Source organism: Burkholderia sp. Bp8986 (genome assembly GCF_003854225.1).
Classification (GTDB): domain Bacteria; phylum Pseudomonadota; class Gammaproteobacteria; order Burkholderiales; family Burkholderiaceae; genus Burkholderia.
The window spans coordinates 1-56,309 of sequence record NZ_QTQM01000044.1 but is presented as its reverse complement, the minus strand read 5'-3'; the positions used below and the strand labels follow the sequence as shown (position 1 = coordinate 56,309).

Sequence of the window (56,309 nt, the reverse complement as noted above, 5' to 3'; positions counted from 1 at the left end):
TTCATCCGACCTTTGCTGGAGAAAAATCATGTCGGACCCGATTCTGCTCACGCCCGGCCCGCTCACCACGTCCGCCACAACACGCCACGCAATGCAACACGACTGGGGCTCGTGGGACGCCGCTTTCAATCAACTGACGGCGAGCGTCTGCGCGGATCTCGTCGCGATCGCGCGCGGCGGCGACGCATACGTGTGCGTGCCGATGCAAGGCAGCGGCACGTTTTCGGTCGAAGCCGCGCTCGGCACGCTGGTGCCGCGCGACGGCGTCGTGCTGGTGCCGGACAACGGCGCGTATTGCGCGCGCATCCTGAAGATCCTCGGCCGGCTCGGCATCGGGTCGATCGCGCTGCCGTTCGGCGAGAACGCGGCGGTCGACCCCGGCGCGGTCGAAGCCGCGTTCGCGCGCGAGCCGCGCATCACGCACGTCGCGCTGGTGCACCTGGAAACAAGTGCCGGCATCCTGAATCCGCTCGACGCGATCGCGGCCGTGTGCCGGCGGCACGGCAAGCGGCTGATCGTCGATGCGATGAGTTCGTTCGGCGCGCTGCCGATCACGCTGGCGGACAGCGGGATCGACGCGCTGATCTCGGCGAGCGGCAAATGCCTGGAAGGCGTGCCGGGGATGGGGTTCGCGATCGTGCGGCGCGCTGCGCTCGACGCGTGCGAAGGCAACCCGCGGTCGCTCGCGCTCGACCTCCACGATCAGTACGCGTACCTGTGCAAGACGGGCCAGTGGCGCTTCACGCCGCCGACCCACGTGATCGCCGCGCTACGCGCCGCGCTCGACCAATACCTGGCCGAAGGCGGCCAGCCCGCGCGCGGTGCGCGCTATGCGGAAAACTGCCGGACGCTGGTCGAATCGATGCGCGCGCTCGGCTTCACGCCGTTCCTCGACGCCGGCGTGCAGGCGCCCGTGATCGTCACGTTCCATGCGCCCGACCATCCGGCCTACGATTTCCGCCGCTTCTACGACGCGGTGCGCGACGCGGGCTTCATCCTGTATCCGGGCAAGCTGACGCAACTCGAGACGTTCCGCGTCGGCTGCATCGGCGCGATCGATGCCGGCGACATCCGGCGGGCGGTTGCGGCGATCGCACAGGCGGTCGAATCGCTCGGGATCACGATGCGGCACGCGTGAGCGCGGCGGCCTGAACCGCTTCGCAGTCGCGAGCGGATACAAAAAAGCCCGGCGACCCACAGGTCGCCGGGCGAACGCACCGAGAGTGCGTGGAGCCGGTGCTTACAGTTCGATCCGCTTGATGTCGCCGACGACGAAGATGTACGACAGCGCACCGATCAACGCGATCACGCCGATGAACACCAGCGCACCGACGAACGAGCCGGTCGACGCGACGATGAAGCCGACGACGAGCGGCGTGATGATGCCGGCCAGGTTCGCCGCGAAGTTGAAGATGCCGCCGGTCACGCCGAGCAGGCCGTCCGGCGCGATGTCGGACACGAGCGTCCAGCCGAGCGCGGCCATCCCCTGCGCGAAGAACGCGACCGACATGATCGCGATCACGGCTTCGTTGCTTTGCACGTAGTTCGCGAGAATGATCGTCGACGCGAGCAGCAGGCCGGCGATGATAGGCAGCTTGCGTGCGAGGTTCGCGGACTTGCCGCGGCGCAGCAACCAGTCGGAGAAGATCCCGCCGAACATCACGCCGACCGACGCGGCGATGAACGGCATGATCGCGAAGAAGCCGATCTTCAGCCAACCCATGTGGCGCTCGGTCGCGAGATAGGTCGGGAACCAGGTCAGGAAGAACACGAGCGTCGAGTTGCCGGCGAACTGGCCGAGGCAGATCCCCGCGAGCTGGCGCTTCTTCAGCAGCTGGCCGGCCATCGCCCAGCTGAACTTGGCCTGGGCGGGCTTGCCGCCCTTGTCGCCGTCCTTGCGCGCGCCGTGCACGAGACCGCCGCCCGCTTCGATGTACGCGAGTTCTTCCGAATTCGCGGCCGGATGGTTGCGCGGCTCGTGATAGAACTTCCACCAGACCAGGCCGAACACGATGCCGACCCCACCAACGACCCAGAACAGCGAACGCCAGCCGAACGCACCCATCAGCGCGAACAGCACGGGGCTGAAGAACGCGAGACCGATGTACTCGCCGACGGTGTAGGTGCCGGTCGCCATCGCACGTTCATTCTGCGGGAACCACGTCGCGACGACGCGGCTGTTGGTCGGGAAACACGGCGCTTCCGTCACGCCGAGGCCGAGCCGGCATGCGAGCAGCGTCCCGACGCCGGGCACGAAGCCCTGCAGGAGCGTGCACAGCGACCACAGCGTCATCGACCAGTAATAGGTGATCTTGCTGCCGAAGCGGTCGAGGAACAGGCCGCCCGGCACCTGCATCGCGACGTACGTCCACGAGAACGCGGAGAACATGATGCCCATCACGGCCGCGTTGATACCGAGCTCCTTGGTGAGCTGCGGCGCAGCCACCCCCAGCACGGTACGGTCGAGATAGTTGATCATCGTGCCGATCGCGAGCAGCGCGAGGATCTTGTAGCGCGCCGAGGTCCGCCGGACCGTACCGGCCGCCGCGGGCGCGGCGTTCGTGTGGGTGGTGTGCTGCATGGTTGTCTCCTGGTCTATTTTTCAGCTGGTCGCTAGAAGGGTCAGCGTGCGACGAGCGACTGAAAGTGTTCGAACATCCGTTCGTCGTCCGGCGTTCGTCCGGTGAAGATCTCGAACGCATCGACGGCCTGGTACACGGCCATCCCGCCGCCCGGCAGCGTCGCGCAGCCGGCCGCGCGCGCGGCGCGGATCAGCTCGGTTTCGAGCGGGAAATACACGATGTCGGCGACCCACATACCCGCGCGGAGCAGCTCGGCCGGCAGCGGCAGGCCCGGATGCTTGGCCATGCCGGTCGGCGTGCAATGGATCAGGCCGGTCGCGGCCTGCATCGCGGCCGCGAGATCGCTGCCCGGCGTGACCCGGGCGGCCGGGAAGCGCTGCTGCAGTTCACCCGCGAGCGCGGTGGCGCGCGTGCCGTCGACGTCGAAGATCGTCAGGTCGGCGGCACCCATCTGCAGCGCCGCATGCGCGACGGCCGCACCCGCGCCGCCCGCGCCGAGCTGCACGACACGTTCGAGCGACGCATCGGGCAGCCCGCGGCGGAACGACTTCGCGAAACCCGACCAGTCGGTGTTGTGGCCGATCCGCTTGCCGTCCTTGAACAGCACGGTGTTGACCGCGCCGAGTGCGCGCGCGTCGTCCGACAGTGCGTCGAGGTGCTCGATCACGCGCTGCTTGCACGGATGCGTGATGTTGAGCCCGTTGTAGCCCATCCGCTGCGCGGCATCGAGCAGTTCCGGGAGCGCGTCGGCGGTCACGCCGAGCACGTCCAGATCGATGCGCCGGTACACGTAGCCGAATCCCTGGCGGAAGCCTTCTTCCTCGTGCATCGCGGGCGACAGCGAACCGCCGATGCCCTGGCCGATCAGGCCGATCAGAAAAGACGGGCGGCTCATCGTGCGGCTCCTTGGGCAAAAATGGTCGACAGGCGCTGCAGCGCGAATACGTAGCCTTCGGTGCCGCAGCCGCAGATCACGGCTTCGGCCACCGCCGACACATAAGAGTGGTGACGGAATGCCTCGCGGCGATGCACGTTCGAGATATGCACCTCGATCACGGGTTTCGCGATCGCGGACAGTGCGTCGGCCAGCGCGACCGACGTGTGCGTGTAGGCGGCCGGGTTGATCACGATGCCGTGCGTGTCGTGACGCGCGGCATGCAGCCAGTCGATCAGCTGGTGCTCGGCGTTCGACTGGCGGAAATCGATCTCCAGCCCGAGCCCGTCGGCCGCCGTGCGGCAACGCTGCTCGAGGTCGGCGAGGGTTTCCGCGCCGTAGATGTGGGGCTCGCGGGTCCCCAGCAGATTCAGGTTCGGGCCGTTCAGCACCAGCACCTTGTGCTTGCTCATGGTGTTTCTGCTCCTAAAACAGGGGCGAATCGCTAGTCGACTTCGCCCTCTGACGTCAAGATTTGGCGCTAGTGTGCGCTTGCGCAAGCGCAATGTCTTTTCGGGTTTTCGCTAATTTGTACCACCTAGTTAGTTTGTATAATTTCACTCACTCCCCTAGTAAATTCGGGATATGGCGCTCACCGGTAATTCAACGACTGGTTCATTCCGGCCCGATCCGGCCGACGCCACACCCCGCTCATCCGCAGGATTCGCCCATGCAGCGCTCGATCGCCACCGTGTCACTGTCCGGCACGCTCGCCGAGAAGCTCGCCGCCATCCAGGCCGCCGGCTTCGACGGTGTCGAAATCTTCGAGAACGACCTCGTCTACTTCGACGGATCGCCCGCCGACGTGCGGCGCATGGCCGCCGATCTCGGCCTCGACATCGTGCTGTTCCAGCCGTTTCGCGACTTCGAGGGCGTGAGCCCGGCCCAGCTCGCCCGCAATCTCGACCGCATCCGCCGCAAGTTCGACGTGATGCACGCGCTCGGCACCGACCGCATCCTGGTGTGCAGCAGCGTGTCGCCCGACACGATCGCGGACGACGCGCTGCTGGTCGACCAGCTCGGCGCGCTCGCCGAAGCCGCGCGGCAGGCGGGCGTGGTCGCCGCGTACGAGGCGCTCGCGTGGGGCCGCGTCGTGAACCGGTACGGCCATGCGTGGCAGCTCGTGAACGCGGTGAACAGCCCGCACCTCGGCCTCGCGCTCGACAGCTTCCATACGCTGTCGCTCGACGATTCGCCGGACGCGATCGCCGACATCCCGGGCGACCGGATCGCGTTCGTGCAGATCGCCGATGCGCCGAAGCTCGCGATGGACGTGCTCGAATGGAGCCGTCACTACCGCTCGTTCCCCGGCCAGGGCGACTTCGACCTCGCACGCTTCACCGCCCGCGTGATCGAGTCCGGTTACAAGGGGCCGCTCTCGCTCGAGATCTTCAACGACGGCTTCCGCGCCGCGCCGACCGCGATCACGGCCGCCGACGGCCACCGCTCGCTGCTCTATCTGGAAGAACTGACGCGCGCGCGACTCGCGCAGGACGGCCGCGCGCCGGCCGCCGACCAGCCGCTGTTCGCGCCGCCGGCACCGCCCGCACACGTCGGATTCCAGTTCATCGAATTCGCGGTCGACGCGCAGGCGGCGGCCACCGTCGGCGAATGGCTCGGCCGGATGCGGTTCCGGCTCGCAGGCCGTCATCGGTCGAAGGACGTGACACTGTTCCAGCACGGCGCCGCGTCGATCGTGCTGAACGCCGAGCGCGACTCGTTCGCCGACGCGTTCTTCCAGCAGCACGGGTTGTCGCTGTGTGCGTCGGCGTTCCGCGTCGACGATGCGAAAGTGGCATTCGAGCGCGCGGCCGGCTTCGGCTACGCGCCGTTTTCCGGGCGCGTCGGCCCGAACGAGCGCGTGCTGCCGGGCGTGCAGGCGCCGGACGGCAGCCTCGAATACTTCGTCGACGAGACGCCGAACGCACCGACGCTGTATGAATCGGATTTCGTGCTGACCGACATCGACGGCCCGAGCGAGGTCGGCCCGCTCACGGGCATCGACCACGTCTGCCTCGCGCTGCCGGCCGACGCACTCGACACGTGGATCCTGTTCTTCAAGACCGCCTTCGGCTTCGAGGCCGAGCGCAGTTGGCTCGTGCCCGATCCGTACGGCCTGATGCGCAGCCGCGCGGTGCGCAGCACGGACGGTTCGGTGCGCATCGCGCTGAATGCGTCGGTCGACCGTCATACGGCCGTCGCCGAATCGCTCGACCGCTATCACGGCACAGGGCTGAACCACGTCGCGTTCCGGACCGACGACATCGTGAAGACGGTCGCCGCGTTCGCGGCCGACGGCGTGCCGTTCCTGCGGATCCCGCCGAATTACTACGACGATCTGGCCGCGCGCTACGCGTTGCCGGACGAACTGATCGACACGCTGAGCGCCCACCACCTGCTGTACGACCGCGACGAAAACGGCGGTGAATTCCTGCACGCGTATACCGAGCTGGTCGACAACCGCTTCTCGCTCGAAATCGTCGAGCGGCGCGGCGGCTACGACGGCTACGGCGCGGCCAACGCGGCCGTGCGGCTCGCCGCGCAGGCCCAGCGCAGGAAATAAGGGAGCAACGGAATTTCGTCCAGGGTCGAATCGAATGAGAAAAACACGACGACCCTGCGACGCGCGCCGCGCGACCGCACCATCGTGGTGAATCCCGCCGCGGCGCCCCGCCCGGCAAGGCCGGCCGCCGGCGGCCGGAAACGGCCGCCCGGCGGGCGTTACATCCGGTAACGCACACCGCACCGCAGCATTCGCGCGGCCGCGGCCGTTTTAAGAATCGCTTAAGTCTCCGACGGCACCATCCGCAACCAGTACCCGACGGATATCCCGAAAAGGAGGACAGCGATGAGCGCCGTAGATGCACCCGCGGGCCGCCCGGCCGCCCCCCCAGTGAAAAAGACGATGCTGCGCCGTTTGCTCAGCCATCATGAAATCGCGACGCTGCTCGTGCTGCTGCACGCACCGATCGGCGCGAACGCCAAACCCGAATTGCCCGCGCTGCAGGAAGCCGGCCTCGTCGAGATGATCAAGCTCGATGCCGACACGGCGCCGAGCTTCCGGCTGACCGAAGACGGCACGGCCGTCCTGAAAGGGCTCGGCTACCGCTGAGCCGCCGCACGCCGAATCCCGTCCCGCCCCTTCAGATCCGCCGGCCCGGCCGGCGCGTCACTTCACCCTGCCCGGTCCTGCAGCATCAGCCGGTATTCCGTCGGCGTCACGCCGACCGTCGCCTTGAACTGGCGCGTGAACGCGCTGTGATCCGTATATCCGCATAGCGCCGCGACGTCGGTCACCTTGTCGTGCGTGACCAGCAGCGCCGTGGCCGCATCGAGCCGCGTCTTCAGAAGCACCTGGCGCGGCGTCAGGTGAAACACCTTGTGGAAGTAGCGCTCCAGCTGCGCGACCGACATCCCCGCCATCTGCGCGAGCTGCTTCAGGTTCAGCGGCTGCACGTAGTGATCCTGGATGTGCTGCACCACGTCGGCGAGCTTGCTGTAGGCTGGATGCGAGCCCTCGTGCGCCTTCAGGTCGCGCGAGATGCCCGCGAGGCCGACCACCTTGCCGGCCGCGTCGCGCAGCGGCTCCTTGCAGGTCAGGCACCAGCCCGGCTGACGGCCCGGATACAGATGCAGCTCGAGCTGGTCCATCAGCTGCTGGCCTGCGGTGATCGTCGCCATGTCCTGCTCGAAATAGGTCTTGCCGAAGCGGCGCGGAAACACTTCGTCGGTCGTCTTGCCGAGCAGGTCGCGCTTGTCCTTGTAGCCGCAACGCATCGCCAGCGTGCGGTTGACGAGCGCGTAGCGGCCGTTCGCGTCCTTCACGAAGAACGCGACGTCGGGCAGCGCATCGAACACCGGCTCGAGCAGGCGGAAGTGCGCGAGCATCGCGCCGAGATCGGCGTTGTCGGGCTGGTAGCGCAACGTATCGGACAGGCTCATGGGCGGTGCGGCAAGCAAGGTCGTCATCCCGGCATCTGCGAAGGGGGTGGCTGATGGCGTCGATTATAGGAGCGCCGTCTCGAACGCGTCGTGGCGATCGCGGGCCAGCGATCGGGCGGCCCGGCGAATGGCGGCAAGCGCAACCCGCCGTCGCTCGGCACCGATCGGGCGATTCGCATGGGCCGGCAAGCACGTCATGCGCCGTGCGGTTGTGCGCGCAACCACTGCGCCGCACGCACGTCCGGCGGGCACGATTTCGCATCGGCACGTTGCCTGGCGTCGCGCACGGCCGGCGCTGCCGACGCTATCGGCTCACCCCGCCGGCGCCGAGACTACGCGCGCCCGAACCCGCCATCCTAAAAATGCCGGCGTGTCGCGTCTTGGCGCGTTTGCGCACTCGTCATGACGATTTCAGCATATATCAGGGTTATCGACGATATGCCGAAATCGTCGCCGGCTGCGCTCCGAACGCGCAAGACGCGCGCATTTTCGCTACCTAGACTTCGATCAACGGTTACGAGACGACATCCCGCCCCCGCCGCGCACGCCGATTCCGGCACAACCCGCGCAGCGCATGGCACACCCCGCACGGCTTTCCGAAACGCCTGCAACCCGATACGTCTCGCCCGGTTTACCGCGCCGGCCGGCTGGCCGGCGGCGGCCCAACCATGCCATCAAGGGGAAGTGAAAGTGAAGCTGAAGGTATCGCACGTCGCGCTGGCTGCTGCCTGCGCACTGTCGGGCGCACACGCCATCGCCGCCGACGTCGTCAAGATCGGTTTCGCCGCACCGCTGACGGGGCCGCAGTCGAACTACGGCTCGGACATGCAGAAGGGCGTGCAACTCGCGATCGCCGATTTCAACGCGACGAATCCGACGATCGGCGGCAAGCCGGTCACGTTCCAGCTCGACTCGCAGGACGACCAGGCCGACCCGCGCACCGGCACGACGGTCGCGCAGCGGCTGATCGACGACAACGTCCGCGGGGTCATCGGCCACTTCAACTCGGGCACGAGCATTCCGGCGTCCGACCTGTACGATCGCGCGGGGCTGCCGCAGATCTCGATGGCGACGTCGCCGCAATACACGGCGCGCGGCTACAAGACGACCTACCGGCTGCTGACGAGCGATGCACAGGCCGGCCGCATCGTCGGCACGTATGCGGTGAAGACGCTGCACTTCAAGCGCATCGCGATCATCGACGACCGCACGGCCTACGGCCAGGGCATCGCCGACGAATTCGCGAAGGCCGTGCAGGCCGCGGGCGGCACGATCGTCAAGCGCGACTTCACGAACGACAAGGCGCTCGACTTCTCCGCGATCCTGACCAACCTGAAGGGCATCAACCCGGACGCGATCTTCTACGGCGGCGGCGATGCGCAGTCGTCGCCGATGATCCGCAAGATGCGCCAGCTCGGGATGAAGTCCGCCTTCGTGACCGGCGAGATGTCGCGCTCGCCGACGTTCCTGAAGGTCGGCGGCGACGCGGCCGAAGGCGCGATCGTCTACATGGGCGGGCTGCCGAAGGAAAAGATGCCGGGCTTCGCCGGCTACGCATCGCGCTACAAGGCACGCTTCAACGAAGACGTGATCACCTATTCGCCCTACTCGTACGACGGCACGATCGCGCTGCTCACCGCGATGAAGGACGCGAACTCGACCGACCCGAAGGTCTATACGCCGTATCTCGGCAAGGTGTCGATCAAGGGCGTGTCGGCCCCGAGCATCGCGTACGACGCGAAGGGCGACCTGAAGGATGCGCCGGTGACGATCTACAAGGTCGAGCACGGCGCGTTCAAGCCGGTCGACACGATCGCCGGCAACTGATCGCGCAGACCCTGTCACACGCGGCGCGGCAAGCGGTTCTCCCGCCTGCCGCGCCGCGTGCGTTTCGGGCTCGACGAAGTTCGAAGCATGCCTCGGCGCAGCCCCGCGCGCGCGCATTTCGCGCTCCTGTAGAATCCCCCCACCCGCTTTGACGCTTCGTCTGCGTCGTGCCCCATCCCGGTGCGACGGTGCGTGTCACATGCCCCATCCGGCACTCGACGCACGCTCGACGACGCAGGCCGCGCCTTGCCAGTCCATGCCGATAGCGGGTTCTGGAGACGCAGCACCGACAACTACATTCGAAAACCGATCGTCCTGACCATGCAAGCTTCCGAATTGAGCGGCGTGCCTCGCGCCGCCGAACGCGCGCTCACGCGCAGCGACTACAAGACCCTTGGCCTTGCCGCACTCGGCGGCGCCCTCGAGTTCTACGACTTCATCATCTTCGTGTTCTTCGCACCCGCGATCGGGCAGCTGTTCTTCCCGCACGACATTCCCGACTGGCTGCGCCAGTTGCAGACGTTCGGCATCTTCGCGGCCGGCTATCTCGCGCGCCCGCTCGGCGGCGTGATCATGGCGCACTTCGGCGACCTGTTCGGCCGCAAGCGGATGTTTACGCTGAGCGTGCTGATGATGTCGGTGCCGACGCTGCTGATGGGCCTGCTGCCGACCTACGACTCGATCGGCATCCTCGCGCCGGTGTTGCTGCTGCTGTTCCGCGTGCTGCAGGGCGCGGCGGTCGGCGGCGAAGTGCCGGGCGCATGGGTGTTCGTGTCGGAACACGTGCCGTCGCGCCACATCGGCTATGCGTGCGGCACGCTGACCGCGGGCCTCACGGCCGGCATCCTGCTCGGCTCGCTGGTCGCCGCGGGCATCAACAGCCGTTACTCGGGCGCCGAAGTCACCGCGTTCGCGTGGCGCATTCCGTTCCTGCTCGGCGGCGTGTTCGGCCTGTTCTCCGTGTACCTGCGCCGCTGGCTGCACGAGACGCCGGTGTTCGCCGAGATGAAGGCGAAGAAGGCGCTCGCGGCCGAGATTCCGCTGAAGGCCGTGCTGCGCGACCACGGCCGCGCGGTGATCGTGTCGATGCTGCTCACGTGGATGCTGTCGGCGGCGATCGTCGTCGTGATCCTGATGACGCCCGCGCTGCTGCAGAAGCAGTTTCACCTGACGCCCGCGACCACGCTGTTCGCAAACAGCGTCGCGACGCTGTGCCTGACGGCCGGCTGCATCACCGCCGGCTCGCTCGCGGGCTGGATCGGCGCGAAGCGCGTGCTCGGCATTGGCGGCCTCGTGCTGGCCGCGTGCTATTACCTGCTGTTCGCGCAGGTCGCGGCCGACGCGTCGACGCTGCCGCTGTACTACGGGATCGCCGGCTTCATGGTCGGCACGATCGGCGCGGTGCCGTTCGTGATGGTCAAGAGCTTCCCGCCCGTCGTGCGCTTCTCGGGCATCTCGTTCTCGTACAACGTCGCGTATGCGATCTTCGGCGGCCTCACGCCGGTGATCGTGTCGCTGATGATGAAGTCGAATCCGCTCGCGCCGGTCGTGTACGTCGCGGCGATCTGCGTGCTCGGCGCGATCGCCGTGCAGTTCTCGAAGGATGCGAAGGACCCGAAGGACACGCGCTGAACGTCGGCGCGCACGCGCCCGCTGGATGAACAAAGGGCCGAATCCCGCGGCGTGCGGGATTCGGCCCTTTTGTTTGGGCTTCAGCGCGGCGACGTGCGCGCGTCGCGCCGTTCAACCGGGTTCAATTCAGCGCAGCGCGCCGTACGACGAACTCGGCCGGCGCAGCGCGTCGATGCTTGCGCCGCCGGCGCCGGTCACGAACAGCAGCAGGAAACCGCCGGCGATCGCGACGTTCTTCCAGAAGTGGATCACCATGTCGTGCTGGACCGCGGCGTCCGTCGCGTCCCAGAAATTGTGTCCGACCATCGCGGTCGCGATCGTATAGAACGCCATCAGCAACGCGAGCGGCTTCACCTTGTAGCCGACGATCAGCAGCAGCCCGCCGAGCGCTTCGATCGTGACGACGACCGGCCCCGTCACCTGCGGATAGGGCACGTTCAGCCCGTGCAGATAGCCGATGAAATCGCTGTAGCCGAGCAGCTTCATCACGCCGCCCCACAAGAACAACGCCGCCAGCGCCAGGCGCGCGAAAAAAATGACGCCGGAATCGACGGAACGCGTCATGCCTCTCTCCTCGTATGCAATTCGGCCGTCCGCACGAGGCGTGCCCGTGCGGTTCGGGGTCGCGCGGCCCTGCCGGGCCGGCGGCAAATGGGCCAGCATAGAGGGTCTTTCCGCGGTGTCCAAGAAAAAGGTTGTAGCAAATCTTTACACCGCGGCGGTCATTCAAGCGCGGCGGCACCGCGAAACACCGTGTTCGGCCCTGGCGGATAAATAACGGAACAGGCCCTAACCGGCGTCGCTCAACAGCACGCCTTTCTTGAAGATGAAACAGCCGTAGCCGCGCGACTCGCCGGTGACGATCACCGCATACGCCTGCTGCGCGCGCTCGTAGAACGCGAAACGGTCAACGCCCATGAGCGGCACCGCGCGCCCTTCCGCACGATCGATCTCGGCCTGCACTTCGCGCTGCACGGGCGGCACCGCGGCCGGATCGCCGACGACTTCCATCCGCCAAGCGGGTGTGTCGACGAACGTGTCGAGCGGCAGCACCGACAGCACCGCGCGCGCGACGCGCGCCGAGTCGGCGCCGTCGATGCGCAGCGCGCGGCCGACCACCGTGTGCCCGGCGACGGATTCCGCCGGAAAATTCGCATCGCAGATCACCACTTCATCGCCGTGGCCCATCGCGCGCAGCGCGTGCAGGATGTCGGCGTGCAACAGCGGATCGAGATTCTTCAACATGTGGGAAAGGCTCCGGGATCGGGAACGAATCGCATAACGTTACCCGATCCCGGCCGCCGCCGGGCATGCGTCGCTCGCATCACGACGCCGCGGCCGGCATTTCGTCGATGAAACCCGTGACCGACTTCAGGCGGCCCGACGCATCGACGGTGCCGAAGTCCGAACCTTTCACGACCGCCGCGCCGTCGGGCGACACGAGCGCCCACGAGAAGCGCAGGTGCTGGCCGAACCCGTCGACGTCGATCGTGCGGCGAAAGCGATACGCGGGGAAGCGCTCCTGCACCGCGGCGATCATCGTGTCGATGCCCGCGTGGCCGTCGCCGGCCATCAGCGGATCGCGATAGGCCGCGTCGCTCGCGTAGGTCGCATCGATCAGCGCGCGCCGGCGTGCGACGTCGGGCTCGTTCCAGGCATCGAAATAGCGGTCGATCAGGTCGGCGTGAGCCGACTGGGCGGTTCGGGCGGTGTTCATGGCGAGGCTCCTTGTGTCGACGGGGGAACGATGTCGCAAACGTTTCGTGTTCGCGTGTCGCCATCGTCGCCGGCCTCGCGTGGGCGGTCGATTACGTGCGAGGTAAGGAATTCGTGCCGGCCGCGGAAAATACGCATGCGCCGAACCGCGAACCGGCCGCCGCCATCAAAAACGGGCGCCCGAAGGCGCCCGCATCGCATCGTCTGCCGCCGTCGCGGCGCGCGTCAGGTCACCGGCGCCGGATTGAACAGCGTCAGCGCATTCGCGAGCTTCCATTGCTCGGCCCACGTGCGGCGCTTGCCGCTCGCGACGTCGAGCATCAGCCGGAACAGTTCCCAGCCCACGTCCTCGATCGACGCCGCGCCGGTCGCGATCTGCCCCGCGTCGAGATCCATCAGGTCGTGCCAGCGGCGCGCGAGATCGCTGCGCGTCGCGACCTTGATCACCGGCACCTGCGCAAGGCCGTACGGCGTGCCGCGCCCCGTCGTGAAAACGTGCAGGTTCATTCCCGCCGCGAGCTGCAGCGTGCCGCAGATGAAGTCGCTCGCGGGCGTCGCCGCGTACAGCAGCCCCTTCTGCCGCGCCCGGTCGCCGGGACGCACGACGCCCGCGATCGGCGCGCTGCCCGACTTCACGATCGAGCCCATCGCCTTCTCGACGATGTTCGACAGGCCGCCCTTCTTGTTGCCGGGCGTCGTGTTCGCGCTGCGGTCGACGCGGCCGCGCTGCAGGTAGCGGTCGTACCAGTCCATCTCGCGGATGATCTCGCGGGCGACGTCCTCGTTCGCCGCGCGCGACGTGAGCTGCGCGACGCCGTCGCGCACTTCGGTCACCTCCGAGAACATGATCGTGGCGCCCGCCCGCACCAGCAGGTCGGCCGCGAAGCCGACCGCCGGGTTCGCGGTGAGCCCCGAGAACGCGTCGCTGCCGCCGCACTGCACGCCGACGACGAGATCCGACGCCGGGCAGGTTTCGCGACGGCGGCGGTTCAGCCGCTCGAGATGCGATTCGGCCATCTTCATGATCGAGTCGATCATCGAGCTGAAGCCGACGTGCGCGGCGTCCTGCAGGCACACGACGCCGCCGTTTTCCGGCGCGCCGTCGGCCGCCACCGGAATCGAGCCCGGCGGCAGCAGGCGCTCGGGCTGCAGCTTCTCGCAGCCGAGGCTCACCGTCATCACCTCGCCGCCGAAGTTCGGATTCAGGCTGATGTTGCGCAGCGTGCGGATCGGAATGTCGGCATCGGGCGCATCGATCGCGACGCCGCAGCCGTATGTGTGCTCGAGCCCGACCACGTCGTCGACGTTCGGGTAACGCGGCAGCAGTTCGTCCTTGATCCGCTTCACCGCATGCTCGACGACGCCCGACACGCATTGCACGGTCGTCGTGATCGCGAGGATGTTGCGCGTGCCGACCGAGCCGTCGGCATTGCGGAAGCCCTCGAACGTATAGCCTTCGAGCGGCGCCAGCGGCGGCGCGGCACGCGTGGCGAGCGGCAGGTCGTCGAGCCCCGGCGGCTCGGGCATGCGCATCGTGCGCTCGTTGACCCAGCTGCCGCGGCGCAGCTCGGCGAGCGCGTAGCCGATCACGACGTTGTAGCGGACGATCGGATCGCCGGCCGCGAGGTCGACCAGCGCGACCTTGTGCCCTTGCGGCACGCCTTCGCGCAGCGTCAGGCCGTCGGCGAACGTCGCGCCCTCGGGCAGGCCGCCGTCGTTGACGACGATCGCGACGTTGTCGTCCGGATGCACGCGGATATAAAGCGGGGAAGCAGTCATCGGAATTCCTGGGAGGCTACCGGTCAAATCGTTAGTCATCATATGACATTCAACACCAAGCCGCGATGCTGCGTAAACCCTTATCCGGAAAGACCCTATCTCTCGCCGGCCGGCAAACCGCTTGCGCCGCGCTTTTCCGCGTTGTACGATGACATACAACGACATCGCCAATATGGCCCGGATGCCGTACCCGACGAACCCATCAGCACTCGCGCTGGACGGACGACCCAACCATGACTTCACCGCAAGAACTCAAACAGATCATCTCCCACGGCCTGCTGTCGTTTCCGCTGACGGATTTCGACGCGGACGGCAGCTTCCGCCCGGCCACCTATGCCGAGCGTCTGGAATGGCTGGCGCCGTATGGCGCGACCGCGCTGTTCGCGGCCGGCGGCACCGGTGAATTCTTCTCGCTCACGCAGCGCGAGTATTCGGACGTGATCCGCGTCGCGACGGAAACCTGCAAGGGCAAGGTGCCGATCCTGGCCGGCGCCGGCGGCGCGACGCGCGTCGCGATCGAATACGCGCAGGAAGCCGAGCGCCTCGGCGCGAGCGGCGTGCTGCTGATGCCGCACTACCTGACCGAAGCCAGCCAGGAAGGCATCGCCGAGCACGTCGAGCAGGTGTGCCGCGCGCTGGAGATCGGCGTCGTGGTGTACAACCGCGCGAATTCGAAGCTGAATGCCGACATGCTCGAGCGCCTCGCCGATCGTTGCCCGAACCTGATCGGCTTCAAGGACGGCGTCGGCGAAATCGAGAGCATGGTCACGATCCGCCGCCGCCTCGGCGACCGCTTCGCGTACCTCGGCGGCCTGCCGACGGCCGAAGTCTACGCAGCCGCGTACAAGGCGCTCGGCGTGCCGGTGTACTCGTCGGCCGTGTTCAACTTCATCCCGAAGACGGCGATGGCATTCTATGAAGCGATCGCGAAGGACGACCACGCAACGGTCGGCCGTCTGCTCGACGAGTTCTTCCTGCCGTACCTGAAGATCCGCAACCGTCGCGCGGGCTACGCGGTCAGCATCGTGAAGGCGGGCGCGAAGCTCGTCGGCCACGACGCCGGCCCGGTGCGCGCGCCGCTCGTCGACCTCACCGACGCCGAAATGGCCGAACTCGACGAGCTGATCAAGAAGATGGGCCCGCAGTAAGCGGCGGGCTGACCAACGGCACGCGATCCCGTGCGTGCCGGCCCGCGCGGGACCGGCGGTTCCGCCCGGCGCCCCCCTTTTCGACGGCCGCCCCGTGCTTCCCGGGCCGGCCGTTTTCATTACATCTGTGAGATGGTTCCGACGATCCGGTAGCGCAGGCTGCCGAGCCTGAGACGGGTCGCGGCGATATCGGTGCCGGCCGCCGACCGCCGGAAGCGCGTGTTCGGATCGTCGGCGAGAATCTGATCCAGCACGTCGGGATCCACGACCGCATCGAAAAACCGGCCGAGCGTGAGCGTCGCATACTGTTTCGCGGTCGCGAGCTGGCTGTTGGCCTGCATCAGCGCCTCGGTGCGCAGGCCCGGATCGCGTTCGTCGATGCTGCGGCGATGCTTCAGCGCAAACACCAGCGCCTCCATGTCCAGCCGGAACCGCTTGACGGCCTGGCCGAACCCGAGCGAATGCGGATCGGCGCCGGTGACGGGCCGCCCCTGATTGATCGTCACGTCGAATTCACTGCCGCCCAGGTCGCGCTGCAATTCGAACAGCGCATTGGCCAGCACGCGCCCTTCGCTGGTCTCGCCGATCTGGGTGCGCACCGATTTCGCGACGTCGCCGATCGCTTTCCACAATCCGGCCGCGAACAGGTGGTCGCCACGCTTGCTGATATTCATCGGAGGGCTCCTTGTTGGTTTTTGTCGGTCTCTCAGGCTCGCCTGCGGACCGGCGGGTCCGAGGCCTCGCTAATGTAGGAGAAATTCCGGCGGCGTGGAAGCCGCCATCCATCTCGTCAAGGCGGCGCATCATGAGAAGCATCATTCGATGCCCCCCGCTCTCTAATCGAGCAAAACCGGCCCTCCATCAAAAAGGCGGCGGGGTACCCGTGGGCACCGTGCGCCGCCTTGTTTCAACCTTGCCGGAACGCGCCCCTCCCGGGACGCGGCCTTCAGTCGTCCTGCGCCGTCACTCCGCCTTCCCGTCCCGCAGCCGCGGAATGTCGAGCGGATTGCTTTCCTGCAGCCCTTCGGGCAGCAGGTCGTCCGGGAAGTCCTGGTAGCACACGGGCCGCAGGAAACGGTCGATCGCGGTCGCGCCGACCGACGTGACGGCCGGGTTCGACGTCGCCGGGAACGGCCCGCCGTGCACCATCGCATCGCACACCTCGACGCCGGTCGGGTAGCCGTTGACGAGCAGGCGCCCGGCCTTGCGTTCGAGGATCGGCAGCAGGCGGCGCGCGAGCGGCTTGTCGTCGGCGTCCAGTTGCAGCGTGGCCGTCAGCTGGCCCTCGAGCGCGTCGAGCACGCGCGCGACTTCGTCGAGATCGCGGCAGCGCACGATCAGCGACGCCGGCCCGAACACCTCGTGGCCGAACGCCGGTTCGGCCAGGAACACCTGCGCGGCGACTTCGTACAGCGCGCCGCCTGCCTGGCATTCGGTCTGCGCCGCCTCGCCCGCGCCGATTTCGCGCACGCCCGGCAGTTCGGCCAGCTTGCCGCGGCCGCTGCGATACGCGTCGGCGATGCCGCGCGTCAGCATCACGCCGGCCGGCTTCTTCGCGAGCGCCTGCGCGGCGACGGACTCGAAGCGATCGAGATCGGGGCCGTCGACCGCCAGCACGAGACCCGGGTTCGTGCAGAACTGGCCGGTGCCGAGCGTCAGCGAATCGACGAAGCCGGTCGCGATCGCGTCGCCGCGCGCGGCCAGCGCGGCCGGAAACAGCACGACCGGGTTGATGCTGCTCATTTCCGCATAGACGGGAATCGGTTGCGGGCGCGCGTTCGCGAGCTGCACGAGCGCCATGCCGCCCTGCCGCGACCCGGTGAAGCCGACAGCCTGGATCGCCGGATGGCTGACGAGCGCCGCGCCGATCACGCGGCCGGGGCCGATCAGCAGCGAGAACACGCCGGCCGGCATCCCGCATTTCGCCACCGCCGCGCGGATCGCGCGGCCGACCAGCTCGGACGTGCCGAGGTGCGCCTCATGGGCCTTCACGATCACCGGGCAGCCGGCCGCGAGTGCCGACGCGGTATCGCCGCCGGCCACCGAGAATGCGAGCGGGAAGTTGCTCGCGCCGAACACGGCGACGGGCCCAAGCCCGACCTTCTGCAACCGCAGGTCCGAGCGCGGCAGCGGCGTGCGCGCGGGCTGCGCGGGATCGATCGACGCGGCGAGGAAGCGCCCGTCGCGCACGACGCGCGCGAACAGCCGGAGCTGGCCGACGGTGCGGCCGCGCTCGCCCTGCAGCCGCGCGACGGGCAGGCCCGTTTCGGCGTGCGCGCGTTCGACCAGCGCGTCGCCGAGTGCGACGATTTCGTCGGCGATCGCCTCGAGAAACGCCGCGCGGGCCGCGAGCGGCTGCATGCGATACGCGTCGAAGGCGTCGCGCGCGAGTTCGCACGCGCGCTCGACATCGGCCTGCGTCGCGACGCCGAAGGCCGGCGCATCGATCGGCGCGCCCTTCGTCGGGTCGAACGCGCGCAGGGTACCGGCCGAGCCGGCCACCGCGTCGGCGCCGATCAGCATCTCTCCAGTCAGTTGCATGGGTGTACTCCGTGGTTCGGGAATGGTTCGCTCATTGTAGCCCAACAGATATGATGTCTGCTGACGATATGGCGATATCCCCCGTCGCTCCACAGTTACTCGACCGCAGGCCACAAACCCTTATCCATTCGGCACAAGCAGGAAATTCTTGCGTCTCCCGCGGCCGTCCGAAGGGAAAACCCTAGGTGTCCGCGCGCCCTCGTTGCAGGTAAGTTTTGACTCATGTCATACGACGACATATATTAAGCATGCAATCGGCGCACCTCTAGAGATCTTCCGATCAAACTCGCCGGCAGCGCGCGTGCCGCACCGCCGTGCGCTACTGGATCCGGGCGCCGCTGTCCGTCGTCACGACGCTCAACGATGCGGACCGCACGACGCCGTCGGTCACCGGCATGCCGATCCGCAAGGCGTTCGGCATGATCCGGTGACGACGGGCCGGATCTTCCCGGCGCTCAGCCGGGCGTACGTGCTCGCGCAACTGCCGAGCGGCTGGCTCCCCGATTCGTCGATCGAGTTGCCCATCGGGCGCAGGCAGCGGGCAGCATCGGCGCTGCACACCGATCCGGAATGCTTACCTCGCAGGTAATGCCCGGCGCGCGCGGGATTGCCTATCATCTTCGTCATGAACTCGACCGCCACCCTCCAATCGCTGCCCCCGTCCGCCGGCCGCGCGTCTGGCATCGGCTCGCTGCTGCGCACCTGGCGTCAACGCCGCCGCCTGAGCCAGATGGCGCTCGCGCTGGAGGCCGAGGTGTCCGCGCGGCACCTGAGCTTCGTCGAATCGGGGCGTGCGCAGCCGAGCCGGGAGATGGTGCTGCATCTCGCGGAGCGCCTCGACGTGCCGCTGCGCGAGCGCAATGCGCTGCTCGTCGCGGCCGGCTTTGCGCCGCTGTTTCGCGAGCGGCCGTTCTCCGATCCGCAGCTCGATGCGGCGCGCCAGGCGGTCGAAGCCGTGCTGCGCGGCCACGAGCCCTACCCGGCGCTCGCCGTGGATCGCCACTGGACGCTGCTCGCCGCGAACCGGATGCTCGGCGCGCTGGTCGCGCAGGCCGATCCGGCGCTCTTGCGGCCGCCCGTCAACGTGTTGCGGCTGAGCCTGCATCCCGACGGCCTCGCGCCGCGGATCGTCAACTGGCACGAGTGGCGCGCGCATATCCTGCACCGGCTGCAACGGCAGATCGACGCGAGCGGCGACCGCACGCTGCATGCGCTGCGCGACGAACTCGCGAACTATCCGGCACCGGCCGGCCAGCCCGCCGACACGCAGGCACGCGCCGACTACGCGGACATCGCGGTGCCGCTGCGGCTGCGCACGGCAGCCGGCGAACTGACGTTCTTCAGCACGACGACGGTGTTCGGCACGCCGGTCGACGTCACGCTGTCGGAACTCGCGATCGAGGCGTTTTTCCCGGCGAATCCGGAGACGGCGGACGCGATGCGCGCGCTGGCGGACACGTTGCCGGCGCAGTGAGCATCGTCAACGACGCTCGAACGCCAGCTTCACGCCCAATCCGAGCAGGACCGCGCCGCTCGCCCGGTGCATGCGGGTCAGGATGCGCGGATTGCGCCGGATCGACGTCGACAGCAGGCCGCCGAACAGCGCGACCGGCCCCTTGACGAGAAACGTCAGGCCGGCAAACGTCGTGCCGAGCACGAACAGCGACAGCATCGGATGCGCGGCGCCCGCGGGGACGAACTGCGGCAGGAACGCGAGATAGAACAGCGCGACCTTCGGATTCGACACGTTGGACAGCGCGCCTTGCGCGAACGTGCGCAACCCGGACGCCGGCGCGTCGCGACCGCTCGCGAGCGTCAGCTCGCCCGACGAACGCAGCAGCGTGATGCCGAGGTACAGCAGATACAGCGCGCCGATCATCTTCAATGCAGTGAACAGCCATTCGGATGCCTGAAGAAGCGCACCCAGCCCGAGCGTCGCGAGCATCGTATGCACGAGCAGCCCGACGCTGACGCCCGCCGCGGTCACGAGGCCCGCCCGCGTGCCGCCGGATAGCGTGCGCGACATCACGAGCACCATGTCCTGGCCCGGCGTCAGAATGATCAGAAGGGAAGTGGCCATGAACGGCAACCAGGCTACGTGCGGCATCGGAACTCTCCTGAAAGCGGCGCCAGGCGGGACGGGCGGGAATCGCGCGCGTCCGTGGAGCCGGGCAGTCATCGGATTATCGGCAACTTGCCGTGGAGAATGGCTGCGAAGTCGGCTACTTTCGAGGCACGATTTGGCGTTATTCTCCAATATCGACTTTATCGGTAGTCAAAAATGCCAATCAAGCTGGATTCCATCGATCGGCGCATTCTGCGTGCGCTGCAACGGAACTCGAACCAGACGAACGCCGAACTCGCGCAGCAGGCCGGCCTCTCGCCCACGCCCTGCCTGCGCCGCGTTCACCTGCTGGAGGAACAGGGCGTGATCGACGCGTACGTCGCCCTGCTGAACCCGGCGGCCGTCGAGCTGCGGTTCACGGCCTTCGTGCGCGTCACGCTGGAACGCCAGGACAAGACGACCGTCGAGCGCTTCGCGCGCGAGATGGAGCAGGCGCCGGAAGTGCTCGAATGCCATCTGATGGCCGGCAGCTACGACTATCTGCTGCGCGTCATCGCGAAGGATCTCGACGACTATCAGCGCTTTCAGATGGAGACGCTCACGCAGATCGAAGGCGTACGCAACGTCGAAACCGAGATTCCGCTGAAGCGCATCAAGCAGACGGTGCGTCTGCCGATCTAGGCAGGCGGAAAGGCAACGGTGTGCGCACCGCTGTCTTCGGATCAGGCGTCAGAACACTACAATGACGTCCGTTCGTACAAGATCCTGAAATGCCGTTCGCCACCCGGGCCACGCCGGCGGCGGCACCCTTCACTTGACGATGCCGGCACGCCCCGGTCTACCGCGGCCATTCCAACAATGATTCCGCTCGGTCGTTCGCCTGTCTCATGATTCCCGCTCCGCTTTTCTCCGGCGCCTTCTTCATCGTTCTCGGCATTTCGTTTCTGGCGGCCGTCTCTGTCGTGCTCTGGATCGTTGCGCTGGTGCTGTTTCCGCCTGTACGACGATCGTTTCGTGTATATCGGCGACGCTCCACCGCCATCTTCGCCGCCCTGTGCGTGACGAGCAGCTTCGTCGTCGCGATGGTGGCGATCGGGCTGCAGGCCGAGGCGAACATCAGGAAGGAAGAGGCCGCGAAGCATCCCGCGCTCGTGAAGAGCGAGCGTCTGATGGGCATCGACATGCCGCCCGGCACGCGGCTGTCGCTCTCGACTGCCGGCGACATGAACTCGATCGAGAAAGCCGAGTTTCCGCATGCGGTCGATGTCTACGGCATTGCGGCCGTCGCGCTGACGGTCGGGACGGAATTCGACGATGAAGCGCCGCGCAACGACCGGGACCTCGCCACCCTCACCGCACTGACGCTCACCACCACCGGGCCGCGGACGATCGATGGTTGGACCTGCGGTTCGAAAGCGCCGCTGAAGATCGTGCTGCGCAACGATGCGCGGACCAGGACGCTCTGGTCATGCCACCTGGCCGACGGCAATCGCGTGGCCGGCGGTGTCGTACCCGCCGGGTCGCGCGTCATGAGAAGCACCACCACCTATGGGGACGGCATGCGCGACAACGACTATTGGGAGATCAGGGTCGCGGAAGGCGATGTGTTCGAAATGTCATCGCTACCGCTGCGTCACCCCGAACTGCGACTCGATCGGGAACGCACCGTTCTCGCGTTCGACTACGCGACGCTGGCGCGTGCGGCGAGCGTCGGTAACCTCATCTATCCGGCCGGCACCGAAGTCGCGTTCGGCGTGCGCGGGCTGCGCGAAGACTACCCCGGTGCATGGCGCTTCAGGACACCCGGGCGCCAGCACGCGGTCGACAAAAAGACGGGACCGATCGCCGATGGTGCGTCGGTCGTACAGGCGCCTTCGGGGAAGGTTTACGCGATCTTCCCGGGTCGTACCGACTGAATGCGCTGCGCCATCACCGGCTGGCGGCCGGGTGCGAGCGCAGCGGAATGGTGATTGCACGGTTCGCGCAGAAATGCCGAAGTCCCGCAAGGACGCGGGCGCGGGCGTCGGCTATCGCCGGCAAGCCACACCGAGCGGCATGGCGACGCCGGACGGTTTGCCGACGCTACGTATAAAGCGACGCCTGCGGCAATTCGCCCGTCAGCGCGAACCGGCCGACGTCGCGCAGCCGATAGTCGAGCGGATCGTGCAGCGTATGCGTGCGCGCGTTGCGCCAGAAGCGGTCGAGGCCGAGCGATGCAGCCGTCGCACGTGCGCCGCACGTGTCGAACAGCGCCTCGCCGTTCTCGAGCGCCGCGCGCTGCGCGACGATCTTCGCGTCCGACACGGCGAGTGCCACCTCGGCCCGTTCGTCGGCCGTCAGCGCGTCATGCCGCGACCATGCGCGCTGCAACGCGACGGCCGCGCGGTCGGCGAGCGCCGCCGCCGCGACCGCCTGCACGCGCATGTCGCCGAAGCGCTGCAGCGTATAGGGATCGTCGCTCGCCTGCGCGACACCCGCGTTGATCCACGGCCGGCCGTGCGTCAGCACGTAGTCGCGCGCCTCGGCCAGCGCGCCTTCGGCGAGCCCGACGAACAGGTTCGTCAGCACGAGCTGCGACACCAGCGTGCGCAGCGTCGCGCGTGGCGTCGGCGGTGTCTCGGAGCGGTGCAGCACCTCGTCCCGCGCGAGCGTCACGCCGTCGAAGCGCACGCTGCCGCTGTCGGTCTGGCGCTGGCCGATCGGATCCCAGTCCTCGTTGACCGTGATCCCGTCACGATCGGTCGGCACCACGCCGAACACGGCGCGGCCCGTTTCCGGATCGTGCGCGGACACGGTCATCCGCTGCGAGCCGCGCGTGCCCGAACAGAAGCCCTTCACGCCGTCGAGCCGGTAGCCGCCGTCCGGCGTCGCGGTCGCCGCGAGCCGCGTGTCGAGCGGGTTGACCGCATTGCCCCACCACCAGCGATGCTCGACCGTGCCGCGCAGATAGCGTTCGCGCTGCGCCGCGCTGCCCCACACGTCGACGCTCACCACCTGCAGGATCTGGAACCCGACCAGATGCGCGAGCGCGCTGTCGACGCGCGCGATCCGCCGGATCGTGTCGTAGATCGCCGGCCACTCGGCTTCCTGTCCGCCGAATTCGCGCGGCACCGCGAGCGTCAGCAGGCCCGCGTCGGCGAGCCGCTGCTTCTCATCGGCCGCGTGACCGCCCGCGCGGTCGCGCTCGGCAGCCGTCGCACGCAGCGCGTCGATCGCACGCGCCAGCGCATCGGCGTCGAGCGCGCGTGCGTCGGTTTCCGGCGCCAGCGTCGCCGGGCCGCGGGGATCGTTCATGCGACGGCTTCCTGTGCAACGGTTTCGTGCGCAACGATTTCGCCCGACAACGGCACCAGCGCGCCGAGCCGGCGGCCGGTCAGCCGCGACAGGATCTCGCGCCGCCAGTCGTCGTAGATCGCGCGGTATTCGGCGATATCCGCACCGAACACGTGCGCGGTGTGCGCGTATTCGTCATGCAGATAGCCGTCGAGCCGCGCCTGGGTTTCCTCGTCGGCCGCGATCACGCGGTCGATCAGCGCGTCGCGCTCGGCGGGCGGCAACGCGTTCAACGTGTCGAACCACCACTGGACGATCTGCACGCGATGCCACTCCTCGTCCGGACGGATCCGGTTCTCGCCGTGCTCGCGCATCGCGCCGTCGGCGATGCGGCCGGTCTTGCGCTGGATCCACAGCTTCGCGAGGATGTGCAACTCGTAATGCCATTCGAACGCGAGAAAGCCCGCGACGTCGCGTACCGCGATGTCGCCGATGCGTTCCCAGTGCGCGGCGACGAGCCGCTCGACCTCCGGCAGCGGATCGCGGCCCGTCAGTTCGGTCACGCGCTCGCGCCCGATCACCGCGTGCGCGCCGTCGTCGCCGAGCTGGCGCGACAGGATCAGCTGGAAATGCGGGTCATCGCGAAACAGCGTGTCGATCGCCTTCGCGACGACCTGCACGATGAACAGGTCGTGCGACGCCATCTTCGTGTAGTAGTCGGCGACGGCGGCGAGCTCGTCCGCGCCGTGCGGCTCGCGCGGCGGCGTCGCCAGTTTGTCAGGGAAGCCGGGGCGATGGCGTCGTGCGACGTCCAGAAACAGGGCTTCCTCGAATTGTCCGTTCCATTCGCGCGGCGCGCCGATGGGCAAGGTCATGGGTATCGTTCTCTCAGGGTCTCAATGAAAAGAGCCGGCGCTCGTGGCGCCGCTCAGGTACGCCGGGTCACGCGTCGGACCAGGCGGTCGCCCGTGATTTGCACGGCCGAAACGAGTGCGATCAGGATCACGATCACGGTCACCATGACGGTGGTGTCGAAACGCTGATAGCCATAACGGATCGCGAGATCGCCGAGCCCGCCCGCGCCGACTGCGCCCGCCATCGCGGTCGAGCCGATCAGCGCGACGACGGTGATCGTGAAACCGCCGAGCATGCCGGGCAACGCCTCCGGCAACAGCACGTGCCACACGATGTGGCGGCGTTTCGCGCCCATCGCGAGCGCGGCCTCGATCAGCCCGCGATCGACTTCGCGCAGGCTCACTTCCGCAATCCGCGCGAAGAATGGAATCGCGGCGATCGACAGCGGCACGACGGCCGCCCACACGCCGATCGTCGTGCCGATCAGCACGCGCGTGAACGGCAGGAGCGCGACGAGCAGGATGATGAACGGTGTCGAGCGGAACACGTTGACGAGCGCGCCGAGCACCGCGTTCAGGCCACGCCGCGCGTAAATGCCGCCGGGCGCGGTCGTCACTAGGATCACCGCGAGCGGGATGCCGATCAGCGCGGCGATCGCGGCCGACGCGGCGACCATCGACAGCGTGTCGCGGATCGCGTCGAGCAGTTCGGGCCACCAGAGTTCAAACATAGCCGAGCACCTCCGCATGATTCGCGTGGCGGCGCGCGCGCTCGAGCAACGCGGCGACCGCGCCGCCGCGTGCCGGTGGGTGGCCGGCGTCGTCCGCGCGCGGCGACGCCGCGATCACGAGGCGCCCCTGCGCATGCCCCTGAATGCGCTCGATCCCGCCGTGCAGGAAGCGCACCGATCCGCCGAGCGCCGCCGCGAGCGCGCCGACGTCCGGCTCGCCGCCGCTTTCGCCCGTATAACGGACGTCCAGCACGACTTGCGCGCCGTCGGGCAGCGCGGCCAGCTCGGGCAACGGCTGCACGCGCGCGGCGAGTTCGGCCGGCAGGTCGTGCACGAGCGTGCTGAGCAGGGCACGCGTCGCGCCGTGGCGCGGATCGCCGAACACGCGCCACACCGGGCCCGTTTCGACGACCTCGCCCTGTTCGATCACCGCGACCGTGTCGCACACCGCGCGGATCACTTCCATCTCGTGCGTGATCAGCACGATCGTCAGTCCGAGGCGGCGGTTGATGTCGGCGAGCAGCGCGAGGATCGATTGCGTCGTCTCGGGGTCGAGCGCCGACGTCGCCTCGTCGCACAGCAGCACCTCCGGGTCGTGCACCAGCGCCCGCGCGATGCCGACGCGCTGCTTCTGGCCGCCCGACAGGCTCGCCGGATACGCGTCGCGTTTCGCGGCCAGCCCGACGAGATCGAGCAGCGCCTCGGCCTTGCGCGTGCGCTCGGCCTTCGGCACGCCGGCGATCTTCAGCGGCAGCGCGACGTTCTCGAACACCGTCTTCGCCGACAGCAGGTTGAAATGCTGGAACACCATGCCGGTGCGACGCCGCAGCGCGACGAGCCCGTCCTCGTCGAGCGTGCCGACGTCGACGCCCTGCACGCGCACGCTGCCCGAACTCGGACGTTCGAGGCCGTTCACGAGCCGCAGCAGCGTCGACTTGCCGGCACCGCTGCGGCCGATGATGCCGAACACCTCGCCGCGCCGCACGTCGAGCGTCACGTCGCGCAGCGCGGCGGCCTGGCCGCGCGGCGTCGCGAACACCTTGCCGACGTGTGCGAACGACACGGCGGCGGCGCCGTCGGCCCGCGCGGCCGCTGCATTACGCGAATCATGCGCGTCATGCACCTCATGCACGTCCGCACCCGCACCGGCCCGCACGGCCGATGCCTCGATGAAACCCAGCGTGTCGAACAATTGCGTCATCGCTTCGCTCCGTCACGTTCACGCATGCGCGGGATGCTTGGGTTCGGGCGCCGGCACGGCGGCCGGCCGGTGCTGCGCACCCGTGTGCCACGCGGGCAGCCGCGCGCCGGCGCCGAACAGCTTCTCGCGCAGCGTCGGCGCGGGATCGTAGTCTTCCTTGTAGATGCCGCGGTTCTGCAGCTCGGGCACGACCCAGTCGACGAAATCCTCGAACGACTCGGGCATCACGGTGCGCGTCAGGTTGAAACCGTCGATGCCCGTTTCGTCGATCCACGACTGCAGTTCGTCCGCGACTTGCGACGGCGAGCCGACGATCGGCGCATAGCGGCCGCCGAGCGACATCTGTTCGAGCATCCGGCGCACGGTCCACGTGCCGGTCGTGCTCTTGCGCGAGATCGCGTCGACGGCCGACTGGATCGAGTCGGTCTTCACGTACGAAATCGGCTCGTCGAGGCCGTACTTCGCGAAATCGATGCCGGTCGAGCTCGCGAAATGCGCGAGGCCGGCTTCCGGGCTCGCATAGCGCCGGTATTCGTCGAACTTCTCGCGCGCGAGCCGCTCGGTTTCGGCGGTCACGACGCTCACGCCCGCGAAAATCTTGATCGATGCGGGATCGCGGCCCTGCCGCGCGGCGGCTGCGCGAATATCCAGCGCCGCCGCGCGCGCCGCGGCCTTGCTCTGCCCGTTCACGAATACGCACTCCGCATGCCGCCCCGCGAATTCGACGCCTCGCGCGGACGAACCGGCCTGGTACAGCACCGGCGTGCGCTGCAGCGACGGCTCGCTCAGGTGGATCGCGTCGACCGAATAGAACGGCCCGTCGTGCTTCACGCGCCGCACCTTGCCAGGCTGCGCGAACACGCGCGCCTGCGCGTCGCGGATCACCGCGTCGTCGTCCCAGCTCTGTTCCCACAGCTTGTAGACGACGTCCATGTAGTCGTCCGCGCGTTCGTAGCGATCGTCGTGGCCGATCTGCTGTGCGAGGCCCATCCCGCGCGCGGCGCTGTCGAGATAGCCGGTCACGATGTTCCAGCCGATGCGCCCCTTCGTCAGGTGATCGAGCGTCGACATGCGGCGCGCGAACAGGTAAGGCGGCTCGTAGGTCAGGTTCGCGGTCACGCCGAAGCCGAGATGTTGCGTGACCTGCGCCATCGCGGGCACGAGCAGCAGCGGATCGTTGACGGGCACCTGCACCGATTCGCGCAGCGCGGCGTCCGGGCCGCCGCCGAACACGTCGTACACGCCGACGATGTCCGCGAGAAAGATCCCGTCGAACTTGCCGCGTTCGAGCGTCCTCGCGAGATCGGCCCAGTAGTCCAGATCGGTGTAGTGCGCGGAGCGGTCGCGCGGATGCGTCCACAACCCGTGGTTGATGTGCCCGACGCAGTTCATGTTGAACGCGTTGAGCAGGATCTTCTTGCGGTTCGCCGTCGTCATGTCGCCTCCGTCACCACGCGATCGCGTACAGCGAGCCGAACGCGTTGTCGAGCGCACGGCGCACCGCCGGCGAATGCTGGTAGATCGCGATGAACTTGCGGATGCGCGCGTCGTTCACGCTCTCGGGCCGCACGACCCACTGGATCGCGAAGTTCTTGTTCTCGGTGCCGTCGAACAGCAGCGCGCTGTTCGGGTCGGTCGTGCCGGCGAGCTTGATGAAGCTCGGATAGCCCTGCGCGAGGTCGACGTCATCGAGCGAGCGCGCGAGCTGCGACGCTTCGAGCGGGATGATCTTCAGGTGTTTCGGGTTAGACACGATGTCGTGCGTCGTCGCGCGGTAGTCGGCGCCCGGCTTCAGCGTGATGAGGCCCGCGCGCTGCAGCAGCAGCAGCCCGCGCCCGCCGTTCACCGGATCGTTCGCGATCGCGACACGCGCGCCGTCCTTCAGCTCGTCGAAGCGCTTCACCTTCTTCGAGTAGAGGCCGATCTTCATGATCGTGCCCGGCGCGATCGACACGAAGTTGTAACCGCCCTGCTTCTTCGCGTTCTCGAGAAACGGGATGTGCTGGAAGTAGTTGACGTCGATGTCCTTGTTCGCGAGCGCCGCGTTCGGCGTGTTCCAGTCGGTGAACTCGACGATCTTCACGTCGAGGCCCTGCTCCTTCGCCTCCTTCGCGGCAATCTTCAGCGCGTCGATCTGCGGGCTCGTCGAGATGCCGACCTTCAGCGGCGCGGTGTCGGCACGGGCGCCGTTCAGCATCAGGACGCCGAGCAGCGCGGCCGCCAGCAGGCGGGCCACGCGGCCGGAGGAAAAGCGGGCGGAAAAAACGGCATGCAGCATGGGAACCACTCTCCTGTCCAAAGACGGTATCGACGGATGAGCGGCGCCGCGGCGAACGCGCGGGCGTTCTCCGGACAGTCGTCGTCACATCGGAAAAAGATCAGCCGATGATAGAGAGCGGCAGGAATGCGGTCTACGAAGCGATTGTGCGAAGAAAATCGCGTGCGGCGATATGGCGCCACGGCGCGCGTCCGATGCGCGGGCGGCCGCCCCGTCGCCATCGGGCCGAAATCTCGGCCTGCCCGCCGGGCGAATTCCGAAATCTCGGCCAGCCGGGTGTTGCCATCCTTTCCCCAGACGAAACAAAATCCTTATAAATCAATGCCCTAAAAATATTCCGGCAGGCCGGAATGCTTGGCACGGGGGTTGCATTAAGAGACGCCACACGATGCCGCGTAGCAATGCGGGCATTCCAAACATCAGGAGACACGTCTTGCAGACCTCAATCCCCACCCAATCCCGTCCGGAGGCACTTGCCGAAGCCGGTCCCGCCACGCGCACACGCTTCTGGCCGGAAGGCTGGTGGAAGTTGATGGAAATCCGCATCGGCATCATCCCGCTGCCGGTCTACGTGATCCTGTTCGGGCTGATCGTCGGCTTCGCGGTGACGGGCAAGGTGCCCGGCGAGATCTCGATGGCGATCGCCGTGCTCGCGTTCTTCGGCTTCACCTGCGCGGAACTCGGCAAGCGCCTGCCGCTCTTGCGCAACATCGGCGCGGCCGCGATCTTCGCGACCTTCGTGCCGTCGGCGCTCACCTACTACCACGTGCTGCCGAAGCCGGTGCTGAACCTCACCGTCGAGTTCACGAAGTCGACCAACTTCCTGTACCTGTTCATCGCGTCGATCATCGTCGGCAGCATCCTGAGCATGGACCGGCGCGTGCTGATCCAGGGCTTCGTGAAGATCTTCATTCCGCTCGCCGCCGGTTCGGTCGCGGCCGCGATCGTCGGCACGGCGGTCGGCACCGCGCTCGGCCTCGGCGCGCGCCACACGCTGCTGTACATCGTCGTGCCGATCATGGCGGGCGGCGTCGGCGAAGGTGCGATTCCGCTGTCGATCGGCTATTCGGAACTGATGCACCTGCCGCAGGGCGAGATGTTCGCGATGGTGCTGCCGCCGGTGATGCTCGGCAGCCTGACCGCGATCATCCTGTCAGGCGCGCTCGACATGCTCGGCAAGCGCCTGCCGCACCTGACCGGCAACGGTCGCCTGCAGGTCGGCGAAAGCGGCGACATGACGCCGGAAAGCGAGGAGATCCGCGGCCACGTCGACGTCACGCACATCGCGGGTGCCGGCATCACGGCGATCACGCTGTACCTCGTCGGCCTGATGGCGCACAAGCTGTTCGGCCTGCCCGCGCCGGTCGCGATGCTGTTCCTCGCGGTGCTGGTGAAGCTCGCGCGCGCGGTGTCGCCGCCGCTGCAGGAAGGCGCGTTCGTCGTCTACAAGTTCTTCTCGACCGCCGTCACGTACCCGCTGCTGTTCGCGATCGGCGTCGCGATGACGCCGTGGGACAAGCTGACCGCCGCCTTCACGATCGTCAACGTCGTCACGATCGTGTCGACCGTCGCGACGCTGATGGGCACCGGTTTCGTGGTCGGCCGCCTGCTGAAGATGTACCCTATCGACACCGCAATCGTGAACGCCTGCCACAGCGGGCAAGGCGGCACCGGCGACGTCGCGATCCTGACCGCCGCGAACCGGATGCAGCTGATGCCGTTCGCGCAGATCGCCACGCGCATCGGCGGCGCGATCGTCGTCACCGTGACGCTGATCCTGGTCGCGCACTTCGGATGACGCGCCGCTGCGCGCACCGTCGCGCAGGCTGCTTCGCACGCGCCGCCGCCGGCTTTGCCGGCGCGCGGCGCGCGTCGTTGTGGCGGGGCGTTTGGGACGGCCGGAGTTGCGGACGGCCGGTCTCGGACGGCCGGTCTCGGACGACCGGTTGCGGGCATCGATGAGGGCGAACGTGCAGAAGAGCTTCAAGGGAATCCCGTGGTGGGGCTGGGCGTCGGCCGCCGTGCTGTATGTCGGCGTGGCGGGCGCGGCGGTCGATTTCGCGTGGGAACGCGCGATCGACGCGCTCGAGGAAACCGGCGCGCACCGGCTCGACCTGTACGCGTCGAGCCTCAAGAGCGAACTCGGCCGCTTCGAGATCCTGCCCGGCCTGGTCGCCCGGCAAGACGGCGTGCGCGCGCTGCTGCGGGCCGCGCCGCAAGACCGGCCCGCGCTCGCGCACACGGTGGACACGTATCTCGAAGCCGTGAACCGCGATGCGGGCAGCGGCGCCGTCGACGTGATCGACCTGCAGGGCGAAGTGATCGCCGCCAGCAACTGGAACGAGACGATCAGCTTCGTCGGCACCAACGTGTCGTACCGGCCGTACTTCAAGGATGCCCTGGCGCACGGCAGCGGCCGCTTCTTCGGGATCGGCACCAACACCGGCGTGCCGGGCGTCTACTTCGCGAGCGCGGTGCGCGACGGTGGCGTGCCGATCGGCGCGGCGGCCGTGAAGATCAGCGTCGACCCGCTCGAATCCGCGTGGCGCGCGCCGGGCGTCGCCGCGATGGTGGTCGACGGCAACGGCGTGATCGTGATCTCGACCGAGCCGGCGTGGAAGTTCACCGCGCTGCGCCCGATCACCGCGCAGCAGCAGCGCGACATCCAGGCGTCGCGGCAATACGCGGGCCGCACGGTCGACATGCTGCCCTACCGCCACCTCGGCGACCGCAGCGCCGCCGCATGGTTCGGCACGTTCCCCGATCCGCGTCACGCCGGCCGCAGCACGCGCTATCTCGTGATGTCGCGGCCCGCGCCGCAGGCCGGTGATTCGCTGATGGTGCTGCTCGACATCGCCGGCGCGCGGCGCCAGCAGCAGACCGCGTTCGCGTTCGTCACCGGCGCGTTCCTGATCGCCGCGCTGCTGGCCGGCTACGCGATCCAGCGGCGCCGGGCGATCGTCGCGCGGCTGAACGCGCAAGATGCGCTGCGCCGCGCGAACGACCGGCTCGAGCTGACCGTCGCGCAACGCACGGCCGCGCTGACGGCGGCGAACGAGCGGATGCAGCGCGAGATCGTCGAGCGCGAGCGCACCGAGCAGCGGCTGCGCGATTCACAACAGGAAGTCGTGCACGCGGGCAAGCTCGCGGTGCTCGGGCAGATGGCCGCGGGCCTCACGCACGAGCTGAACCAGCCGCTCGTCGCGATCCGCACGCTGTGCGACAACGCGCGTACGTTCTTCGAGCGCGGCCAGCCGGCGCCGGCGTATGCGAATCTCGAACGGATCGGCAAGCTCGTCGACAGCATGGCCGTGCTCACCGGCGAGCTGAAGACCTTCGCGCGCAAACCCGACGTCGAGCGCGTCGCGGTGTCGCTGAACGAGGCCGTCGCGCATGCGCGCCTGATCTACGATGCGCGGATCCGCGACGAAGGCGTGCAGCTCGACGTGAACATCGCGCCCGGCACGACGGTGTCCGCGGAATCGAGCCAGTTGCAGCAGGTGATCGTGAACCTGCTCGGCAACGCACTCGACGCGGTGCACGACGCGCCGGTGCGGCGCATCGTGATCGAAGCCGCCGGGCCGGACGACGACGGCCGCGTGCGCTTCTCGGTGGCCGACAGCGGCGCGGGCATCGCGCCCGACGTGCTGCCGCATCTGTTCGAGCCGTTCGTCACGACCAAGCCGCGCGGCCAGGGCCTCGGGCTCGGCCTCGCGATCACGTCGCGCATCGTCGAGGCGTTCGGCGCGAAGATCGCCGCGACGAACCGCGACGAAGGCGGCGCGCAGTTCAGTATCGAATTCGCGGCGGCGACGCCGCAACAGAGGATAGAGCATGGAAGATGAGATTCGCGTGCTGGTCGTCGAGGACGATGAAAACGTCCGGATCGGCGTCGAGCAGGCCGTCGCGCTCGCCGGGTTCCCGGTCGACGCATTCGCTTCGGCCGCCGACGCGCTCGCGCACGTCGCGCCCGGCGCCCCCGTCGTGATCGTGTCGGACGTGCGGATGCCGGGCATCGACGGGCTGCAGCTGCTCGAACGCGTGATGGCCGTCGATGCGCAGATTCCGGTCGTGCTGATCAGCGGCCATGCCGACATTTCGACGGCCGTCGGCGCGATGCAGGACGGCGCGTACGATTTCATCGAGAAGCCGTTCTCGTCGGACGTGATCGCGGGGCGCGTCGCGCGCGCGGTCGAGAAGCGCCGCCTGACGCTCGAGGTGCAGGGGCTGCGCGCGGCGCTGAACAACTGGCAGGGCATCGAGGCGTTCGTGCTCGGCAAGTCGCCCGCGATGGCCGACGTGCGCAAGAAGATCCTGCGGCTCGCCGATACGTCGGTGTCGGTGCTGATCACCGGCGAGACGGGCACCGGCAAGGAACTGATCGCACGCAGCCTGCACGACTTCGGCGGCCGGCGCGATGCCCATTTCGTCGCGCTGAATTGCGGCGGCCTGCCCGAGCAGGTGTTCGAGAGCGAGCTGTTCGGCCATGAGGCTGGCGCATTCACCGGCGCGATCAAGAAGCGCATCGGCAAGATCGAATGGGCGCACGGCGGCACGCTGTTCCTCGACGAGATCGAGACGATGCCGATTCCGCTGCAGATCAAGATGTTGCGCGTGCTGCAGGAGCGCGTGGTCGAGCGGCTCGGCGCGAACGAGCTGATTCCGGTCGACTGCCGCGTGGTGGCCGCATCGAAGGCCGATCTCGCCGAACTCGCGGCCGACGGGCGCTTCCGCGCGGACTTGCTGTATCGGCTCAACGTCGCGCAGATCGAGCTGCCGCCGCTGCGCGAGCGGCGCGAGGACGTGCCGCTGCTGTTCGAGCATTTCGTGCTCGCTGCCGCACGGCGCTTCGGGCAGCCGGCGCCGGTCGTCACGGCTGCGCAGGTGTCCGAACTGATGACGCATGCATGGCCCGGCAACGTGCGCGAATTGCAGAACGTGGCCGATCGCTTCGTGCTCGGGTTGACCGGCGACAGCCTGCTGTCGTCCGGCGGCGCGCCGGCGGCCGGCGGCACGCTTGCCGAGCAGATGGCGTATTTCGAGCGGATGCTGATCGAAGACATGCTGCGGCGTCACAACGGCAACGTGGCGGACGCGAGCGTCGCGCTCGGCATGCCGAAGAAGACGCTTTATCACAAGCTGCGCAACCTGCGGATTCCCGCGCGCGGCGACGCGGCGGCCGACGGCGGCGAATGACGCGAACGAGGATACGCAGAACAGCATGGATCGCATCGATATCACCGAACACGGCCGCATCACCGGGCACCTGATCCGCGGCGTCACGCGCGCGCAGAAAACCTTCCGACCGAGCGACTGGCCCGAGCGCCTCGCGGGCGTCATCACGCTGTTCGTCGGCGAGCGGCGGCCCGGCTATCCGTGCGCGCTGTCGCGGCTCGCGATGCCGGTCGTCGATGGGGGCGCCAAATGCCTGTTCGTGTCGGACGAATTGCGCGACGTATGCGCCGACGCGTTCGACTTCGCGATGCAGTTCGCCGCCGACAACGACCTTCCCGTCGAGCTTCAGACCGCGCCCGCGCTGGCGGTGCGGTGATGCGCGGGTCGCGTGCGGCGGCCCTTTCTCCCGTTTCCCCCCGCTCAGATGCGCGCCTGCGCAGGCGTTCACACGTGCTTTCAGCCGCCAAATAAATCATCAGATGATTGAAGACTTCGGCACTTCCCCACGCAGCGACAAGGGTTTTCAGCCGAGCCATCAATAAAATTGATCGTCACGATGAAAATTATGCGTTTTCCTTGCAGCTTGCCGTGAGGCATAGTTGCGACGTGATGACGCACCCATTGAGTTTTCAGTCATGAACATGCGAATCGAGCCTTCGGTGCTCGCGAACCCCGACCTGCAATTTGCGACGCTTTCGTCAGGCATCAGCCTGCCGTATGTCGAGCGGGGCAGCGGCGCGCCGATGGTGTTCGTGCACGGATCGTTGTGCGACTACCGTTACTGGGATCCGCAACTCGCGTCGCTGTCGGCCCACTACCGCTGCATCGCGCCGAGCCTAAGCCATTACTGGCCGGCCGTCGAGGCGGGCATCCAGGACGAGTTCAGCTGGCAGAACCACGTCGACGAGCTCGCCGAATTCATCGACGCGCTCGATCTCGGCCCCGTGCATCTCGTCGGCCACTCGCGTGGCGGCAGCGTCGCGTTCAACGTCGCGCGCCAGCATCCGCAGCTCGTCGACACGCTGACGCTCGCCGATCCGGGCGGCCCGCTGCAACAGCCGGGCGTGCGCGAAGCCGCGCTGCCGGCCGCCGCGATCGCGCTGCGCACGCAGGCCGTGAATCTGATCGGGCAAGGCGAAGTGGAAGCCGGCCTCGAGATGTTCGTCGACTCGGTAAGCCTGCCGGGCGCGTGGAAGAAGAGCACGTCGCGCTTTCGCACGATGGCGATCGACAATGCGAGCACGCTGCCGAAGCAGTTGCAGGATCCGCTGCCCGCGTATTCGCAGCACACGGCCGGCGATATCGCATGCCGCACGCTGCTGATCGACGGCCAGCGCAGCCCGAAGATGTTCCGCAACAACGTCGACACGCTGTCGCAGTGGATCGGCGATGCGCAACGGCAGACCGTCGCCGGTGCGTCGCATGGGATGAACGCCGCGAGCCCCGGGGTGTTCAACCGTTACGTGCACGAGTTCGTCGCCGCGTAACGCTCGCGGGCGGCATTCGGTCCGCCCGTCACTTCCCGCCCCTTTCCCGAACGAAGCGATACGGGCTTCCCCGCATCGCTTCGCCCGCCTCCGCGTCAGATGACCGGTTCGGGCTTGCGCGTCACCGCATCCGGCAACCCGAACACACTGTCGAACGACCAGTTGTATACGAACGTGAAGATCGGGAAGAACACTATCAGCACGGACGGCGAACTCGCGCCGCTCGTGTTCGCGAACATCCGGAACGGGCTGCCGCCGCCCGTGTATCTGCGGCGGCCGAAACATACGGGGCGCGGCAAGGCAGCCAGCGAACTGATGCGGGCACTGCGGGCTGAAGGCAGTCACGGCTGATCGGTGCGGCGAATCATCGCCGCACCGTCGGTCAACGCTGGATGGTTTGACCGTTAGTTGCGGTTAATGCGAACCAGCCACCGCACCCTGGATCGAATCGACGAGCGCAGCGTTGTCGTACCGTCGCCCGGCAATGCCCCATCCGCCGTCGACCGCATGCACGACATTCACCCAGATCTGCGCCGGCGTCAGCCGCCCGCCTGCGCGATGCAGCACGATCGCGGTCGCCCGTTCGACGAATTGCCGCTGCTTGTCGGGCGCCGCGAGCGCCACGGCCGGCAGCTTCAGCTCGACGAATGCCGCGGGCTCCGCGCGACCATTCACGAAGGTCCGGTGACGCGGCAGCACGTTGAGCGAGCCGATCACGTTCGGCGCCAGGAACGCATTCCCGGTCAGCCCTTCGACCTCCAGCAGCGCATCGGTCAGTTCGGCAAATACCGGCCCTTCGTCTTCCTGCGAGAAAACCCCTTCAGATACTGTCAGCGTAATCGGCATCGCACGTTCTCCAGGTCAGGTCATCGGAATCGTGACGTGATATAAATATCAGTCACTCTCTATACATTAGACACTGATCGCTCTCTATGCAAGCGATAAAGAGCGATCGCTCTGAAGCGAGCCTGTCATGCGTTATTCCGTCGAGCACAAGCACGAAACCCGCGCGCGCATTCTCGAGGCGGCGAGCCGCCTGTTCCGCCAGGAGGGCTATGGCGGCTCCGGCATCGGTCCGCTGACGAAGGCGGCGGGCGTCACGAACGGCGCGTTCTACGGGCATTTCAAATCGAAAGGTGAAGCGTTCCGCAGCGTGGTCCTCGCCGGTCTCGACCAGCTCCGGCAAGGCGTCGCGATCTTCAAGGCCGAGCATGGCGCGCGCTGGCGGCGCCCGTTCGTGTCGTTCTATCTCGGGCCGCGGCGCACCTGCGCGCTCGGCGAAAGCTGTGCGCTGCCGAGCCTGTCGCCCGAAGTGATGCGCGCCGACGACGACACGCGCGACGCCTATGAACAGGCGTTGCGGCAGATCGTCGACGAAGTGTCGTCCGGGCTCGGCGACGCCCCCGACGACGATCGCGCGATCGCGTTCCTCGCGCTGCTGACGGGCGGCGTCACGCTCGCGCGTGCAGTGCGCGATCCCGAACTGGCGCAGCGCATCGCCGATGCGGTCGGCCGCTACGCGGTGGTGATCGCCGAACGCACGGACGTGAAGCCCGAACAGCAGGCATAACGCACGGCCAATAAAAAAACCCCGATCCGCGTTGCCACGGAATCGGGGCTCTTCGATCAGCCACCTGCTCGAACGGCCCCTGGCGGGCCGCTGCTTCAACGCGCGGCGACTTCCGCCTTGACGGACGCCGCATCGCCGACCGCCGTCGGCGCCGCGCCCCATCCGCCGCCCAGCGCACGGATCAGGTTCACGGTCGACACGGCCTGCGCCCCGGTCAGCTGGTTCGCCTGCAATTGCGACTGCAGCACCGACCGTTCGCTGTCGATCACGTCGAGATAGGCCACTTCGCCTTCCTGATACTGCGTCCGCGACAGCGTCGCCGCACGGCGCGACGCATTGACGGCCGCATCCTGCGCGCGAATCTGGTCGTCGAGCAGACGCAGGTCGGCGAGATTGTCCTCGACCTCGCGGAACGCGACGAGCACCTGCTGCCGGTAGTTCGCGACCTGCTCGTCGTACTGCGCGCGCGCCTGCTGCACGCCGGCCGCACGCCGCCCGCCGTCGAACAGCGGCAGCGTCAGCGCGGTGCCGGCGAACGGCCCGAGCAGGAACGTGCGGCTCGACCACATGAACAGGTTGCCGAGCGTCGACGCCTCATAGCCGAACGCGCCCGTGATATCGAGCTTCGGGAAGTACGCCGACTTCGCGAGACCGATCCGCGCGTTCGCAGCCGCCATCGCGCGCTCGGCCGCCGACACGTCCGGGCGGCGTTCGAGCAATGCCGACGGCAGACCCGGCGGGACCTTCACCGCGACCGGCACGATCGGCGTTTCCTTGAACGCGAAGTCCGCGGGCGCCTTGCCGAGCAGGATCGCGAGCGCATGCTCGGACGCCGCGCGCCGGCGCGCGACGCCGACCGCATCGGCCTGCGCGGTTGCCAGCTCGTTCTTCGCGCGCGACACGTCGAGCTCGCTGATGTCGCCTTCGTTGAAGCGGCGCTGTACGAGCTTCAGCGCCTGATCACGCAGTTCGACCGTGCGGCGGTACAGGTCCTGGTCCGAGTCGAGCTGGCGCAGTTCGAAGTAGTTCTGCGCGACGTCCGCCTGCAGCGCGAGCTGCACCGAGCGGAACAGCGCCTCGCTCTGCGCCTGGTCGGCACGCGACGCCTCGACGTTGCGGCTCACGCGGCCGAACAGGTCGGCCTCGTACGACACCGTGCCCTGCGCGCGCCACAGCGTCGCGGTGGTCGGGCCCGTGCCCTGCGGCTGGAACTGCGACGCCGACGACAGCCCTTCGCGCGTCGGCCCGAACCCGGCGCCGACCTGCGGGAACCACTGCGAGCGCGCGGTGCGGGTCGCCGCACGCGCTTCCTCGACGCGCGCCGCCGCGGCCTTCAGGTTCTGGTTCGCGGCGAGCGCCTGCGACTCGAGCGAGTCGAGCACCGGATCGCCGAACACCTTCCACCATTCGCCGCGATGCTCGCCGTCCGCCGGTTCGGCGGTCTTCCACGTGCCGGCCTGTTCGCCGGCCGCGAGCGTCGGCGCTTCCTTGAACGCCGCGGGCGTCGACACGTCCGGGCGCTTGTAGTCGGGCCCCACCGCGCACGCGGCGAGCAGCGTCGCGAGCAGGGTGCTCGCGGCCGCCACCTTCGCGAAGCGCATCAGGCCATTCGTGTTGTGCATGTTGTCCATCTTGTTGTCCTCAAGCATCCGTAGCCGGCGCACCGGAAGGCGACACGCCATAGCCGGCCGAGTCCTTGCCCGCGACGTGGATCTTGCCGCCCGCCAGCGTGCGCAGCACGACGTAGAACACCGGTGTCAGCATCAGCCCGAACAGCGTCACGCCGAGCATCCCGAAGAACACCGCGACACCCATCGCATGGCGCATTTCCGAACCCGCCCCCGTCGACGTGACGAGCGGCACGACACCCATGATGAAGGCGATCGATGTCATCAAAATCGGGCGCAGCCGCAGCCGGCTCGCCTCGATCGCGGCCTCGAACGGCGTCCTGCCGTCATGCTCCAGTTCGCGTGCGAATTCGACGATCAGGATCGCGTTCTTCGCGGACAGCCCCACCAGCACCATCAAGCCGATCTGCGTGAAGATGTTGTTGTCGCCCTGCGTGAGCCACACACCCGTCAGCGCCGACAGAATGCTCATCGGCACGATCAGGATCACCGCGAGCGGCAGCGTCAGGCTTTCATACAGCGCGGCGAGCACGAGGAACACGAGCAGCACGCTGATCGGGAACACGTACATCGCCGAATCGCCTGCCAGGATCTGCTGGTACGTGAGGTCGGTCCACTCGAACCGCACGCCGCGCGGCAGCGTTTCATGCGCGATACGCTCGATCGCCGCCTGTGCCTGACCCGACGAGAAGCCCGGCGCCGGGCCGCCGTTGATGTCGGCTGCGGTGTAGCCGTTGTAGCGCACGACCATTTCCGGGCCGAACGTCGGCGTCACCGTGACGAGCGACGACAGCGGCACCATTTCGCCACGGTCGTTGCGGGTCTTCAGCTGCAGGATGTCGTCCGCGCGCTGACGGAACGGCGCGTCGGCCTGCACGCGCACCTGGTACACACGTCCGAAGCGGTTGAAGTCGTTCACGTACAGCGAGCCGAGATACACCTGCATCGTGTTGAACACGTCGGTGACCGGCACGCCGAGCTGCTTCGCCTTCACGCGGTCGAGATCGACGTTGAGCTGCGGCACGTTGATCTGGTAGCTCGTGAACAGCGGGCCGAGTTCCGGCGCCTGCTGCGCGCGCTTGATGAAGTCGTTGGTCGCATCCGACAGCTTCGCGTAGCCGACCGCGCCGCGATCCTCGATCTGCATCTTGAACCCGCCGAGCGTGCCGAGGCCGAGCACCGGCGGCGGCGGGAACACCGCGACGAACGAATCCTTGATCGCACCGTACTGCTGGTTCAGCGCACCGGCGATCGCACCGGCCGACAGCGCCTTGCCGTGCCGCTCCGAGAACGGCTTGAGCGTGACGAACACGATGCCCGCGCTCGAGCTGTTGGTGAAGCCGTTCACCGACAGCCCCGGGAACGCGACCGCGCTCTCGACGCCCGGCTGCTTCAGCGCGATCGAACCCATGTCGCGGATCACCTTCTCGGTGCGGTCGAGCGACGCGCCGTTCGGCAGCTGCGCGAACGCGATCAGGTATTCCTTGTCCTGCGCGGGCACGAAGCCGCCCGGCACGACCTTCGACACGAGCACGGTCGCCCCCACCAGCACGAGGTACACGCCGAGCATCAGCGTCTTGCGCGACAGCACGCCGCGCACGCCGCGGCCGTAGTTCTCCGCGCCGCGATGGAACACCTTGTTGAAGCCGCGGAAGAAGCCGCCGAGCACGCGGTTCATCACGCGCGTGAGCCAGTCTTCCTTGTCGCCGTGGCCCTTCAGCAGGATCGCGGACAGCGCCGGCGACAGCGTCAGCGAGTTGAACGCCGAGATCACCGTCGAGATCGCGATCGTCATCGCGAACTGCTTGTAGAACTGGCCGGTCAGGCCCGACATGAACGCGAGCGGCACGAACACGGCGACGAGCGTCAGCGCGATCGCGATGATCGGCCCGCTCACTTCCTGCATCGCCTTGTAGGTCGCCGCCCGCGCGTTCATCCCGCTCTCGATGTTGCGCTCGACGTTCTCGACGACGACGATCGCATCGTCGACCACGATCCCGATCGCGAGCACCATCCCGAACAGCGACAGCGCGTTGATCGAATACCCGAACGCCAGCAGCAGCGAGAACGTGCCGATGATCGACACCGGCACCGCGATCAGCGGAATCAGCGACGCGCGCCAGGTCTGCAGGAACACGATCACGACGATCACGACCAGCGCGATCGCTTCGAGCAGCGTGTGCACCACGGCCTTGATCGACGAGCGCACGAACTGCGTCGGGTCATAGACGATCTTGTAGTCGACGCCGGCCGGCATGTCCTGCTTCAGCTCGGCCATCGTCTTGCGCACTTCGTCGGAAATCTGCAGCGAGTTCGCGCCCGGCGACTGGTTGATCGCCATCGCGACGGCCGGCTTGTTGTCGAGCAGCGAGCGCAGCCCGTACTCGGACGCGTCCAGCTCGATGCGCGCGATGTCGCGCAGATGCGTGACGCCGCCGTCCGGCGTCGTCTTCACGACGATGTCGCCGAACTCGTCTTCCGTCTGCAGACGGCCACGCGCGTTCACCGACAGTTGCAGCGGCGTGCCGGGCAGCGACGGCGACGCGCCGATCACGCCGGCCGCGACCTGCACGTTCTGCTCGCGGATCGCCTGCACGACGTCCTCGGCCGACAGTCCGCGCTGCGCGACCTTCTGCGGATCGAGCCACACGCGCATCGCGTAGTCGCCCGAACCCCACAGCTGCACCTGGCCGACGCCCTGGATCCGCGACAGGCGATCCTTCACGTTGATCAGCGCGTAGTTGCGCAGGTAGGTCATGTCGTAGCGGTTGTCCGGCGAGATCAGGTGGACCACCATCGTCAGCGTCGGCGAGCTCTTCACCGTGGTGATGCCGAGCCGCTGCACGTCTTCCGGCAGGCGCGGCAACGCCTGGTTCACGCGGTTCTGCACGAGCTGCGTGGCCTTGTCCGGATCGGTGCCGAGCTTGAACGTGACGGTGATCGTCATGTTGCCGTCGCTGTTCGCCTGCGACTGCATGTAGAGCATGTCCTCGACGCCGTTGATCTGCTCTTCCAGCGGCGACGCGACCGTCTCGGCGATCACTTTCGGGTTCGCGCCCGGATACTGCGCCTTCACGATCACGGACGGCGGCACGACTTCCGGATACTCCGAAATCGGCAGCAGGAACATCGCGATCACCCCGCCGAGCAGGACGATCACCGATAGGACTCCTGCAAAGATCGGCCGGTCGATAAAGAATTTGGAAATGTTCATGGGTTGCTCTGTCTGGTTGAACGCGGAAATCGAAGCGGCGGGCCGCTTACGATTCCGCCTTCGCCGGTGCGGCCGGCTTCGCGTTGTCCGCGAGCGGCGCGGACGGCGCATCGCCGCCCGTCATCGGGACCATGTGCGGCTTCACCTGCTCGCCCGGCCGCACGCGCTGCGTGCCGTTCACGATCACGCGATCGCCGGCGGCGAGGCCGCTCACGATCACGCGCCGGTTGCCGTGCTGCATGCCCTGCTGCACTTCGCGATACGACACGCGGCCCTGCTGGTCGACGACGAACACGAACTTCTTGTCCTGGTCGGTGTTGATCGCCGCATCGTCGACGAGCAGCGCCTCGTGCGGTGCGCTGCCGCCCACCTTCACGCGCGCGTAGAGCCCGGGGACGAGCGTGCCGTCCGCGTTGTCGAAGCGCGCGCGCACGCGGATCGTGCCGGACGACGTGTCGAGCCGGTTGTCGACCGAGTCGATCTCGCCGCTGCGCGAGTAGCCCGTTTCATTCGCGAGGCCGAGCTCGACCGGCACCTTGCGGCCGTTGCGCGCGCCGTTGATGTATTGCAGGTAGGTCTGCTCGTCCGCGTCGAACGATGCGTAGATCGGCGACACCGACACCAGCGTCGTCAGCGGCGCGGCGGACGCGCCGGCCGACACGACGTTGCCGAGCGTGATTTCCGCGCGCGATACGCGGCCCGACACGGGTGCGGTGATGCGCGTATAGCCGAGGTTGATGCGCGCCGTTTCCAGCGCGGCTTCGGCGGCCTTCAGGTTCGCCGTCGCTTCGCGCGCCGCGTTCTGCTTTTCGTCGTAGTCGCGCTTCGCGATCGCGTTGTCGCCGATCAGCCGCTGCGCGCGCTGCCAGTCGCTTTGCGCATAGCCGTTGCGGGCCTGCGCGGCGGCGAGCTGCGCGGCCGCGCGGTCGGTTTCCGCCTGGTACGGGCGCGGATCGATCACGAACAGCACGTCGCCCTTCTTCACGAGCGCGCCGTCCTTGAAGTTCACCGCGACGATCGTGCCCGACACCTGCGGGCGCACGTCGACTTTCTCGACCGCCTCGAGGCGGCCCGAATAGCCTTGCCAGTCGGTGACGGTCTGCGGCACGACGGTCGCGACGTCGACTTCGGGCAGCGGCGCTGCCGCCTTTTCGGGCGCGTTCGCGTTCACGCGCATCGCGCCGAACGTGCCGAGGCCGACGACGGCGAGCGTCGCGATCGCCGCGGTCGCGATTCGGGAGCGGGAGGTGCGTAGGATGGCCATGTGGATCTCCAATAAGCGTGGATTGGTTCTGGTTATTCGGAACGGTTCGGCTGGCGCGCCTGGAAGCGGCACTGGAAGAAGCGCACGGCCTCCTCGAGCGCGGCCTCGTGCGTCGCGAGCGCCGCGTGCGTGACGTCCGGGTAGCGGATCACCTGCGTGAGCACGCCCGATGAAATCAGGCAGCCCGCATATCTCTCCGCTTCGACGTGCAGCACGTCGTTCTGCGCGGTGACGACGAGCGTCGGCGGCAGGCCCGCGAGGCGCACCGATTCGAGCGGCGCCGCATACGGGTGCATGCGCTGCGCCGCCTGCGGCAGATAGGCGCGATAACAGGCCGCGCATTCGCGCGCGGTGATGTCCGACGCAAGGCGTTCGGCGTCGCCGATGCGCGTCATGCTCGGGTCGAGCATCGGCCCGAACAGGGCCTGCGCGGCAATCGACACTTCGCCGCGATCGCGCGCGATGAACGCGAGACAGTTCGCGAGCTGGCCGCCCGCATCGTGCCCCGCGACGCCGATCTTCTTCGGATTGCCGCCGAACGCGCGGGCGCGCGTCGCGGCCCACACGGCCGCGCGATACGCATCCTCCGGCGCGGCCGGAAAAGGAAAGGCCGGCGCGAGCGAATAATCGACCGACACTACGAGAGCCGGTAAGCGTTCTGCTAAAAAGCGCGCGGCGAAATCGGCGTCATCCAGCGTGCCGCGCACGAAACCGCCGCCGTGGAAGTAAAGCACTACCGGCAATCCGGTCTTATCCGCGCGCCGATAGAGGCGCAGCACGATGTCCTGCGCGTAGCCGGGGATTTCCACCTCCGCGACCGTCAGTGCCGCGCCGGCTCTGGCTTCGGCGGGCAACGCGGCTTTCAGGAATTTGCTGAATTCAGAAGCGTCCATGACGATGCAGCATCCATTTCGAGATGGAACGAATTCTGGGTCCGGCAGACATCCGGATAAATGCCTATAATCCGGCAACACAATTCAACGCCCCCGAACAATCCAGGCTGCGCTTACCCATGAGGTAGCGCAGCCTTGTCGTTCGGGCGGCAAATTAGATTGCGGAGGTTGTGATGGACCGGCTTCAGGCCATGCAGGTGTTTACTCGCGTCGTCGATACAAGCAGCTTCACCAAGGCAGCAGAGTCGCTCAGCCTGCCGCGGGCGTCCGTCACGACGATCATCCAGAATCTCGAAGCCTTCCTCGGCGTGCGGCTGATGCACCGGACCACGCGCCGGCTGTCGCTCACGCCGGACGGGGCCGCGTACTACGAACGCTGCGTGCGGATCCTCGCCGATGTCGAGGAAACCGAAGCAAGCTTCCAGAACAACAACCGCAAGCCGCACGGAAAGTTGCGTATCGACATGCCGGGCTCGATCGGGCGGCTGCTGGTGATTCCGTCGCTGTGCGAATTCCACACGCGCTATCCGGACATCGACCTGCAGCTCGGCCTGTCCGACCGGCCGGTCGACCTGCTGCAGGAAGGCGTCGACTGCGTGATCCGCGTCGGTGCGCTGCAGGATTCGTCGCTGGTTGCGCGCCGGGTCGGATTGTTCGAGTGCGTGTCGGTCGCTGCGCCCGCGTATCTCGAGAAGTTCGGCGAGCCGCGGACGATCGAGGATCTGAACGACCACAAGGCCGTCAACTACTTCTCGAGCCGCACGGGCCGCACGATCGACTGGACGTTCCTGACCGACGGCAAGGAAGTCGAGGTCAAGATGAACGCGATCGTGTCGGTCAACGATGCCGATGCGTACGTGACGTGCGGGCTCGAAGGCTTCGGCCTGATCCAGCCGCCGCTGTTCATGGTGCTGCCGCACCTGCGCGACGGCCGGCTCAAGGAAGTGCTGCCCGGCCTCAAGCCGCTGCCGATGCCGATCTCGGTCGTGTATCCGCACAGCCGGCACCTGTCGCCGAAGGTACGCGTGTTCGTCGACTGGATCGCCGAAGTGTTCGACCGCTGCCCGCTGCTGAGCGGCAAGGGCAGCCTCGACGCGACGTGCAGCAAGCGCACGTTCGAGGAAGCCGAGCGCGCACCGGCGCTCGACACGCCGGTCATCAACGAATGGGTCGCGTAATCGTCTGAACCGCGGCGCGCGGGCTGTGCGGCCCGCGCGCCGTCCTGCCTTCGCGCCGCCACGGCGTCACGTTCGTGCCGCCTCCCCCGCCGCACAGCGCCTTTCCTGAATCCGCATCACACCTTTGCGCCGTGCGCGGCAATCGGCCGCGTGCGTGACGACGCGCGTCGCGCTAAATCGCCGGGAGCCCCGCTGCAGGCGGCTGTGCGCGATTTTCGAGTAACCCTGCCGACAGTACGGATCGCGATTGTTCCACCATCACGACAATTCAATTCGCGTCAGCCGCATTTATCGCGCCGGAACGTCCCCCTAGAGTAAACCCTGTCGCGCACCTCGTTGCGCATCGAACAGATCCCGCTTGACGGGACCGGAGCAAGCGCCGACGCGCCAACTCCGACCAACACAGGAGTTACGTCATGAACCGCCGCCATCTTCTCTCCGCCGTCGCCCTCGCACTCGCCGTGTCCGCACCGGCCTTCGCCGATACGACCACCCCGCACGCAGGCGACTACGCGAACACGTCGTGGTACACGCAGCACAACAACGGCCCGCGCACGCGCGCCGAAGTCAGCGCGGAAGTCGAGCAGGCCCGCCGCGACGGCACGCTGGCCTGGCTGCGCAAGGCGAATTCGTATCCGCAAGGGCTCGAACTCGCGCAAGGCCCGTATCGCCCGACACCGGAAGGCAACCAGCTCGCCGGCGCAGGCCGTTGAGCATCGGTCAACGCGCAACGCCGCGCAGCGGATGATCCGCGGCGCGGCATCGAGACACCGCCATCGACCACCCGATTAGTCAGTTAGTTGCAGGAGCCTGTGATGAACGATCAACTTCCTTCGCCGCTCGATCATTGGGACGACACGACGCCCGTCTGGACGCCGTTCCGTTCCGCGCCGCACGCGCATTGAACTTCGCGTCGATCTCTCGCTGAAGACGCTGGCCGTCAACGGCGCGGCACGCCGTCGCGCCATTCGCCCCAGTGCGTGACGATGTCCTGAACGAGCGGATTGCCCGCGCGGTAGAGGTTTTCGGTCGCCGGGGCGAAACCACCCTGGTCCGCATAGTTCAGCAGATTGTCCGCGCTCGTCTGCCCTGCATACGGCCGGTCGAAATCGGAACCCGTGCGCAGCACCGCGACGCGCGACAGGTCGACCCGCTTCACGCTCGCCGCGCGCTTGAGCGCTTCATAGGTCGCGTTGTCTTCCTGTGCGGTCATGCAGTAGGTGCCCTTGCCGTCGGTGAGGATCTTGGTCCACTGGCGCGCGCGCTCGCCGATCAGCGTGCCCGAGAACCACGTATTGCCCGATGACGTGTCGCACTGGATCACCGTCGGCGGCCGATTCGCCGGCGCATACGTGAACTTCGCGCGCGCGGCCTGGGCCTGCGCGCTGTCGGCGAGCACGACGTTGCGCGACAGCGCATACGCGGCATCGGTCAGCTGCGGGTTGAGCTGGAATACTTCGGTGCGGTAGTCGAGCGGCGGCTTGTCGTTCGGGCTCTTCGTATTGATGCCGAGAAAGCCGGTATTCCAGCCTGCTGGAATCTCGCGCGCATCGAGTTCCCACTGCAGGCTGAAGTCGACCAGGTATTTCGACCAGGCGGCGGAACCGACCGTGCCTTGCGCGGGGTCGACGCCCGCGATGCCCGACACGAGGAAGTACGTGCGGCGCAGGTCGAAACGCTGCGAGAACGTGAGCGCCATGATCGTCGCGGACGCGTTCGCATAGCCCATGCCGGTCGTCACCACGCACACGTCCTGCTTGTTGCAGTGAACGGCCGGATAGTCGGGCGACAGGCCGGGCACGGTGATGTCGCGCCACGGGCCGAGCCGGTCGAGCCATGCCTGGCCTTCCGGACCGAACATCGTGATGATCATGACCTTGACCGGGCGGCCCTGTGCACCGGTCTCGGCGAATGCGGCGTTGCCCCCATCGTTGCCCTGGTTGTTCTGCGCAATCGACGGCGCGGTCGCACAGGCGGCAAGCGAGAATGCAGCTGCGGAAAGGATGGAGCGAGTCAGCATCGGCGTTCCTTGTTTCGGTGATGTTGGGTGAGAACGGCTCTCGGAGACTGCGCGAGGGAGTATAGAACGCGTGTGTGCGATGCGGAACCCGACTACGAAACGGCGGGCGGTGTGCGCGACTCCAGGATTCGCATGAAACGCGGACGGGATCGACATGCGCGCCGCGCAATAACATCAGGAATACTATCTGATCGATCGACGCACGAGTCGACGTCGATGCGAATGACCGGATGCAAACCACGACGAGCCTTGTGGCTCTCGATCCACGGCCCGAACAGGAAATCGTTCATCGGTCGTCGATGCCTTCGAGGGAAGGCATCGATTCTAGCGACCGACAGCGATCCGGCGTGAAAAAAACCGCGTCAGGCGACGTCGACGCGCGCGGGCCCGTCCACCATCTCGCCGATCACGGCCGCACGGTCGAAGCCGTCGGCGCGGAAGCACGCGAACACGTCGTCGACGGCATCCGGCGCGCACGCGACCAGCAGGCCGCCGGACGTCTGCGGATCGGTCAGCAGCGCCTGCGCGACGGGCGGCAGCCCGTCGGCGAGCCGCACGTCGGCGCCATATGCGGCCCAGTTGCGGCCCGATGCGCCGGTGAACACGCCGTCGGCGACGAACGCCTCGACGCCCGCCAGCCACGGCAGCGACGCGTAATGCACGCGTGCGGTCAAATTCGCGCCGCGCGCCAGTTCGAGCGTATGGCCGAGCAGCCCGAAGCCGGTGACGTCGGTCAGCGCATGCACGCCCGGCAGCGCGGCGAGTTCGGCGCCCGGCCGGTTCAGCTTGGTGGTCGTCGCCACCATCTGCGCATAGCCCGCGTCGTCGAGCTGGTTTTTCTTCAGCGCGGCCGACAGCACGCCGACGCCGAGCGGCTTGCCGAGCACGAGCACGTCGCCCGCGCGCGCGGCCGCGTTGCGCTTCACGCGCGACGGATGCACGACGCCGATCGCCGCGAGCCCGTAGATCGGCTCGACCGAATCGATCGAATGGCCGCCCGCGACCGGAATGCCGGCATCCGCGCACACCGATTCGCCACCGCGCAGCACGGCCGCGATCGTCTCGTGCGGCAGCACGTTGATCGGCATCCCGACCAGCGCGAGCGCGAGAATCGGCTTGCCGCCCATCGCGTAGACGTCGGACAGCGCGTTGGTGGCCGCGATGCGGCCGAAGTCGAACGGATCGTCGACGATCGGCATGAAGAAGTCGGTCGTCGCGACGATCGCCTGCTCGTCGTTCAGCCGGTAGACGGCCGCGTCGTCGGAGGTCTCGGTGCCGACCAGCAGGTCCGGGAACAGCGCGGGCGGCGTCGCCCGCTTCAGCAGCTCGGACAGCACGCCCGGCGCGATCTTGCAGCCGCAGCCGCCGCCATGCGACAGGCTCGTGAGGCGCGGAACGGCGGGCGGGGTGAGGGGGGCTTTGGTCATCGTCGGCATCCGGTGAATAACAACGTTCTATTATCGACAATTCCGCGCGAGCGCGCCCGGCACCCACATAATTGACGCCGCCCGCCCTCGTCCGCTCGCTCATTCATGGATCACCTGTTCATCGGCCTCGTGCTGTGCTCCGCCCTCTTGCACGCGATCTGGAATGCATTCCTCCACGTGAGCGAAGACCGTCTCGTCCAGCTCGGCACGATGTCGCTGCCGTATCTCGCGTTCGGCATTGCGGGCGTTGTACTGCTGTCCGCGCCAGCGCCCGCCGCGTGGCCGTATGTCGCGGCGTCGGCCGTGCTCGAGGTCGCGTACTGCTTCACGCTGGCGCGTGCATACCGCAACGGCGAGTTCGGGCAGATCTACCCGATCGCGCGCGGGATCTCGCCGCTGCTCGTATCGGTGCTGGCGCTCGCGATGCTGCACGAGCGACCGACGCCGTTCGGCTTCGCAGGCATTGCGCTCGTGTCGTTCGGCATCATGTCGCTCGCGTTGCGGCGCGGCTTCCAGTTCTCCGGCGAAGGCGTGCCGTACGCACTGCTCACGGGCGTGTTCATCGCCGCGTATTCGATCTGCGACGGCATCGGCTCGCGCGTGTCGGGCAGCGCACTCGGCTATATCGCGTGGGTTTATCTGCTGTGGAGCGTGCCGCAGCTCGTGCTGGTGTGTGCGATGCGCGGCGGCCCGCGCGTGGTGTTCGGTTCGCGCGCGTCGCTGCGGCAAGGCGCGATCGCCGGCACGATCTCGCTCGCCGCCTATGGAATCGTGATTCTCGCGTACCGGCATCTGCCGGTCGCGACGGTATCGGCGCTGCGCGAGACAAGCTCGATCTTCGCGGTCGCGATCGGCTGGTTCGTGATGCGCGAGCGGCCCGGCGCGCAGCGGCTCGCCGCATGCGCGCTGGTGGTCGCGGGCGCGGCGTTGATCCGGCTTTGACGCGCGTGCGTACGCCCTCAGGAAGGACCGGCAGTCACGGCAGGTCCGGTGCACTCGGCAGTCGGGCCGTTGTGTGCTTGCAGCCGAGGTTTTTCCAGGCGAGGCAATTGTCTCCGCACCGCGGAGACAATTGCCCTGAACCTGCTTGAAAACGCTGATCCATATCGACTCCCTCTCATACGTGACTTTCGCATCGCGCTCTGCCGTCTCGAGCGTGGGTCGTCACCTCAACTGCCGCACACGTCAAGCCGCCGCTATCATCCCGTCGAACGCCCGCTCGTCGATCGCCTCGGCCAGCGTCGCGAACGCCGTCGCGATCTCGTCCTCCGGCACGCACGCATAGCCGAGCAGCAACCCCGACGCTGCGCGCTCGCGCTCCGCGTAGTAACCGGACAGCGGCCGCACGACGATGTTGCGTTCGAGCGCGGCCTGCGCGACCGCGCGATCGTCGACCCCGTCCGGCAGCCGCGTGACGAGATGCAGCCCCGCATCGCTGCCGAGTGCCTGCAGCGTGTCGCCGTAGCGGCGCGCGACCGCATCGAGCAGCACCTCGCGGCGCTGCCCGTACAGCGTGCGCATCTTGCGGATATGCGACACGAAGTGCCCTTCCGCGATGAACTCGGCGAGCACCGCCTGCTGCAGCAGCTGCCCTTCGCGATACAGCTCGGCGCTCGCGGTCGCGAAGCTTTCCGCGAGCGGCTCTGGCGCGACGAGGTAACCAACGCGCAGCCCCGGGAACAGCGTCTTGCCGAAGCTGCCGACGTAGATCACCTGCCCGGCCGTATCGAGCCCCTGCAATGACGCGAGCGGCCGGCTGCCGTAGCGGAATTCACTGTCGTAGTCGTCCTCGATGATCCAGCAGCCGTGCTGGCGCGCGTATTCGAGCAGCATCCGGCGCCGCGCGAGGCTCATCACCATCCCGAGCGGATACTGGTGCGACGGCGTGACGAGCATCAGCTTCGGCGGCTCGGCGAGATCGGCGGCCGACGGCGCGATCCCTTCGTCGTCGACCGGAATCGGCCGCGTAGTCAGCCCCGACACGTTCAGCACGCTGCGCACGCCCCAGTAGCACGGATCCTCGGTCCAGATCGCGTCGCCCGGATCGGTCAGGAGCCGCACCGCGAGGTCGATCGACTGGTGGATCCCGGTCGTGATCACGATCTGCTCGGGCGTGCAACGCACCGAACGCGACGTGCGCAGGTAGTCGGCCAGCGCCTCGCGCAGCAGCGCGAGCCCGCCGCCCGGCGCGTAGGTGAGCAAATCGGGGCGCAATCTCCGCCAGTACTTGTTGTGCAGCCGCGTCCACACGCGCGCCGGAAAGCGCGACACATCGGGCACGCCGGGCATGAACGCGCCGCCCTGGCGCTTCGACACGCCCGCGCCCTCGACGAGCCGCGTGCCGCGCGCGGACAGCCACCGCGCGGACGATGGCGCCACCGCCGGGCCGGCGGCCGGGTCGGGCGACGCGCCGACGATCTCGTCCGGCGCGCTGTCGGCGACGAACGTGCCGCGCCCCGTCGCCGAGTTCACATAACCTTCGAGCGCAAGCTGTTCGTAAACCTGCGTGACCGTGTTGCGGGCGATCCCGAGCTCGGCCGCCAGCAGCCGCGACGACGGCACGCGCGTGCCGGCCGGCAGTTCGCGCGACAGGATCGCCTGCTGCAGCAGCCGGTGCAGCTGCCGGTAGATCGGCTGTTCGCCGCCGCGCACGAGGCGCTGCGCCAGCCAGTCCGACAACACGCTTGCGCGCATGATTGGCTCCTGAATATTTATTGAAATGGCTCTGATTGCCAGAGCCAAATGTGATTATAGTCGCCTCCATGGGCTGCCAATGCGGCCGATTTTTATCCCACCGGACAGAACATCAAGGAGATGACCGTGAAGAATGCCGACCTGCAGGCCCGCAAGAACGCCGCCACCCCGCGCGGCGTCGGCGTGATGTGCGATTTCTACGCAGCCCGCGCCGAGAACGCGGAGCTGTGGGATGTCGAAGGCCGCCGCTTCATCGATTTCGCCGCCGGCATCGCGGTGCTGAACACGGGCCACCGCCACCCGAAGATCGTCAAGGCGATCGCGGACCAGTTGAACAACTTCACGCACACCGCTTACCAGATCGTCCCGTACGCGTCGTACGTCGAGCTGGCGGAAAAGATCAACGAACGCGCGCCGGGCGACTTCCCGAAGAAGACCGCGTTCTTCACGACCGGCGCCGAAGCCGTCGAAAACGCGATCAAGATCGCGCGCGCCGCGACCGGCCGTCCAGGCGTGATCGCGTTCTCGGGCGGCTTCCACGGCCGCACGATGATGGGCATGGCGCTGACCGGCAAGGTCGCCCCGTACAAGCTGAACTTCGGCCCGTTCCCGGGCGACGTGTTCCACGCCCCGTACCCGAACGCGCTGCACGGCGTGACGACGGCAGACTCGATCAAGGCGATCGAGATGCTGTTCAAGGCCGACATCGATCCGAAGCGCGTCGCCGCGATCATCTTCGAACCGGTCCAGGGCGAAGGCGGCTTCAACCCGGCGCCGGCCGAGTTCGTGCGCGCGCTGCGCAAGATCTGTAACGAGCACGGCATCCTGCTGATCGCCGACGAAGTGCAGACTGGCTTCGCGCGTACCGGCAAGCTGTTCGCGATGCAGCACTACGACGTGCTGGCCGACCTGATCACGATGGCGAAGAGCCTCGCGGGCGGCATGCCGCTGTCGGGCGTCGTCGGCCGTGCGGACGTGATGGACGCAGCGGCTCCCGGCGGCCTCGGCGGCACCTATGCGGGCAACCCGCTGGCCGTCGCGTCGGCGCACGCGGTGCTCGAGATCATCGACGAAGAGAAGCTGTGCGAACGTGCGACGCAACTCGGCGACGTGCTGAAGGCGAAGCTGAATTCGCTGCAGGCCGACGTGCCGCAGATCGCCGACGTGCGCGGCCCGGGCGCGATGATCGCGGTCGAGTTCCTGAAGCCGGGTTCGGGCGAGCCGGACGCGGAATTCACGAAGCGCGTGCAGACGCGCGCGCTCGAGCGCGGGCTGCTGCTGCTCGTGTGCGGCGTGTACTCGAACGTCGTGCGCTTCCTGTTCCCGCTGACGATCCCGCAGGCCGTGTTCGACGAAGCGCTCGTGATCCTCGAGGAAGTGCTGAAGGAAACGGTCGGCGTGCCGGCCTGAGTTCCGGTCCACGTCAACCGAATGCGCCGCCGCCGTCGTCAGGACGGCGGCGGCCTTTTTATCCGTCATTTTCAAGGCAGGCGATTCATATGAGCACTGTTCAGGAAACCCTGGCACTGAAAGATCCGTCGCTGTTCCGCCAGCAGGCGTATGTCAACGGCGAATGGCAAGGCGCGGCGAACGGCGAGTCGTTCGAGGTCCGCAATCCGGCAACCGGCGGCCTGCTCGGCACCGTGCCGGCGATGGGCACGGCCGAGACGCGCCACGCAATCGAGGCCGCGAACGCCGCATGGCCGGCATGGCGCAAGAAGACCGCGAAGGAGCGCGCGGCGATCCTGCGCAAGTGGCACGACCTGATGATGGAAAACGCCGACGACCTCGCGCTGATCCTGACCACCGAGCAGGGCAAGTCGCTCGCCGAGGCGAAGGGCGAGATCGGCTACGCGGCGTCGTTCCTCGAGTGGTTCGCGGAGGAAGGCAAGCGCGTGTACGGCGACACGATCCCGACGCCGGCGAGCGACAAGCGCATCGTCGTGACGAAGGAAGCGATCGGCGTGTGCGCGGCGATCACGCCGTGGAACTTCCCGGCGGCGATGATCACCCGCAAGGTCGGTCCGGCGCTCGCGGCAGGCTGCCCGATCGTCGTGAAGCCGGCCGAGGCGACGCCGTTCTCGGCCCTCGCGATGGCCGTGCTGGCCGAACGCGCGGGCGTGCCGGCCGGCGTGTTCAGCGTCGTCACCGGCGATCCGAAGGCGATCGGCGGCGAGCTGACGTCGAACCCGATCGTGCGCAAGCTGTCGTTCACCGGCTCGACGCCGGTCGGCCGCCTGCTGATGTCGCAATGCGCGGCGACGGTCAAGAAGGTGTCGCTGGAACTCGGCGGCAATGCACCGTTCATCGTGTTCGACGACGCCGATCTCGATGCCGCCGTGCAGGGCGCGATCGCATCGAAGTACCGCAACAGCGGCCAGACGTGCGTGTGCACGAACCGCTTCTACGTGCACGAAGCCGTGTACGACCAGTTCGCGCAGAAGCTCGCGGCAGCGGTCGGCCAGCTGAAGGTCGGCCGCGGCACGGAGCCGGGCGTCACGCAGGGTCCGCTGATCAACGAAGCGGCCGTGCTGAAGGTCGAGGCGCACATCGAGGACGCGCTCGCGAAGGGCGCGACCGTCGTGACGGGCGGCAAGCGCCACGCGCTCGGCCACGGCTTCTTCGAGCCGACCGTGCTGACGGGCGTCACGCCGGCGATGAAGGTCGCGAAGGAAGAGACGTTCGGGCCGCTCGCGCCGCTGTTCAAGTTCGGCAGCGACGACGAGGTGATCCGCCTCGCGAACGACACCGAGTTCGGTCTCGCCGCGTACTTCTACAGCCGCGACATCGGCCGCGTGTGGAAGGTCGCCGAAGCGCTCGAGTACGGGATGGTCGGCGTAAACACGGGCCTGATCTCGAACGAAGTCGCGCCGTTCGGCGGCGTCAAGCAGTCGGGCCTCGGCCGTGAAGGCTCGCACTACGGCATCGACGACTACGTCGTGATCAAGTACCTCTGCCTCGCGGTCTGACGGTTCGGGGCCTGGCGCTTCGGCGACAGGCCCTGACCGCCCGGCCGGAACCGGGCGGTCACGACGCGGGCCGGTACCTCCTCTCCGCCGTGCCCGCGTCACCTTGCCGTGCGCGACGTCGATGCCGCATCGGCCAAACGTCATGCCGTTCGGCAATTTCGTTCAAGTCTCATTTCTCGTCCCGCTGCCAGCCGCTAGATTGAGCGTTCCACCTCGATCCGGTTTGCCTGCGCATGAACAGTTCTTCCTTCCGCCCGACCTGCGTATCCCCCGCGCACCGCGCCCTCGTCGCGCGTCCTCGCACCTGTCCCGGCATCGCGCCCCGCACGAAGGGAGCCCGCACATGAGCATCGGGTCAGCCGATCGTCGTACGTACCCGCCCGAGGAAAAGCGCGGCGGGCCGAGCAATCACCAGCCGTTCAATGTCGTCTACGACGGGCCCGCGCTCGGCGAGCACCGGATGGACGTGCGTGACCTCGCACCGGTGCTGCTCGCGATCGCCGACCTGTTCTCGTCCGCCAACAAGGAACTCAATGGCGACCACTCCGAGGTTCGTCTCGAGGTCAGGGGCGGCTTCAAGGCCGGTTCGTTCCATGCAGAGCTGATCTTCGTCCAGTCGCTCGCGAGCCAGATCCGCGACCTGTTCGCCGGGCCGAACGCCAATGCGTTCAGCAACGCACTGGCAATCCTCACCGCATTGGGGATCATCGGTGGCGGCGGGCTGATCGGCCTCATTCGCACGCTGCGCGGGCGCAAACCGCATCGCACCTAGCCGGACGGAGCGCATGTCAGGATCTGGATGTCGGAGCAGGAATGCTTCGTCGTCGATGAACCCATCGTCCGGCTGTATCGGAACCGGGCCGTTCGCGTCAACCTGCAGAAAATGCTCTCGCCGCTCGAACATGACGGCATCGACAGCTTCGGCATCGTCCGCGACGACATCGTCGAACTCTCGATCGAACGCGACGAACTCGGTACGTTCGCGAGCAGCGACGATCCCGGCGAAATCGTCACCGACACGATCGCACTCAAGATGCTGAAGCTCGAATCCGTCGTGTTCAAGGACGGCAACAAATGGCGCGTGCACGACGGCACGTCCGCGTTCTATGCGTCGCTGGACGACGAACGGTTCATCGCGAAGGTCGATGCCGGCGAGCGCTTCGGAAAGGGCGACGTGCTGGTCGTCGATCTGCGCCAGACGCAGATCGTCACCGACGAAGGGCTTCGCAACGAATACCGGATCGTCAAGGTTCGCGAGCACCGTGCACCGTTGCAACCGGCGCTGATTTGATCTGCGCCTCCCCGTGGAGGCGACGCGCGGGCCGCGCGTCTCCGCCGTGCCCGCGTCACCTGCCTTCCCCACCGTCAACGAAACACGTTCACCGCATCCACAAGCCGCGTCGCCTGCTGCTTCAGGCTTTCCGACGCGGCCGCGCTCTGCTCGACCAGCGCCGCGTTCTGCTGCGTGATGTTGTCCAGATGCACGACCGCCTGGTCGACCTGCGCGACCCCGGTGCTCTGCTCGGCCGTCGACGAGCTGATCTCCGCGATCAGATCCGACACGCGCTTCACCTGCGTGACGATGTCCTCCATCGTCTTGCCCGCGCCGTCGACGATCCGGGCGCCCGATTCGACCCGCTCGACACTCGCGCCGATCAGTGTCTTGATTTCCTTCGCCGCGTTCGCGCTGCGTTGCGCGAGGGCCCGCACCTCACCGGCGACCACCGCGAAGCCGCGCCCCTGATCGCCCGCGCGCGCCGCCTCGACCGCCGCGTTCAGCGCGAGGATGTTGGTCTGGAACGCGATGCCGTCGATCACGCCGATGATGTCGGAAATCTTGTGCGAACTCGCCGTGATGTCGCTCATCGTCGTGACGACTTCGCTCACCGCCCGTCCGCCGCGCTCGGCCGCCTCGCTCGCCGAAACCGACAGCTGGTTCGCCTGCAGCGCCGTCTCCGCGTTGCTCGATACGGTGGCCGTCATCTCGGCCATCGACGCGGCCGTCTGCTGCACGCTGGTCGACGCCTGTTCGGTGCGCGCGCTCAGGTCGTTGTTGCCTTGCGCGATCTCGTTACTCGCGCGCTGCACGTTATGCACCTGCTCGCTGACGTCGTCGACGAGCCAGCGGAACATCAGCCCGAGCTGGTTGATCGTGCGCAGCGTCATGCCGATCTCGTCGACCCGGTTCATCGCCACGCCGGTGCGGCTCTCGCCGGTCGCGACGCGCAACGCCTGGTCGCGCAACTGAATCAGCGGACGCACGATCTGCGCGTCGAGCCACAGGCCG

48 protein-coding genes and 2 pseudogenes are annotated in these 56,309 nt (G+C 67.6%); 24 read left to right on the top strand and 26 right to left on the bottom strand.

What is annotated here, in order from left to right:
- Nucleotides 1–28: 28 nt before the first annotated feature.
- Complete coding sequence (locus tag DID99_RS29455; protein ID WP_124668083.1) at nucleotides 29–1,138, top strand: 2-aminoethylphosphonate--pyruvate transaminase; 1,110 nt, start codon at nucleotides 29–31, stop codon at nucleotides 1,136–1,138.
- A 102-nt stretch (nucleotides 1,139–1,240) separates the two neighbouring features.
- On the opposite strand, the gene DID99_RS29450 is transcribed toward DID99_RS29455, so the two are convergent.
- From DID99_RS29450 to aroQ, 3 genes are read right to left on the bottom strand one after another with little or no spacing between them, the layout of a single operon-like run.
- Complete coding sequence (locus DID99_RS29450) at nucleotides 1,241–2,581, bottom strand: MFS transporter (protein ID WP_124489359.1); 1,341 nt, start codon at nucleotides 2,579–2,581, stop codon at nucleotides 1,241–1,243.
- Between the two features lie 41 nt (nucleotides 2,582–2,622).
- Nucleotides 2,623–3,477, bottom strand: a complete 855-nt coding sequence (locus DID99_RS29445; RefSeq protein ID WP_124530200.1) for a shikimate dehydrogenase — start codon at nucleotides 3,475–3,477, stop codon at nucleotides 2,623–2,625.
- Nucleotides 3,474–3,929 carry a type II 3-dehydroquinate dehydratase gene (aroQ, locus tag DID99_RS29440; RefSeq protein WP_044845730.1) on the bottom strand — a complete coding sequence of 152 codons (456 nt, stop codon included), beginning with the start codon at nucleotides 3,927–3,929 and terminating at the stop codon, nucleotides 3,474–3,476. Before aroQ ends, DID99_RS29445 begins: the two co-directional genes overlap by 4 nt.
- 257 nt (nucleotides 3,930–4,186) lie before the next feature.
- Here aroQ and DID99_RS29435 point away from each other — a divergent pair, with 257 nt between their 5' ends.
- Together DID99_RS29435 and DID99_RS29430 are read left to right on the top strand one after the other, a co-directional pair.
- The gene (locus DID99_RS29435; protein WP_044845731.1) at nucleotides 4,187–6,079 is read left to right on the top strand and encodes a bifunctional sugar phosphate isomerase/epimerase/4-hydroxyphenylpyruvate dioxygenase family protein; all 1,893 of its coding nucleotides are present in this window, start codon (nucleotides 4,187–4,189) and stop codon (nucleotides 6,077–6,079) included.
- 285 nt (nucleotides 6,080–6,364) lie between these two features.
- A complete protein-coding gene (locus DID99_RS29430) occupies nucleotides 6,365–6,628 on the top strand; it encodes a hypothetical protein (protein ID WP_059528378.1) in 264 nt (87 codons plus the stop codon).
- A gap of 62 nt (nucleotides 6,629–6,690) precedes the next feature.
- Here DID99_RS29430 and DID99_RS29425 read toward each other — a convergent pair whose 3' ends face one another.
- Nucleotides 6,691–7,485 (bottom strand): AraC family transcriptional regulator, encoded by a 795-nt coding sequence (locus DID99_RS29425; RefSeq protein WP_044845733.1) that lies wholly within the window; start codon nucleotides 7,483–7,485, stop codon nucleotides 6,691–6,693.
- A 663-nt stretch (nucleotides 7,486–8,148) separates the two neighbouring features.
- On the opposite strand from DID99_RS29425, the gene DID99_RS29415 reads away from it, so the two are divergent.
- Complete coding sequence (locus tag DID99_RS29415; RefSeq protein ID WP_044845855.1) at nucleotides 8,149–9,285, top strand: branched-chain amino acid ABC transporter substrate-binding protein; 1,137 nt, start codon at nucleotides 8,149–8,151, stop codon at nucleotides 9,283–9,285.
- 321 nt (nucleotides 9,286–9,606) lie between these two features.
- Nucleotides 9,607–10,917: an MFS transporter gene (locus tag DID99_RS29410; RefSeq protein WP_044845735.1), complete on the top strand. Its 1,311-nt coding sequence runs from the start codon at nucleotides 9,607–9,609 to the stop codon at nucleotides 10,915–10,917.
- A 126-nt stretch (nucleotides 10,918–11,043) separates the two neighbouring features.
- Here DID99_RS29410 and DID99_RS29405 read toward each other — a convergent pair whose 3' ends face one another.
- The 4 genes from DID99_RS29405 to garD all read right to left on the bottom strand — a co-directional run bounded on the left by DID99_RS29405 (nucleotide 11,044) and on the right by garD (nucleotide 14,412).
- Nucleotides 11,044–11,481 (bottom strand): DoxX family protein, encoded by a 438-nt coding sequence (locus DID99_RS29405; protein WP_044845736.1) that lies wholly within the window; start codon nucleotides 11,479–11,481, stop codon nucleotides 11,044–11,046.
- Between the two features lie 225 nt (nucleotides 11,482–11,706).
- On the bottom strand, nucleotides 11,707–12,162 hold the full coding sequence (locus DID99_RS29400; RefSeq protein ID WP_124668081.1) for an RbsD/FucU family protein: 456 nt from the start codon (nucleotides 12,160–12,162) through the stop codon (nucleotides 11,707–11,709).
- Nucleotides 12,163–12,241: 79 nt separating this feature from the next.
- On the bottom strand, nucleotides 12,242–12,634 hold the full coding sequence (locus DID99_RS29395) for a nuclear transport factor 2 family protein (protein ID WP_124668080.1): 393 nt from the start codon (nucleotides 12,632–12,634) through the stop codon (nucleotides 12,242–12,244).
- A 224-nt stretch (nucleotides 12,635–12,858) separates the two neighbouring features.
- Nucleotides 12,859–14,412, bottom strand: coding sequence for a galactarate dehydratase (garD, locus tag DID99_RS29390; RefSeq protein WP_124668079.1), 1,554 nt, complete (start codon nucleotides 14,410–14,412; stop codon nucleotides 12,859–12,861).
- Nucleotides 14,413–14,645: 233 nt separating this feature from the next.
- Here garD and kdgD point away from each other — a divergent pair, with 233 nt between their 5' ends.
- The gene (gene kdgD, locus DID99_RS29385) at nucleotides 14,646–15,560 is read left to right on the top strand and encodes a 5-dehydro-4-deoxyglucarate dehydratase (RefSeq protein ID WP_124668078.1); all 915 of its coding nucleotides are present in this window, start codon (nucleotides 14,646–14,648) and stop codon (nucleotides 15,558–15,560) included.
- Between the two features lie 119 nt (nucleotides 15,561–15,679).
- Here kdgD and DID99_RS29380 read toward each other — a convergent pair whose 3' ends face one another.
- Together DID99_RS29380 and DID99_RS29375 are read right to left on the bottom strand one after the other, a co-directional pair.
- Nucleotides 15,680–16,234 (bottom strand): hypothetical protein, encoded by a 555-nt coding sequence (locus tag DID99_RS29380; RefSeq protein WP_124668077.1) that lies wholly within the window; start codon nucleotides 16,232–16,234, stop codon nucleotides 15,680–15,682.
- 289 nt (nucleotides 16,235–16,523) lie between these two features.
- Nucleotides 16,524–18,101, bottom strand: a complete 1,578-nt coding sequence (locus tag DID99_RS29375) for an aldehyde dehydrogenase (NADP(+)) (RefSeq protein ID WP_124668076.1) — start codon at nucleotides 18,099–18,101, stop codon at nucleotides 16,524–16,526.
- 279 nt (nucleotides 18,102–18,380) lie between these two features.
- On the opposite strand from DID99_RS29375, the pseudogene DID99_RS29370 reads away from it, so the two are divergent.
- Nucleotides 18,381–18,606, top strand: a pseudogene (locus DID99_RS29370) (MFS transporter); the annotation flags it as partial.
- Nucleotides 18,607–18,726: 120 nt separating this feature from the next.
- Nucleotides 18,727–19,575 (top strand): helix-turn-helix domain-containing protein, encoded by an 849-nt coding sequence (locus tag DID99_RS29365; RefSeq protein ID WP_124668075.1) that lies wholly within the window; start codon nucleotides 18,727–18,729, stop codon nucleotides 19,573–19,575.
- 6 nt (nucleotides 19,576–19,581) lie between these two features.
- On the opposite strand, the gene DID99_RS29360 is transcribed toward DID99_RS29365, so the two are convergent.
- Nucleotides 19,582–20,208: a LysE family translocator gene (locus DID99_RS29360; protein WP_124668074.1), complete on the bottom strand. Its 627-nt coding sequence runs from the start codon at nucleotides 20,206–20,208 to the stop codon at nucleotides 19,582–19,584.
- 174 nt (nucleotides 20,209–20,382) lie between these two features.
- Here DID99_RS29360 and DID99_RS29355 point away from each other — a divergent pair, with 174 nt between their 5' ends.
- Nucleotides 20,383–20,847 (top strand): Lrp/AsnC family transcriptional regulator, encoded by a 465-nt coding sequence (locus DID99_RS29355; RefSeq protein WP_124668073.1) that lies wholly within the window; start codon nucleotides 20,383–20,385, stop codon nucleotides 20,845–20,847.
- A 206-nt stretch (nucleotides 20,848–21,053) separates the two neighbouring features.
- Nucleotides 21,054–22,082, top strand: coding sequence for a hypothetical protein (locus DID99_RS29350; protein WP_124668072.1), 1,029 nt, complete (start codon nucleotides 21,054–21,056; stop codon nucleotides 22,080–22,082).
- A 166-nt stretch (nucleotides 22,083–22,248) separates the two neighbouring features.
- Here DID99_RS29350 and DID99_RS29345 read toward each other — a convergent pair whose 3' ends face one another.
- From DID99_RS29345 to DID99_RS29320, 6 genes are read right to left on the bottom strand one after another with little or no spacing between them, the layout of a single operon-like run.
- Nucleotides 22,249–23,460: an acyl-CoA dehydrogenase family protein gene (locus tag DID99_RS29345; RefSeq protein ID WP_124668071.1), complete on the bottom strand. Its 1,212-nt coding sequence runs from the start codon at nucleotides 23,458–23,460 to the stop codon at nucleotides 22,249–22,251.
- The gene (locus DID99_RS29340) at nucleotides 23,457–24,314 is read right to left on the bottom strand and encodes a hypothetical protein (protein WP_124668070.1); all 858 of its coding nucleotides are present in this window, start codon (nucleotides 24,312–24,314) and stop codon (nucleotides 23,457–23,459) included. Before DID99_RS29340 ends, DID99_RS29345 begins: the two co-directional genes overlap by 4 nt.
- A gap of 53 nt (nucleotides 24,315–24,367) precedes the next feature.
- Nucleotides 24,368–25,024, bottom strand: coding sequence for a methionine ABC transporter permease (locus DID99_RS29335; RefSeq protein ID WP_044845749.1), 657 nt, complete (start codon nucleotides 25,022–25,024; stop codon nucleotides 24,368–24,370).
- Entirely contained in the window at nucleotides 25,017–26,225 is a 1,209-nt protein-coding gene (locus DID99_RS29330; RefSeq protein WP_124668069.1) for a methionine ABC transporter ATP-binding protein, read from the bottom strand. Before DID99_RS29330 ends, DID99_RS29335 begins: the two co-directional genes overlap by 8 nt.
- Before the next feature lie 18 nt (nucleotides 26,226–26,243).
- On the bottom strand, nucleotides 26,244–27,662 hold the full coding sequence (locus DID99_RS29325; RefSeq protein WP_124530212.1) for an LLM class flavin-dependent oxidoreductase: 1,419 nt from the start codon (nucleotides 27,660–27,662) through the stop codon (nucleotides 26,244–26,246).
- A 10-nt stretch (nucleotides 27,663–27,672) separates the two neighbouring features.
- The gene (locus tag DID99_RS29320; protein WP_124489343.1) at nucleotides 27,673–28,503 is read right to left on the bottom strand and encodes a MetQ/NlpA family ABC transporter substrate-binding protein; all 831 of its coding nucleotides are present in this window, start codon (nucleotides 28,501–28,503) and stop codon (nucleotides 27,673–27,675) included.
- Nucleotides 28,504–28,936: 433 nt separating this feature from the next.
- On the opposite strand from DID99_RS29320, the gene DID99_RS29315 reads away from it, so the two are divergent.
- The 6 genes and pseudogenes from DID99_RS29315 to DID99_RS29290 all read left to right on the top strand — a co-directional run.
- Complete coding sequence (locus tag DID99_RS29315; RefSeq protein ID WP_124523783.1) at nucleotides 28,937–30,301, top strand: 2-hydroxycarboxylate transporter family protein; 1,365 nt, start codon at nucleotides 28,937–28,939, stop codon at nucleotides 30,299–30,301.
- Between the two features lie 160 nt (nucleotides 30,302–30,461).
- Nucleotides 30,462–32,348: an ATP-binding protein gene (locus tag DID99_RS29310; protein ID WP_124668068.1), complete on the top strand. Its 1,887-nt coding sequence runs from the start codon at nucleotides 30,462–30,464 to the stop codon at nucleotides 32,346–32,348.
- A complete protein-coding gene (locus DID99_RS29305; protein WP_124530215.1) occupies nucleotides 32,338–33,699 on the top strand; it encodes a sigma-54 dependent transcriptional regulator in 1,362 nt (453 codons plus the stop codon). Before DID99_RS29310 ends, DID99_RS29305 begins: the two co-directional genes overlap by 11 nt.
- A gap of 25 nt (nucleotides 33,700–33,724) precedes the next feature.
- The gene (locus DID99_RS29300) at nucleotides 33,725–34,054 is read left to right on the top strand and encodes a DUF3579 domain-containing protein (RefSeq protein WP_124668067.1); all 330 of its coding nucleotides are present in this window, start codon (nucleotides 33,725–33,727) and stop codon (nucleotides 34,052–34,054) included.
- A 259-nt stretch (nucleotides 34,055–34,313) separates the two neighbouring features.
- On the top strand, nucleotides 34,314–35,165 hold the full coding sequence (locus tag DID99_RS29295) for an alpha/beta fold hydrolase (protein WP_124668066.1): 852 nt from the start codon (nucleotides 34,314–34,316) through the stop codon (nucleotides 35,163–35,165).
- A gap of 204 nt (nucleotides 35,166–35,369) precedes the next feature.
- A pseudogene (locus tag DID99_RS29290) lies at nucleotides 35,370–35,516 on the top strand (LysR family transcriptional regulator); the annotation flags it as partial.
- Between the two features lie 63 nt (nucleotides 35,517–35,579).
- On the opposite strand, the gene DID99_RS29285 reads toward DID99_RS29290, so the two are convergent.
- Nucleotides 35,580–36,011 (bottom strand): Tautomerase enzyme, encoded by a 432-nt coding sequence (locus DID99_RS29285; RefSeq protein ID WP_124668065.1) that lies wholly within the window; start codon nucleotides 36,009–36,011, stop codon nucleotides 35,580–35,582.
- Nucleotides 36,012–36,138: 127 nt separating this feature from the next.
- Here DID99_RS29285 and DID99_RS29280 point away from each other — a divergent pair, with 127 nt between their 5' ends.
- Nucleotides 36,139–36,735, top strand: coding sequence for a TetR/AcrR family transcriptional regulator (locus tag DID99_RS29280; RefSeq protein ID WP_044845759.1), 597 nt, complete (start codon nucleotides 36,139–36,141; stop codon nucleotides 36,733–36,735).
- A gap of 95 nt (nucleotides 36,736–36,830) precedes the next feature.
- Here DID99_RS29280 and opcM read toward each other — a convergent pair whose 3' ends face one another.
- The 4 genes from opcM to DID99_RS29260 are packed head-to-tail and all read right to left on the bottom strand — an operon-like array spanning nucleotide 36,831 to nucleotide 43,734.
- Complete coding sequence (gene opcM / locus DID99_RS29275; RefSeq protein WP_124668064.1) at nucleotides 36,831–38,366, bottom strand: multidrug efflux transporter outer membrane subunit OpcM; 1,536 nt, start codon at nucleotides 38,364–38,366, stop codon at nucleotides 36,831–36,833.
- A gap of 10 nt (nucleotides 38,367–38,376) precedes the next feature.
- Nucleotides 38,377–41,577 (bottom strand): multidrug efflux RND transporter permease subunit CeoB, encoded by a 3,201-nt coding sequence (gene ceoB, locus DID99_RS29270; RefSeq protein ID WP_124489336.1) that lies wholly within the window; start codon nucleotides 41,575–41,577, stop codon nucleotides 38,377–38,379.
- Nucleotides 41,578–41,623: 46 nt separating this feature from the next.
- Entirely contained in the window at nucleotides 41,624–42,841 is a 1,218-nt protein-coding gene (gene ceoA, locus DID99_RS29265; RefSeq protein WP_044845762.1) for a multidrug efflux RND transporter periplasmic adaptor subunit CeoA, read from the bottom strand.
- Between the two features lie 32 nt (nucleotides 42,842–42,873).
- A complete protein-coding gene (locus DID99_RS29260) occupies nucleotides 42,874–43,734 on the bottom strand; it encodes an alpha/beta hydrolase (protein ID WP_124668063.1) in 861 nt (286 codons plus the stop codon).
- A gap of 173 nt (nucleotides 43,735–43,907) precedes the next feature.
- On the opposite strand from DID99_RS29260, the gene ceoR reads away from it, so the two are divergent.
- Both ceoR and DID99_RS29250 read left to right on the top strand, forming a co-directional pair.
- On the top strand, nucleotides 43,908–44,912 hold the full coding sequence (ceoR, locus tag DID99_RS29255) for a putative multidrug efflux transcriptional regulator CeoR (RefSeq protein ID WP_044845764.1): 1,005 nt from the start codon (nucleotides 43,908–43,910) through the stop codon (nucleotides 44,910–44,912).
- 416 nt (nucleotides 44,913–45,328) lie between these two features.
- The gene (locus tag DID99_RS29250) at nucleotides 45,329–45,625 is read left to right on the top strand and encodes a DUF4148 domain-containing protein (RefSeq protein ID WP_044845765.1); all 297 of its coding nucleotides are present in this window, start codon (nucleotides 45,329–45,331) and stop codon (nucleotides 45,623–45,625) included.
- Nucleotides 45,626–45,852: 227 nt separating this feature from the next.
- Here DID99_RS29250 and DID99_RS29245 read toward each other — a convergent pair whose 3' ends face one another.
- Nucleotides 45,853–46,932, bottom strand: a complete 1,080-nt coding sequence (locus DID99_RS29245) for a purine nucleoside permease (RefSeq protein WP_124486156.1) — start codon at nucleotides 46,930–46,932, stop codon at nucleotides 45,853–45,855.
- A gap of 362 nt (nucleotides 46,933–47,294) precedes the next feature.
- Complete coding sequence (gene selD, locus DID99_RS29240) at nucleotides 47,295–48,359, bottom strand: selenide, water dikinase SelD (RefSeq protein ID WP_124668062.1); 1,065 nt, start codon at nucleotides 48,357–48,359, stop codon at nucleotides 47,295–47,297.
- A 105-nt stretch (nucleotides 48,360–48,464) separates the two neighbouring features.
- Between selD and DID99_RS29235 the strand changes: the two genes are divergently transcribed.
- Nucleotides 48,465–49,301 (top strand): DMT family transporter, encoded by an 837-nt coding sequence (locus DID99_RS29235; RefSeq protein ID WP_124668061.1) that lies wholly within the window; start codon nucleotides 48,465–48,467, stop codon nucleotides 49,299–49,301.
- A gap of 243 nt (nucleotides 49,302–49,544) precedes the next feature.
- Here the strand turns inward: DID99_RS29235 and DID99_RS29230 are convergent, their stop codons facing one another.
- Nucleotides 49,545–51,053, bottom strand: a complete 1,509-nt coding sequence (locus DID99_RS29230; RefSeq protein ID WP_124668060.1) for a PLP-dependent aminotransferase family protein — start codon at nucleotides 51,051–51,053, stop codon at nucleotides 49,545–49,547.
- A 126-nt stretch (nucleotides 51,054–51,179) separates the two neighbouring features.
- On the opposite strand from DID99_RS29230, the gene DID99_RS29225 reads away from it, so the two are divergent.
- The 4 genes from DID99_RS29225 (at nucleotide 51,180) to DID99_RS37995 (ending at nucleotide 55,313) form a co-directional block, all read left to right on the top strand.
- Nucleotides 51,180–52,463, top strand: coding sequence for a 4-aminobutyrate--2-oxoglutarate transaminase (locus DID99_RS29225; protein WP_124611495.1), 1,284 nt, complete (start codon nucleotides 51,180–51,182; stop codon nucleotides 52,461–52,463).
- Nucleotides 52,464–52,552: 89 nt separating this feature from the next.
- A complete protein-coding gene (gabD, locus tag DID99_RS29220) occupies nucleotides 52,553–54,022 on the top strand; it encodes an NADP-dependent succinate-semialdehyde dehydrogenase (protein WP_044845770.1) in 1,470 nt (489 codons plus the stop codon).
- Nucleotides 54,023–54,365: 343 nt separating this feature from the next.
- A complete protein-coding gene (locus tag DID99_RS38000; RefSeq protein WP_260444729.1) occupies nucleotides 54,366–54,794 on the top strand; it encodes a hypothetical protein in 429 nt (142 codons plus the stop codon).
- A gap of 27 nt (nucleotides 54,795–54,821) precedes the next feature.
- A complete protein-coding gene (locus tag DID99_RS37995) occupies nucleotides 54,822–55,313 on the top strand; it encodes a hypothetical protein (RefSeq protein WP_260444728.1) in 492 nt (163 codons plus the stop codon).
- A gap of 74 nt (nucleotides 55,314–55,387) precedes the next feature.
- Here the strand turns inward: DID99_RS37995 and DID99_RS29210 are convergent.
- On the bottom strand, nucleotides 55,388–56,309 hold a 922-nt coding region (locus DID99_RS29210), incomplete at its 5' end, for a methyl-accepting chemotaxis protein (RefSeq protein ID WP_185733836.1).

What these genes read in the sequence shown, in the direction of transcription:
- DID99_RS29455 (WP_124668083.1), top strand. Translation starts at nt 29, where the DNA reads ATGTCGGACCCGATTCTGCTCACGCCCGGCCCGCTCACCACGTCCGCC.
- DID99_RS29450 (WP_124489359.1), bottom strand. Translation starts at nt 2,581, where the DNA reads ATGCAGCACACCACCCACACGAACGCCGCGCCCGCGGCGGCCGGTACG.
- DID99_RS29445 (WP_124530200.1), bottom strand. Translation starts at nt 3,477, where the DNA reads ATGAGCCGCCCGTCTTTTCTGATCGGCCTGATCGGCCAGGGCATCGGC.
- aroQ (WP_044845730.1), bottom strand. Translation starts at nt 3,929, where the DNA reads ATGAGCAAGCACAAGGTGCTGGTGCTGAACGGCCCGAACCTGAATCTG.
- DID99_RS29435 (WP_044845731.1), top strand. Translation starts at nt 4,187, where the DNA reads ATGCAGCGCTCGATCGCCACCGTGTCACTGTCCGGCACGCTCGCCGAG.
- DID99_RS29430 (WP_059528378.1), top strand. Translation starts at nt 6,365, where the DNA reads ATGAGCGCCGTAGATGCACCCGCGGGCCGCCCGGCCGCCCCCCCAGTG.
- DID99_RS29425 (WP_044845733.1), bottom strand. Translation starts at nt 7,485, where the DNA reads ATGACGACCTTGCTTGCCGCACCGCCCATGAGCCTGTCCGATACGTTG.
- DID99_RS29410 (WP_044845735.1), top strand. Translation starts at nt 9,607, where the DNA reads ATGCAAGCTTCCGAATTGAGCGGCGTGCCTCGCGCCGCCGAACGCGCG.
- DID99_RS29405 (WP_044845736.1), bottom strand. Translation starts at nt 11,481, where the DNA reads ATGACGCGTTCCGTCGATTCCGGCGTCATTTTTTTCGCGCGCCTGGCG.
- DID99_RS29400 (WP_124668081.1), bottom strand. Translation starts at nt 12,162, where the DNA reads ATGTTGAAGAATCTCGATCCGCTGTTGCACGCCGACATCCTGCACGCG.
- DID99_RS29395 (WP_124668080.1), bottom strand. Translation starts at nt 12,634, where the DNA reads ATGAACACCGCCCGAACCGCCCAGTCGGCTCACGCCGACCTGATCGAC.
- garD (WP_124668079.1), bottom strand. Translation starts at nt 14,412, where the DNA reads ATGACTGCTTCCCCGCTTTATATCCGCGTGCATCCGGACGACAACGTC.
- kdgD (WP_124668078.1), top strand. Translation starts at nt 14,646, where the DNA reads ATGACTTCACCGCAAGAACTCAAACAGATCATCTCCCACGGCCTGCTG.
- DID99_RS29380 (WP_124668077.1), bottom strand. Translation starts at nt 16,234, where the DNA reads ATGAATATCAGCAAGCGTGGCGACCACCTGTTCGCGGCCGGATTGTGG.
- DID99_RS29375 (WP_124668076.1), bottom strand. Translation starts at nt 18,101, where the DNA reads ATGCAACTGACTGGAGAGATGCTGATCGGCGCCGACGCGGTGGCCGGC.
- DID99_RS29365 (WP_124668075.1), top strand. Translation starts at nt 18,727, where the DNA reads ATGAACTCGACCGCCACCCTCCAATCGCTGCCCCCGTCCGCCGGCCGC.
- DID99_RS29360 (WP_124668074.1), bottom strand. Translation starts at nt 20,208, where the DNA reads ATGCCGCACGTAGCCTGGTTGCCGTTCATGGCCACTTCCCTTCTGATC.
- DID99_RS29355 (WP_124668073.1), top strand. Translation starts at nt 20,383, where the DNA reads ATGCCAATCAAGCTGGATTCCATCGATCGGCGCATTCTGCGTGCGCTG.
- DID99_RS29350 (WP_124668072.1), top strand. Translation starts at nt 21,054, where the DNA reads ATGATTCCCGCTCCGCTTTTCTCCGGCGCCTTCTTCATCGTTCTCGGC.
- DID99_RS29345 (WP_124668071.1), bottom strand. Translation starts at nt 23,460, where the DNA reads ATGAACGATCCCCGCGGCCCGGCGACGCTGGCGCCGGAAACCGACGCA.
- DID99_RS29340 (WP_124668070.1), bottom strand. Translation starts at nt 24,314, where the DNA reads ATGACCTTGCCCATCGGCGCGCCGCGCGAATGGAACGGACAATTCGAG.
- DID99_RS29335 (WP_044845749.1), bottom strand. Translation starts at nt 25,024, where the DNA reads ATGTTTGAACTCTGGTGGCCCGAACTGCTCGACGCGATCCGCGACACG.
- DID99_RS29330 (WP_124668069.1), bottom strand. Translation starts at nt 26,225, where the DNA reads ATGACGCAATTGTTCGACACGCTGGGTTTCATCGAGGCATCGGCCGTG.
- DID99_RS29325 (WP_124530212.1), bottom strand. Translation starts at nt 27,662, where the DNA reads ATGACGACGGCGAACCGCAAGAAGATCCTGCTCAACGCGTTCAACATG.
- DID99_RS29320 (WP_124489343.1), bottom strand. Translation starts at nt 28,503, where the DNA reads ATGCTGCATGCCGTTTTTTCCGCCCGCTTTTCCTCCGGCCGCGTGGCC.
- DID99_RS29310 (WP_124668068.1), top strand. Translation starts at nt 30,462, where the DNA reads ATGAGGGCGAACGTGCAGAAGAGCTTCAAGGGAATCCCGTGGTGGGGC.
- DID99_RS29305 (WP_124530215.1), top strand. Translation starts at nt 32,338, where the DNA reads ATGGAAGATGAGATTCGCGTGCTGGTCGTCGAGGACGATGAAAACGTC.
- DID99_RS29300 (WP_124668067.1), top strand. Translation starts at nt 33,725, where the DNA reads ATGGATCGCATCGATATCACCGAACACGGCCGCATCACCGGGCACCTG.
- DID99_RS29295 (WP_124668066.1), top strand. Translation starts at nt 34,314, where the DNA reads ATGAACATGCGAATCGAGCCTTCGGTGCTCGCGAACCCCGACCTGCAA.
- DID99_RS29285 (WP_124668065.1), bottom strand. Translation starts at nt 36,011, where the DNA reads ATGCCGATTACGCTGACAGTATCTGAAGGGGTTTTCTCGCAGGAAGAC.
- DID99_RS29280 (WP_044845759.1), top strand. Translation starts at nt 36,139, where the DNA reads ATGCGTTATTCCGTCGAGCACAAGCACGAAACCCGCGCGCGCATTCTC.
- opcM (WP_124668064.1), bottom strand. Translation starts at nt 38,366, where the DNA reads ATGGACAACATGCACAACACGAATGGCCTGATGCGCTTCGCGAAGGTG.
- ceoB (WP_124489336.1), bottom strand. Translation starts at nt 41,577, where the DNA reads ATGAACATTTCCAAATTCTTTATCGACCGGCCGATCTTTGCAGGAGTC.
- ceoA (WP_044845762.1), bottom strand. Translation starts at nt 42,841, where the DNA reads ATGGCCATCCTACGCACCTCCCGCTCCCGAATCGCGACCGCGGCGATC.
- DID99_RS29260 (WP_124668063.1), bottom strand. Translation starts at nt 43,734, where the DNA reads ATGGACGCTTCTGAATTCAGCAAATTCCTGAAAGCCGCGTTGCCCGCC.
- ceoR (WP_044845764.1), top strand. Translation starts at nt 43,908, where the DNA reads ATGGACCGGCTTCAGGCCATGCAGGTGTTTACTCGCGTCGTCGATACA.
- DID99_RS29250 (WP_044845765.1), top strand. Translation starts at nt 45,329, where the DNA reads ATGAACCGCCGCCATCTTCTCTCCGCCGTCGCCCTCGCACTCGCCGTG.
- DID99_RS29245 (WP_124486156.1), bottom strand. Translation starts at nt 46,932, where the DNA reads ATGCTGACTCGCTCCATCCTTTCCGCAGCTGCATTCTCGCTTGCCGCC.
- selD (WP_124668062.1), bottom strand. Translation starts at nt 48,359, where the DNA reads ATGACCAAAGCCCCCCTCACCCCGCCCGCCGTTCCGCGCCTCACGAGC.
- DID99_RS29235 (WP_124668061.1), top strand. Translation starts at nt 48,465, where the DNA reads ATGGATCACCTGTTCATCGGCCTCGTGCTGTGCTCCGCCCTCTTGCAC.
- DID99_RS29230 (WP_124668060.1), bottom strand. Translation starts at nt 51,053, where the DNA reads ATGCGCGCAAGCGTGTTGTCGGACTGGCTGGCGCAGCGCCTCGTGCGC.
- gabD (WP_044845770.1), top strand. Translation starts at nt 52,553, where the DNA reads ATGAGCACTGTTCAGGAAACCCTGGCACTGAAAGATCCGTCGCTGTTC.
- DID99_RS38000 (WP_260444729.1), top strand. Translation starts at nt 54,366, where the DNA reads ATGAGCATCGGGTCAGCCGATCGTCGTACGTACCCGCCCGAGGAAAAG.
- DID99_RS37995 (WP_260444728.1), top strand. Translation starts at nt 54,822, where the DNA reads ATGTCGGAGCAGGAATGCTTCGTCGTCGATGAACCCATCGTCCGGCTG.